Annotated in this window: 58 protein-coding genes and 2 pseudogenes (1 of these 60 running past the window's edge); 25 read left to right on the forward strand and 35 right to left on the reverse strand. The window is 58.0% G+C overall.

Features of this window, described 5'->3' with window-relative positions:
• Positions 1–29: 29 nt before the first annotated feature.
• Genes MUN79_RS29180 through MUN79_RS29200 form a run of 5 tightly spaced genes read left to right on the forward strand, consistent with a single transcriptional unit; the run spans position 30 to position 2,312 of the window.
• On the forward strand, positions 30–1,046 hold the full coding sequence (locus MUN79_RS29180; protein WP_244678599.1) for a DUF3991 domain-containing protein: 1,017 nt from the start codon (positions 30–32) through the stop codon (positions 1,044–1,046).
• Entirely contained in the window at positions 1,043–1,366 is a 324-nt protein-coding gene (locus MUN79_RS29185; protein WP_244678600.1) for a toprim domain-containing protein, read from the forward strand. The genes MUN79_RS29180 and MUN79_RS29185 overlap by 4 nt, the downstream gene beginning before the upstream one ends.
• Positions 1,329–1,901, forward strand: coding sequence for a hypothetical protein (locus tag MUN79_RS29190; RefSeq protein ID WP_244678601.1), 573 nt, complete (start codon positions 1,329–1,331; stop codon positions 1,899–1,901). Before MUN79_RS29185 ends, MUN79_RS29190 begins: the two co-directional genes overlap by 38 nt.
• Positions 1,883–2,059, forward strand: coding sequence for a hypothetical protein (locus tag MUN79_RS29195; RefSeq protein WP_244678602.1), 177 nt, complete (start codon positions 1,883–1,885; stop codon positions 2,057–2,059). The genes MUN79_RS29190 and MUN79_RS29195 overlap by 19 nt, the downstream gene beginning before the upstream one ends.
• A 10-nt stretch (positions 2,060–2,069) precedes the next feature.
• Positions 2,070–2,312, forward strand: coding sequence for a hypothetical protein (locus MUN79_RS29200; protein WP_244678603.1), 243 nt, complete (start codon positions 2,070–2,072; stop codon positions 2,310–2,312).
• 1,070 nt (positions 2,313–3,382) lie between these two features.
• Here the strand turns inward: MUN79_RS29200 and MUN79_RS32195 are convergent.
• From MUN79_RS32195 to MUN79_RS29215, 6 genes and pseudogenes are all read right to left on the reverse strand, one after another.
• Positions 3,383–3,535 carry a hypothetical protein gene (locus MUN79_RS32195; RefSeq protein ID WP_375378289.1) on the reverse strand — a complete coding sequence of 51 codons (153 nt, stop codon included), beginning with the start codon at positions 3,533–3,535 and terminating at the stop codon, positions 3,383–3,385.
• Between the two features lie 269 nt (positions 3,536–3,804).
• Positions 3,805–4,074: a DUF4113 domain-containing protein gene (locus tag MUN79_RS29205; RefSeq protein WP_244678604.1), complete on the reverse strand. Its 270-nt coding sequence runs from the start codon at positions 4,072–4,074 to the stop codon at positions 3,805–3,807.
• Between the two features lie 6 nt (positions 4,075–4,080).
• A pseudogene (locus MUN79_RS32200) lies at positions 4,081–4,191 on the reverse strand (hypothetical protein); the annotation flags it as partial.
• A 747-nt stretch (positions 4,192–4,938) separates the two neighbouring features.
• The gene (locus MUN79_RS29210) at positions 4,939–5,397 is read right to left on the reverse strand and encodes a hypothetical protein (RefSeq protein WP_244678605.1); all 459 of its coding nucleotides are present in this window, start codon (positions 5,395–5,397) and stop codon (positions 4,939–4,941) included.
• Positions 5,394–5,525, reverse strand: coding sequence for a hypothetical protein (locus MUN79_RS30515; RefSeq protein ID WP_262923101.1), 132 nt, complete (start codon positions 5,523–5,525; stop codon positions 5,394–5,396). Before MUN79_RS30515 ends, MUN79_RS29210 begins: the two co-directional genes overlap by 4 nt.
• Before the next feature lie 751 nt (positions 5,526–6,276).
• Positions 6,277–6,768: a hypothetical protein gene (locus tag MUN79_RS29215; protein ID WP_244678606.1), complete on the reverse strand. Its 492-nt coding sequence runs from the start codon at positions 6,766–6,768 to the stop codon at positions 6,277–6,279.
• Between the two features lie 280 nt (positions 6,769–7,048).
• On the opposite strand from MUN79_RS29215, the gene MUN79_RS29220 reads away from it, so the two are divergent.
• On the forward strand, positions 7,049–7,204 hold the full coding sequence (locus tag MUN79_RS29220) for a hypothetical protein (protein WP_244678607.1): 156 nt from the start codon (positions 7,049–7,051) through the stop codon (positions 7,202–7,204).
• Positions 7,205–8,094: 890 nt separating this feature from the next.
• Here the strand turns inward: MUN79_RS29220 and MUN79_RS29225 are convergent.
• The 8 genes and pseudogenes from MUN79_RS29225 to MUN79_RS29260 form a co-directional block, all read right to left on the reverse strand.
• On the reverse strand, positions 8,095–8,466 hold the full coding sequence (locus MUN79_RS29225; RefSeq protein WP_244678608.1) for a hypothetical protein: 372 nt from the start codon (positions 8,464–8,466) through the stop codon (positions 8,095–8,097).
• 137 nt (positions 8,467–8,603) lie between these two features.
• Positions 8,604–8,792, reverse strand: a complete 189-nt coding sequence (locus tag MUN79_RS29230) for a hypothetical protein (RefSeq protein WP_244678609.1) — start codon at positions 8,790–8,792, stop codon at positions 8,604–8,606.
• Positions 8,793–8,998: 206 nt separating this feature from the next.
• Entirely contained in the window at positions 8,999–9,334 is a 336-nt protein-coding gene (locus MUN79_RS29235; protein ID WP_244678610.1) for a hypothetical protein, read from the reverse strand.
• 267 nt (positions 9,335–9,601) lie between these two features.
• Positions 9,602–9,862 carry a pyruvate formate lyase family protein gene (locus MUN79_RS29240; RefSeq protein ID WP_244678611.1) on the reverse strand — a complete coding sequence of 87 codons (261 nt, stop codon included), beginning with the start codon at positions 9,860–9,862 and terminating at the stop codon, positions 9,602–9,604.
• Positions 9,862–10,056 carry a pyruvate formate lyase family protein gene (locus tag MUN79_RS29245; protein WP_244678612.1) on the reverse strand — a complete coding sequence of 65 codons (195 nt, stop codon included), beginning with the start codon at positions 10,054–10,056 and terminating at the stop codon, positions 9,862–9,864. The genes MUN79_RS29240 and MUN79_RS29245 overlap by 1 nt, the downstream gene beginning before the upstream one ends.
• Before the next feature lie 3 nt (positions 10,057–10,059).
• Entirely contained in the window at positions 10,060–10,404 is a 345-nt protein-coding gene (locus MUN79_RS29250) for a pyruvate formate lyase family protein (RefSeq protein WP_262923105.1), read from the reverse strand.
• A gap of 48 nt (positions 10,405–10,452) precedes the next feature.
• Positions 10,453–10,668 (reverse strand): hypothetical protein, encoded by a 216-nt coding sequence (locus tag MUN79_RS29255; RefSeq protein ID WP_244678614.1) that lies wholly within the window; start codon positions 10,666–10,668, stop codon positions 10,453–10,455.
• A pseudogene (locus MUN79_RS29260) lies at positions 10,668–11,530 on the reverse strand (pyruvate formate lyase family protein). The gene MUN79_RS29255 and the pseudogene MUN79_RS29260 overlap by 1 nt, the downstream one beginning before the upstream one ends.
• Before the next feature lie 1,997 nt (positions 11,531–13,527).
• Between MUN79_RS29260 and MUN79_RS29265 the strand changes: the two are divergent.
• The 8 genes from MUN79_RS29265 to MUN79_RS29295 all read left to right on the forward strand — a co-directional run bounded on the left by MUN79_RS29265 (position 13,528) and on the right by MUN79_RS29295 (position 19,751).
• Positions 13,528–14,151, forward strand: coding sequence for a hypothetical protein (locus tag MUN79_RS29265; protein ID WP_244678616.1), 624 nt, complete (start codon positions 13,528–13,530; stop codon positions 14,149–14,151).
• A 24-nt stretch (positions 14,152–14,175) separates the two neighbouring features.
• The gene (locus tag MUN79_RS29270) at positions 14,176–14,412 is read left to right on the forward strand and encodes a hypothetical protein (RefSeq protein ID WP_244678617.1); all 237 of its coding nucleotides are present in this window, start codon (positions 14,176–14,178) and stop codon (positions 14,410–14,412) included.
• A gap of 38 nt (positions 14,413–14,450) precedes the next feature.
• The gene (locus MUN79_RS29275; RefSeq protein ID WP_244678618.1) at positions 14,451–15,113 is read left to right on the forward strand and encodes an ATP-binding protein; all 663 of its coding nucleotides are present in this window, start codon (positions 14,451–14,453) and stop codon (positions 15,111–15,113) included.
• Positions 15,114–15,767: 654 nt separating this feature from the next.
• Positions 15,768–16,103 carry a hypothetical protein gene (locus tag MUN79_RS29280; RefSeq protein WP_244678619.1) on the forward strand — a complete coding sequence of 112 codons (336 nt, stop codon included), beginning with the start codon at positions 15,768–15,770 and terminating at the stop codon, positions 16,101–16,103.
• 910 nt (positions 16,104–17,013) lie between these two features.
• Positions 17,014–17,466, forward strand: coding sequence for a hypothetical protein (locus MUN79_RS29285; protein WP_244678620.1), 453 nt, complete (start codon positions 17,014–17,016; stop codon positions 17,464–17,466).
• Between the two features lie 66 nt (positions 17,467–17,532).
• Positions 17,533–18,153 (forward strand): hypothetical protein, encoded by a 621-nt coding sequence (locus tag MUN79_RS29290; RefSeq protein WP_244678621.1) that lies wholly within the window; start codon positions 17,533–17,535, stop codon positions 18,151–18,153.
• An 870-nt stretch (positions 18,154–19,023) separates the two neighbouring features.
• Complete coding sequence (locus tag MUN79_RS32205; protein WP_375378290.1) at positions 19,024–19,389, forward strand: DNA/RNA non-specific endonuclease; 366 nt, start codon at positions 19,024–19,026, stop codon at positions 19,387–19,389.
• Positions 19,275–19,751 carry a DNA/RNA non-specific endonuclease gene (locus MUN79_RS29295; RefSeq protein WP_262923102.1) on the forward strand — a complete coding sequence of 159 codons (477 nt, stop codon included), beginning with the start codon at positions 19,275–19,277 and terminating at the stop codon, positions 19,749–19,751. The genes MUN79_RS32205 and MUN79_RS29295 overlap by 115 nt, the downstream gene beginning before the upstream one ends.
• 22 nt (positions 19,752–19,773) lie before the next feature.
• On the opposite strand, the gene MUN79_RS29300 is transcribed toward MUN79_RS29295, so the two are convergent.
• From MUN79_RS29300 to MUN79_RS29320, 6 genes are all read right to left on the reverse strand, one after another.
• Entirely contained in the window at positions 19,774–21,234 is a 1,461-nt protein-coding gene (locus tag MUN79_RS29300) for a type II toxin-antitoxin system HipA family toxin (protein ID WP_311136817.1), read from the reverse strand.
• Positions 21,235–21,238: 4 nt separating this feature from the next.
• A complete protein-coding gene (locus tag MUN79_RS29305) occupies positions 21,239–21,562 on the reverse strand; it encodes a helix-turn-helix transcriptional regulator (RefSeq protein WP_244678649.1) in 324 nt (107 codons plus the stop codon).
• 179 nt (positions 21,563–21,741) lie between these two features.
• On the reverse strand, positions 21,742–22,077 hold the full coding sequence (locus MUN79_RS30520) for a hypothetical protein (protein WP_262923103.1): 336 nt from the start codon (positions 22,075–22,077) through the stop codon (positions 21,742–21,744).
• Positions 22,026–22,691: a replication initiation protein gene (locus MUN79_RS29310; protein ID WP_262923104.1), complete on the reverse strand. Its 666-nt coding sequence runs from the start codon at positions 22,689–22,691 to the stop codon at positions 22,026–22,028. Before MUN79_RS29310 ends, MUN79_RS30520 begins: the two co-directional genes overlap by 52 nt.
• Before the next feature lie 908 nt (positions 22,692–23,599).
• A complete protein-coding gene (locus tag MUN79_RS29315) occupies positions 23,600–23,743 on the reverse strand; it encodes a hypothetical protein (protein WP_244678622.1) in 144 nt (47 codons plus the stop codon).
• Between the two features lie 339 nt (positions 23,744–24,082).
• Positions 24,083–24,850, reverse strand: coding sequence for a ParA family protein (locus MUN79_RS29320; RefSeq protein ID WP_244678623.1), 768 nt, complete (start codon positions 24,848–24,850; stop codon positions 24,083–24,085).
• A gap of 867 nt (positions 24,851–25,717) precedes the next feature.
• On the opposite strand from MUN79_RS29320, the gene MUN79_RS29325 reads away from it, so the two are divergent.
• The 5 genes from MUN79_RS29325 to MUN79_RS29345 all read left to right on the forward strand — a co-directional run bounded on the left by MUN79_RS29325 (position 25,718) and on the right by MUN79_RS29345 (position 31,350).
• Complete coding sequence (locus tag MUN79_RS29325; protein ID WP_244678624.1) at positions 25,718–26,248, forward strand: BfmA/BtgA family mobilization protein; 531 nt, start codon at positions 25,718–25,720, stop codon at positions 26,246–26,248.
• A gap of 48 nt (positions 26,249–26,296) precedes the next feature.
• On the forward strand, positions 26,297–27,331 hold the full coding sequence (locus tag MUN79_RS29330) for a DUF5712 family protein (protein ID WP_244678625.1): 1,035 nt from the start codon (positions 26,297–26,299) through the stop codon (positions 27,329–27,331).
• A 32-nt stretch (positions 27,332–27,363) separates the two neighbouring features.
• Positions 27,364–29,619 carry a type IV secretory system conjugative DNA transfer family protein gene (locus tag MUN79_RS29335; protein ID WP_244678626.1) on the forward strand — a complete coding sequence of 752 codons (2,256 nt, stop codon included), beginning with the start codon at positions 27,364–27,366 and terminating at the stop codon, positions 29,617–29,619.
• Positions 29,620–29,698: 79 nt separating this feature from the next.
• Positions 29,699–29,971, forward strand: a complete 273-nt coding sequence (locus MUN79_RS29340; RefSeq protein ID WP_244678627.1) for an antitoxin VbhA family protein — start codon at positions 29,699–29,701, stop codon at positions 29,969–29,971.
• Entirely contained in the window at positions 29,971–31,350 is a 1,380-nt protein-coding gene (locus MUN79_RS29345; RefSeq protein WP_244678628.1) for a Fic/DOC family protein, read from the forward strand. The genes MUN79_RS29340 and MUN79_RS29345 overlap by 1 nt, the downstream gene beginning before the upstream one ends.
• 82 nt (positions 31,351–31,432) lie before the next feature.
• On the opposite strand, the gene MUN79_RS29350 is transcribed toward MUN79_RS29345, so the two are convergent.
• The 9 genes from MUN79_RS29350 to MUN79_RS29390 form a co-directional block, all read right to left on the reverse strand.
• Entirely contained in the window at positions 31,433–32,107 is a 675-nt protein-coding gene (locus tag MUN79_RS29350; protein WP_244678629.1) for a hypothetical protein, read from the reverse strand.
• A 92-nt stretch (positions 32,108–32,199) separates the two neighbouring features.
• On the reverse strand, positions 32,200–32,442 hold the full coding sequence (locus MUN79_RS29355; protein ID WP_244678630.1) for a hypothetical protein: 243 nt from the start codon (positions 32,440–32,442) through the stop codon (positions 32,200–32,202).
• Between the two features lie 129 nt (positions 32,443–32,571).
• Positions 32,572–34,413 (reverse strand): UvrD-helicase domain-containing protein, encoded by a 1,842-nt coding sequence (locus MUN79_RS29360; protein ID WP_244678631.1) that lies wholly within the window; start codon positions 34,411–34,413, stop codon positions 32,572–32,574.
• Positions 34,414–34,483: 70 nt separating this feature from the next.
• Positions 34,484–36,067: a helicase-related protein gene (locus tag MUN79_RS29365; protein ID WP_244678632.1), complete on the reverse strand. Its 1,584-nt coding sequence runs from the start codon at positions 36,065–36,067 to the stop codon at positions 34,484–34,486.
• Positions 36,064–36,519 (reverse strand): DEAD/DEAH box helicase, encoded by a 456-nt coding sequence (locus MUN79_RS29370; RefSeq protein ID WP_244678633.1) that lies wholly within the window; start codon positions 36,517–36,519, stop codon positions 36,064–36,066. Before MUN79_RS29370 ends, MUN79_RS29365 begins: the two co-directional genes overlap by 4 nt.
• Positions 36,489–37,199: a hypothetical protein gene (locus tag MUN79_RS29375; RefSeq protein WP_244678634.1), complete on the reverse strand. Its 711-nt coding sequence runs from the start codon at positions 37,197–37,199 to the stop codon at positions 36,489–36,491. Before MUN79_RS29375 ends, MUN79_RS29370 begins: the two co-directional genes overlap by 31 nt.
• Before the next feature lie 79 nt (positions 37,200–37,278).
• On the reverse strand, positions 37,279–38,643 hold the full coding sequence (locus MUN79_RS29380) for a TroA family protein (RefSeq protein WP_244678635.1): 1,365 nt from the start codon (positions 38,641–38,643) through the stop codon (positions 37,279–37,281).
• Complete coding sequence (locus tag MUN79_RS29385; RefSeq protein ID WP_244678636.1) at positions 38,607–40,199, reverse strand: hypothetical protein; 1,593 nt, start codon at positions 40,197–40,199, stop codon at positions 38,607–38,609. The genes MUN79_RS29380 and MUN79_RS29385 overlap by 37 nt, the downstream gene beginning before the upstream one ends.
• A 200-nt stretch (positions 40,200–40,399) precedes the next feature.
• Positions 40,400–41,080 carry a hypothetical protein gene (locus MUN79_RS29390; protein WP_244678637.1) on the reverse strand — a complete coding sequence of 227 codons (681 nt, stop codon included), beginning with the start codon at positions 41,078–41,080 and terminating at the stop codon, positions 40,400–40,402.
• Positions 41,081–41,419: 339 nt separating this feature from the next.
• Here MUN79_RS29390 and MUN79_RS29395 point away from each other — a divergent pair, with 339 nt between their 5' ends.
• Complete coding sequence (locus MUN79_RS29395; RefSeq protein WP_244678638.1) at positions 41,420–41,674, forward strand: hypothetical protein; 255 nt, start codon at positions 41,420–41,422, stop codon at positions 41,672–41,674.
• A 33-nt stretch (positions 41,675–41,707) separates the two neighbouring features.
• Here the strand turns inward: MUN79_RS29395 and MUN79_RS29400 are convergent, their stop codons facing one another.
• Complete coding sequence (locus MUN79_RS29400; protein ID WP_244678639.1) at positions 41,708–42,361, reverse strand: hypothetical protein; 654 nt, start codon at positions 42,359–42,361, stop codon at positions 41,708–41,710.
• Positions 42,362–42,409: 48 nt separating this feature from the next.
• On the reverse strand, positions 42,410–43,105 hold the full coding sequence (locus tag MUN79_RS29405; RefSeq protein ID WP_244678640.1) for an HNH endonuclease: 696 nt from the start codon (positions 43,103–43,105) through the stop codon (positions 42,410–42,412).
• Positions 43,106–44,120: 1,015 nt separating this feature from the next.
• Here MUN79_RS29405 and MUN79_RS32210 point away from each other — a divergent pair.
• Positions 44,121–44,378: an HNH endonuclease gene (locus MUN79_RS32210; protein WP_375378291.1), complete on the forward strand. Its 258-nt coding sequence runs from the start codon at positions 44,121–44,123 to the stop codon at positions 44,376–44,378.
• A gap of 434 nt (positions 44,379–44,812) precedes the next feature.
• Here MUN79_RS32210 and MUN79_RS29410 read toward each other — a convergent pair whose 3' ends face one another.
• Complete coding sequence (locus tag MUN79_RS29410) at positions 44,813–45,313, reverse strand: MrfA Zn-binding domain-containing protein (RefSeq protein WP_244678641.1); 501 nt, start codon at positions 45,311–45,313, stop codon at positions 44,813–44,815.
• 353 nt (positions 45,314–45,666) lie between these two features.
• Here MUN79_RS29410 and MUN79_RS29415 point away from each other — a divergent pair, with 353 nt between their 5' ends.
• Positions 45,667–45,852, forward strand: coding sequence for a hypothetical protein (locus tag MUN79_RS29415; RefSeq protein WP_244678642.1), 186 nt, complete (start codon positions 45,667–45,669; stop codon positions 45,850–45,852).
• On the opposite strand, the gene MUN79_RS29420 is transcribed toward MUN79_RS29415, so the two are convergent.
• The 3 genes from MUN79_RS29420 to MUN79_RS29430 form a co-directional block, all read right to left on the reverse strand.
• Positions 45,849–47,735: a helicase-related protein gene (locus MUN79_RS29420; RefSeq protein WP_244678643.1), complete on the reverse strand. Its 1,887-nt coding sequence runs from the start codon at positions 47,733–47,735 to the stop codon at positions 45,849–45,851. The two genes, MUN79_RS29415 and MUN79_RS29420, sit on opposite strands and share 4 nt — an antisense overlap.
• Before the next feature lie 77 nt (positions 47,736–47,812).
• Positions 47,813–50,620, reverse strand: coding sequence for a DEAD/DEAH box helicase (locus MUN79_RS29425; RefSeq protein ID WP_244678644.1), 2,808 nt, complete (start codon positions 50,618–50,620; stop codon positions 47,813–47,815).
• A 1,559-nt stretch (positions 50,621–52,179) separates the two neighbouring features.
• On the reverse strand, positions 52,180–52,947 hold the full coding sequence (locus MUN79_RS29430) for a hypothetical protein (protein ID WP_244678645.1): 768 nt from the start codon (positions 52,945–52,947) through the stop codon (positions 52,180–52,182).
• A 1,975-nt stretch (positions 52,948–54,922) separates the two neighbouring features.
• Between MUN79_RS29430 and MUN79_RS32215 the strand changes: the two genes are divergently transcribed.
• From MUN79_RS32215 to MUN79_RS29440, 3 genes are all read left to right on the forward strand, one after another.
• Positions 54,923–55,303 carry a very short patch repair endonuclease gene (locus MUN79_RS32215; protein ID WP_375378292.1) on the forward strand — a complete coding sequence of 127 codons (381 nt, stop codon included), beginning with the start codon at positions 54,923–54,925 and terminating at the stop codon, positions 55,301–55,303.
• An 8-nt stretch (positions 55,304–55,311) separates the two neighbouring features.
• Positions 55,312–56,547, forward strand: a complete 1,236-nt coding sequence (locus tag MUN79_RS29435; RefSeq protein WP_244678646.1) for a DNA cytosine methyltransferase — start codon at positions 55,312–55,314, stop codon at positions 56,545–56,547.
• Between the two features lie 124 nt (positions 56,548–56,671).
• On the forward strand, positions 56,672–56,774 hold the start of the coding sequence (locus MUN79_RS29440; protein WP_244678647.1) for an ATP-binding protein. 1,232 nt of this gene lie beyond the right edge of the window; only the first 103 of its 1,335 coding nucleotides appear in the window; the start codon lies at positions 56,672–56,674; its stop codon lies beyond the right edge, outside the window.

Raw genomic sequence — 56,774 nt, forward strand, 5'->3', positions numbered from 1 at the left:
CCCAGCATGGCCTGACTTATACCAACGTCGTGAACCTGAAGAACGGCAAGCTCAAGCGCGACGAACCGCGGCTGGTCCAGCGCGTGCTGCGTGCCCTGGGCGTGCCCACGGAAATCGTGCGCATCGACATCGGCAGCGGTGCCAACCAGTACGTGTTCGGCAGCAGCGAGCTACTAGCACAATTCCGCGAGCAGCTGGCCTTCTTCGACGCGGCCGCGCAGCGGGCCGGCAGCCCGCCGCTGACAACTAAACGCCGAATAGCTTTCCCCATTCGGCCGGTCAGGTGCGGAAGGGAGTTGGAGCTGTCCGGCTCCACTCCCCCAGCCCACCCCATGAACGCACCCCGGGAAAACGACCCTACCGAACTCGACCGCTTCAAGCGCGACATTGACCTGGTTGACTACGCCCAGCGCCAGGGCTACACCATCGAGAAGGAAAGCCGCCGCGGCGACTGGCATCACCTGGTCAAGGACGACGAGCACGTCATCGTCACGCGCAAGGGCGACCACCAAGTGTACCTGAACACCGGCGACGACCGCGACGCGGGCTCCATCATTGACTTTGCCAAAACCCGGGGCGGCGACGGCCACGGCCTGAACCTGGGCCAGGTGCGCCAGCAGCTGCGCGAATACCTCGACGGTGCCCCTGCTCCCGCCCGGGTGTACGCCACCCCGCCGGATGCCGCGCGCCTGAGCAGCCTGCCCGTAGGCGACCCGGAGCAGGCCCGGCAAGCCGAGGAGGAGCGCCGCACCCGCCTGATATCCGAGGTGCTGGGCGTCAAGAAGGAGTTCACTGACCGCAGCTACCTGCACGGGCGCGGCATTACCGACGCGACGCTGGATAACCCTGCCTTTCAGGGCCGCATCTTCACCGCGCAGCAGAACGAGCACAAGAACACGGCCTTTCCGCTCTACAACGAGCACGGGCTGGCCAGCGTCGAGCAGAAGAACGAGCACTACAAAAGCCTGCTGCCCCTGCCCAAAAACGGCATCTGGGTGTCGCACCCCACCGAGGGCAAGGACACGCCGGTGGAGCGCGTGGTGTGAGCGAGTCGGCCATTGATTCGCTTTCCCACTTCCAGCTCAAGCACGGGCAGGACCCGAAGAACACGCTCTACATTGCTACCAGCGGCACACCTACCGAGGCGCAGGTGGCCCTGATTCAGCGTGTCATCGACAAGCAGCAGCCCCGGGAGGTGGTGCTGGCCAACGACCGCGACGCCGGCGGCCGGCAGTTCAACATCAACTACCTCAATGAGCTGCAGCCCGCCCGGCCGATGGTGCCGTGGCCGAGCAGGAAGCCTACCGCGAGGCTGGGCGGCCGGTGGAGTGGCACGCCACCAGCGACAAGTACCACACCAGCCTGAAGGTGACTTTCACCACGACTCGGCTGAGCAGGGCGCCGGTCAGGTGCAGCAGTTGCGCGAGCGGGTGGACCACATCAACCAGACCCAGCAGGACGGCCCCTCGCTCGCGGTGGAAGTGCAGCGCAGCACCGAGCAAGCCACCATCGTGCGCCTGACCGTGGCTCGGGCCGACACAGCCCAGTTGGAAGTAGTGGCCCAGGAGCTGTACCGGCAACGCGAGCAGCTGCGGCCGGGAGCCGAGCGCCAGCAGGAGAGTTTTCTACGTGTGGACTACCCGTTGGCCAAGGACTTCAACAAAGAGTTGGAATACACCAATCAGGGCCTGAATGCCGAGCAAATCCGGGCCGCGGCTCAGCGCGAGGAGCAGCAGCGTGAGTCGGAGCGGCAGCAGCGCCCGCCGAAGCCCAGCGCCAGCGGGAGCAGCGGTCCCTCGAGCGCCAGGCCCAACGGGAGCGGGAGAACACCCCGGACGCGCAGCAGGATCGCGAGCGGGACGACCAGAGTTTTAACCAGGCTGTGCTTGGAGCCGCCGTAGCCGAGGTAGAGCAGCTGCCCGCCCGCTCCTACCGCAGCGAGCAGGAAGCGGCTGAGCAAACCGCGCAGTTCGTGCACGCCAAAGATGCCGGGCTGGTGCTGCTGAAAGATTACATCCACGACAACCCCCCCCGCCGGCCGCAAAGTCGACGAAGCTGAGCGGGAAGAGTTGCGCGACCGGGCCCGCTTTGCCGCGACGGCCGCGGGCTGCCAGCTGCCTGTTGCTGCGCCCACCGAGCAGAAAACGGCGACGTGGAAGGTGGATGAATTGGAGCCCAACACCAGCGGCCGCGCGGAGGCCTGGAAAGCCATTCTGGACAACTCCGCTACTCCATTGCGCACGAGTGACGTGCGCAGCACGATAGATGAGCAAGGTGTCCGGCGGGCGAGTTCGACATGCACTACGCAATGACCAGCCGGATATTGCATCATCCACGCCATCGTGACCAACACCAATACCCGCGCCGCAGCCAATAAGGAGCAATACGCTTGGGGTAAGCGTCGCCGAGCGCGACGAAGACCGCGCGGCCCGGCAACTGGCTGCCGAGGCAGCCCCCATTCAGCCCCACAATCGCGACCGGAGTCTGGACGTGGCGGCTAAACCGGAAGTCGCGGTGAGTGCAGTTACACCAGAAGCCGCCAGCCCGAACAAACTGGGTAGCGAGAAGCAGGTGATTATCGAGTGGACGAGACAGCGCTGGCTACGGGAGAACGAGGCCAGGCAGAGGCCGTGCAGGCTGCCGTTGTGGCCAGTGGGCCAGGGTGGGAGCGTCCAGAGCGCTACTGACGAGCAAGGCATTCGACATTCTGAGATGCAGGTGTCATATCGAACCGACCAGCCCAAAATAGCTCAGATTAGCCAGACGCTTGATGCCGTGGCGGAGCAGCGAGGCAGCCTGCTAATGAGCATAGCAGCGACCGGCAAGAAAGACGTCAATTCGCACAAGGGAACAGAATGTGCAAGTTGAGGGACACAGCCAGATGGAGAGGTAAGTACAACTCGTGCTAACAAATAACATAGGTCGCAGGGTGGATACCGCAACGCTTTGGCTACAGCCGAACGGCTGGCTGCCTCTTCAGCCGCCCAAATAAACCGTACGGAGCCGTGGATTTCCTTGGTCCCCTCGATGGGGAATGCAAACCAGTGCCTGTCGCTCAACCCACCATTCACCCGGTCTAGAATGTTTGAATGAAGTAAGAAAGGAGAGGTTGTCGATGCTATACAGATTATAAATGGGTCATTAGCATCAACTGGAGGCTCAAATTGCGAGCTTCGTTGCGGTCCCACTTTCGAATAAAAAATTGGCCCAAGCGCAATGTGATTGACAATACCCGACCGTGCTGCAAGGCCATATCAACTATTGGGAATGGATGTCCCCATCAAATTCAAATGCAAAGACTCCGAAGAAGATGCCGCTTTGAGCAAGCCGGCTGTTTCGGGCCACTGAGAAAGGCCGGGAAGAGCAAATGGCCTTAACATCGCTACCGATTCATCAACCGGTGAATCACATCTTCTAGGTCGTAAACACGAATGCAAGACTTGACTTCAATAATGGCTCTAACATTTCGCTTGGTTGTGATGATAAAATCACCCTCTGAAAAAAGTACGGGACAGGTATTGTCGTAAATGATAATGTCGAGTTGCGACTGACCTCATCACCGTTTTCCGAATCGACAATAAAGCCAGTGCCAATGGAAAAATGACTGGGCAGAAATCTCTTGATTACATTCTTAAGAATAGCCTCTTTGAACCTACCTACTTCGCCCAATGCCTAGTGCCAATCAAGTCCTGGACTCTGTCTTTAATGATATTCAATTCGCTAGTTATTGATTCCTGAAATCGTCGTGCACTGGCTGGCATACCTGGTTAGTAAGAATGGATGGTGGCCTAATCTACTGAGTATTCAGTTGCTCAACAGCTGTTCAACCCACCAGCAGCAAATCTTCCAGCCGGTCGTGTACTGCGGCGTACGCCACTGCGCCTGCCCTTCCCAGGGCGCTTGCACCTTGCCCGGCGGCAGCACCAGTGAGGCGAGCTTCACCGTGCCTTTGCCAAAGCGGCGGTTCAGGGCGTCCAACTCGGCCATCAGCTTGGCGCGCTTCTCCGAAACCGGTGCAGGTTCAAACAGCGAGAGTTGCGTTTGTACTTCCGGCTCCAGGCCGTCGAGTATCACGCCGGCCTTGGTGTAGCGGTTGCCCGGCTGCCAGAGGCGCTTGAGCGCCGCCCGCGCAAAGCGGACCAGTTCAATGTATCGTTCGTGGCCACGGGCAGCGTGAGCACGGCGGAGCAGGAATAGGGCGGCGGTTCCAGCCGTAGCGGCTTTTGCTCAGGAAGACGGTCATCAGTGGACCGCGTCGCCCTGCCGGCGCAGCTTCTCGGCGGCCCGGAGGCAAAGGCGCTGACGGCGCCGTGACATCGGGTAAATCGGTCAGTGGCCGGCCGAAGGTGCGCGATACGCTCAAGGTGCGGCGAGATAAGGTACCGTCCTCGCTCGGCGCCAGGCCCTGCAAGGGAAGCCCTGCAACTCGCGCATGAGTCGGGCGCCCACTACCTCACCCAGGTGCTTGCGGCGTAGGCCTCCAAGCACCTGGCCAGACGCGGCCGTCGTAATGCCAGCCGCGTCGCAGTCTCAATGGCCGGCGTATCGGAATAGTGGTTGGGCCCGGAAAAGTCATGGCGGGCAGCCGTTCGGCCGTGGGGTGGGCTGTGGCTGTTGGCAACGGTGCGCGGGTGGGCGGCCTAGCCACGCGCAGCCTGCCTAAATGGTTTGGGCCAGAATAATCTGATTGCCATCGGGTCTTGCAGGTACGCCAGGCGCACGTGTTCATAGCTTGCAATTGGTGCGCTAAACGGTACGCCGCGCGCTTGCAGAGCCGCCACGGCTTCCTCCAGCGTGTGCGGGCGGCCACCCGTAGCTCGATATTAATAGCGCCCGCAGTGCCGGGGGATACCCCTTGGCCGTGGCCTGGTGCAGCCCTACAATGAACCGTTGCCTGCATCAAGCTCGCCCATTCGTTGGCAATGCGCACAGCCAGCGTCAGGCCAGGGTTTCGTGGTAAAAGCGAACTGCCCGGTCCATGTCGGACACGTAGATGGAAGCAGTGCCGCCCGACAAGTAGGTTGGGGAAGATGGGTCATGTTGAATGGGCCCCGTTGTCCGGGTGCCGAATGAGTGAGTGGAGCGAGCAGTGGGAGCTAACTGATTTTGGCCGAGTTTCGAGCCGAGCGCAGATGCTGCGCACGGCCATGCGCAGCAGCACGCCCAACTCGTCGTCGCGGTGTAGCGCGGAAAGCACATGTTGGACACCCGCTTAGGCAACAGAAATTTTTCCCATGCGCGCTTCACTCCCGACAGTCGCTGGGGTCGAAGAGGCGAACGTGGTGCCGCCGCGGCCTGCACCACCGAAAACGCCGGTACGTCGGTCAGGCCATCGCCGCAGTACACGATATTGGAGAAGGGCACGCGGCGTTTTTCGGGCCCAACGGCCTCGTTCACGAGGAAGGGTTCGAGCGCCCGTCTTTGCCCACGCCTTTGTTGATTTCAAACAGGAAGCGGGTTTTGGCTGTAAAATCGACGATGCGGCTAGGCCGGACAATGGTGTGGGTACCGGATTTTCTACGCACGACACCCCCAGCAGTCCGTGAGGTAGGCGCGATGGCGCTGCCCCGGATCAGTTGCTCGAAGCCGCCGCTGATGACGTATACCTCGATGGTGGGAAGCGTGAGGGTATTCCCGCGTGATGGCCGCAGTCCCTCGAAGATGTCTGGCAGCCGGGGTAGAACGTCAGGGTTTTGCCAAACTCGAAGAGTGCCGCGTTGGACAGGCCTTCCAGCGGTTCGCCCTTCTTCGTGAGCACAAATATTTCTTCGAGAAAGGCTAGGGTGGGTCCCAGCCGCTCAGCACGCGCTTCGCGACTTTGTCGCCCAGAAAACATCCGGTCGACGCCGTGATGCACCAACAGCTGCGTGTGGAATCCGGAGTGAGCGTGTCGTCGAAATCAAAAACGAGGCAATAACTTGGCTCATATCAGGCAGGGGTGGGGTGGGAGACAAATAGGCGGCGTTGGCGGTCCTTGGCGTGTCCAGGTGAACCAGGCTTTAGCCAGCCCCGTGGCATCGAGAAAAGCCGCCTGTCGCTCCTGCGGCTTGGCAGACCGCACCCGCCGGGCCAACTCGCGGAACTGGTAGTGCTGAAACAAGCGCATAAACTCCCGAGGTAGATGTCGGCCACCCGCTTATCGCCGTGAATCACCAGCATGTTCTCGTCGTTGTTGCCCACCGAGGCATCGCTGAAATTAGCGGAGCCGGTGACGACCAGCGGCGACGCGCCCAACGGTCAATTAGCAGATATTTGGTGTGAATGAACTTGACGTGCTCATTCATGCCGGTGAGTTTTTCTTCCCGCATCAGCCAGTTGTGCACGGCACTGTCGTCGTCCAGCACGGCCCCGCGGCAAACCGCAGGTTTTATCCCGCTGCAGCAGCTTTAGTTTTTGAGCGGCCTCCTTATTGCCGTACGACTCCAGCAGCACGTAGCGCAGAAAATTGGCGGGCACGCTCAACTGCTCTTGAATGCGAGCGTTAATGCCGAATGCGCCGTGAAAACACACTCGACTGCGCGCCGCCATGCGGTCGATGTACCAGTCCAGGGCGTCGGCGGGCGGCACTACGGCCTTGCCTTGCGGTTGAAGCGCGGACTGAAAAGGGCGTGCACACCGGTGCCAGCACTTCGGTCGGCAGCGGGTGGCCTGCTCGTTCTGCGCGCGCAGCTTCGCCGCTTTGGGGTCGCTCCACAGGCGCTGCCAATAGTCCAGGTACGCTTGGCCGTGGCGGGTCGCGCACGAGGTGCCCCACGTTGGAATGCCCAAAAATGCCGCCCCGGCTGAAATTGGTAGAGCCCGTCCAGACCTGCTCGGGCCTGAGCGAAGCATACGCCGGCACGGGCCGCCGGCCGCGGCGGCGCGGCGTCAGCCGGCGCGTGCGCCTCCTTGCGGCCAGCACGATGAATTTATTGTGGAAATAAAACCGACATCGGTGCTCCGGGCGTCACGTGGTTTTCCAGGCCGTATTTCTGCACGGCCGCGCGCACGGCCGCACGCAGGGCCGTGGCGTCGCATTGGTGGCGCGGGCGCGGTTGTCGTAAATGATTTGCACGTCGGCCCGGCATCCACGGCCGCCTTCAAGGCCTGCATCACCGGCTCGTACGAAAACTCGTACACCGAGGCGCGCAAGGCGTATTCGGGCCCTTGCTTGGGCAATGAAGGCCAGCAGGGCTTCCTCCAGGCCCTCGACAGCCAGGTATAGGCGGCCGGGCCCACCGCATCGGGCGGCTTATTGTTAAACCGGCCGCGTAGCCTGGCTGCCCGCGGCCCGCGATTGAAATAAATGGCGTGGGTGCCGGTATCGACGTTTTCGGTTTCCACCTCGATTTCAACGGCATTGCCTTCCGTAATAGCTGCCGGATGGCCATAAAGCGGCACAATGCGTAGCGGTACGGTGGCTGTGTTGGGCCGCGTAATTCCCCACAGGAAGTCCTGCACCGGGTGCTGCGGCTGCTGTAAAGCTTTCCTAACTCGGGCTTTTCTACGGTTTCCTTGAACACGCGGTAGCCCTGGAGCCACTTTTCCGTGCCGGCGGTGAGGTCGGCGCGCTGAATGGCGAACCCCAGGAAGTCTCGCGGCAGCTTCGGTGAGCAGGTCGAAGGCCAGCAGCACGACGTACGTGCCCGCAATGGCCCGGACGGCCAGTTGGTGGTTGGTGGCGTAGGCCCTCATGGCTGGGAAGCAGAAAATAAGGCGGAAGCGAAGAAATCGGCAACTCGGCCGCCGACGTGTCCGGGTCGTCGGCCACCGGGGGCGGAGGCAGAAGTAGTACCTCCCGTGATGTTGGACAGCACCCGCGCCCGTACAGCGCATCAATGCCTGTATCCTTCACGGGAAAGTCCGGGTTGGTCTGCCACATCTGAATCGGCCATTCAAACTGCTTGCGCAGGTTGCGGAGAAAGCCATGAACAGCAGCCCGCAGTTTAAGGTATTGTTTTCGTCCAGGCCGTCGAGGTAGGATAAGCCGGCGCAGGAAGCGGCGCTCCAGGTCGCCGTGCCAAGCAAGTCCTGGCCCGGCCGACGCGGTTGCACCTTCCGGATGTGGGCCGTGAAGGCGTTTCCGCGCATCGGGCGGATGCTGAAACACCGGCGTTAGCCCGCCCGGCCCGTGCTTTCCTTCGACAGGGGCAAGCTGTCCTTTTTATAACGGCCAATCATGTTTTCCTGCTCGGTTGGCGGGGCGCTTTTCAATGGCTGGTCGCTCGCATGGCGGGCTCGGCCTGTTCGCTGCTGGCCGGAGTCGGCGGCCGAAACGCTTCCCACACGGCAGGTTCTCCCGGATTTTGCGCCAAGCCAGGTAAGTCCCGTTCCGGCACAGCGGCTCCTCGTCCTGGCCTGAATGTAGACGTGGCGGTCAAGCTCCAACTCACGCGCGTTCGAGAGGTTGTCCACTCCGTCGTCGAAACGCAGCAGTTCGCGCTTGTCGGGCCGCGAAAACCCCTGCTCGACGCGCCGGATAACCAAGCGCTTGTCTACGTAGCCATGAATCAGGACCGGGCAATGGCCATGTTCACGTAAGGATGGTCGCTGGCAATGACGAACAGGAAATCGGTCATGTGCTCGCGGGCTCGTAGGCATCGCCGGTGACGCGGGCATGGTTTTCAGCCAGTGCGGCCGGAAAGCCGCCAGCTGGAACGGTCGTCGCCGTGTGCCGTGGCAAACAGCGAAGCTCCCAGGGCCACGGTCACCGTCACGCGGTAGTTGGCGGCAGGTATTCGAGAACGGCACGTGGTTGTTGACCGGATGGCGCGCCATTTCGTAGCGGCAAACCGGGTGAGGTTGCGCAGCACCTGCTCGAGCGCGCCGCGGTCGGGGCTTGCACATCGGCCGCCACCACGGTCAGAAACCGCTGGGATTGATGCGTCCGGCGCGCTCCACCTCATACCGCGCCGCGTCGACGCCGGCCGGGGCTCAATGGCCATTGGGTCGGTGATGCCCGGCTGAAAAGGCCCGTCGAGCCGGGCTGGGTTTTTCGGCCGAAAGGCAGTCGGGCTGGTCATGAGCGGACGCTTATGAGGAACAAACAGGGCCGGCGCCGATGCTGCGCTTGATGGCCGGAAACAGCGCGATGAAAAACTCCGTCCAGCCCCCATGCGCACGCGCAGCAGGTTGTAGTCCTGCGGCCGCTCCTGGCGGCGGCCATCGTGGCGGGGTCGGCTACGGTGAAGGTGGCTATCGAGCCGCCCTCCCCGTTGGCAAAGTCCCGCAGGATGCGCTGCAAATTGGCCAGCGGATAATTCTCCGGAATGTTGTAATCCACCGGCGCGCCATCGCCCAACTGGTTCATGCACTCGTGCTTGTAGCTCTTCATGCTTTGCTCCAGGGTGCCCATGCGGGCGTGGGCTGGCCGGTCGGCGGAATGGGTCCGTATCCAGCCACAGAGGGCCGGCGACAGGTCGGAGGCAATGCCTTCGCGCGCGTGGCGGCCATCGGCCGTGGCCCCACGAAGAGCCCGCCCAGCAAGTACTGCTCAAAGGTGCCCACGCCCGGGCCAGCAGCAGGTCGAACCCGGCGCCGTAGCGTTGCTTAAGCTGCGCGAACGCGGCCTGGTGCAAGTCGCTGGCCCAAGCGTCGCGCACGCACTGGCAGAAGGTTTCAATCAGTTGCCAGGCCAACTCATCCACCTCCTGATGGCCGTAGCCAAACTTGGTTGGGCCCGACAGATGGTTTTAATCTCGTCAATCCGGGTTTTGGGCACGGCCAGGCCAAAGGCCGGCTGCTCGTGCTTGCCGCGGCAGCAACTCGGTGCCCAGTTGGTGGCCAGGCAGGTCACAAGTTCGTCCAGCCGAATCTCCTTCGTGCCGAAAACCAGCTGCCGGATAACGTAGAGCGAATCGGCGGCGGTGCTGATGCCCGTCATCAGGGGGAGAAAATGCGGTAATTGGCCCCGCCGGCCACCAGGTCCTGGCCGCGCTGGATGCAGCCGTCAATCAGGCCGAGAGCAGCGGGAGGGGCAATGGCTTCCTTAGCGCCATATGTGGCGAGCAGGGTGTTCAGGTAGCGGTGGCAGCTCAGCAGCGTGTGCTCGCGCATGATGGCCAGAAATTCCTCCACGACTCAATCTCGGCGGCGGGCTTGCTGCGCCAGGAATTTTTGTCGCCGCGCAGGTTCATGGGCCGGCCGCGCCCAGGCCGGCGCCGCGGTTGAGGGTAAACTCAAGGGGGCATTGGCCGGCACAAAGCCAAAGCTGAACTCGGTTTCGCCGGCAAACATGGTTTCGTAGCAGCCGTCGCAGGCGTAGTTGCGGGCGGTGCGCAGCGGCGGCACGTGCTGGCCGGCGTTCATCAGGCCGGTGATGATGCGGTCGTCGTTGAGCAGTACGGATGCGCTCCCCGCTGAGCAAGGCCCGGGCGGCGAGTTCAAGAATGTCCTCTGGGTATCGGCATGCACCCGCAGGTCCAGGGTGGGCTGTTCAGGGCAGCCGGCGGGCGCTGTGCAGGCAAAACCTTGTCACCTCGTTGCAGGCATCGTCCGGGCGGGGTTGTCGTTGGGCAACACGCCGCCAATGGTGACCTGCTGCATCCATTGGTTGAGCAAACCGCCCTGGTCGAAGTTGGAGGAGCCAAAAAAGCCAGTCAATACGCCGTCGGCGGGCGTGTAGCGGTTTTCGGCGTGGCGGTAGTTGAGAATCACGCGCTCATCGAGCTTGAGCCAGAAGCAATCCATCAACTCCTGCGCCTGCTCGGGCCGAGGCCCTGCGCCTGGTCGGCCGCGTAGAACGGCTGCAGTATCTGGTCGAGGCGGCCCAGCGGCACCACCTCCACCGTCCAGTGCAGGGCGCAATGCACCACGTAAATGGCTTGGAGCGCATCGGCGAAAGAACGGCTGGTTCGGCCGGCACGCGGTGCAGGCGCTCGGCAATGGCGGTGAGGTGTGCGCGGCGCGGGTCGGTTGCGTCCAGCTGCTCGCATTTGGTCCGTACGTGGTCGGCCATGCGGCGGGCATAGTCAATGACGGCTTGCAGGCAGATGATGACGGAGTCGTAGAAAGCCGTTTTTTCGGGAGCCTCGGTGCGCAACTGCTCGCACTCGCCGATAATGGCCCGTAGCCCGCGGTTCACTACCCGCCCGTGGTCGGGCACGATATGGCCCATGGGCGATAGCTCGTTCAAAAAGTCCAACATGCCTTGGTACTCCTCGGCTTCGGTCAGGTAGCGCACGAACTCCTTGCCTTGACCAACCGAAAACGGAGGGAGCGAGCCCACAATCAATTCGTCGGCGTCGATTTCGCAGGTGCCCGCCAAGCGAGCAATAGCGGGTTCCGTCACGAGCTGCAGCATGCGCTGCACCGCCAGCGCCTTGCGCACCGCCACGGGCAAAGCCGCCAGCCGGGCCTGTTCGGCAGGCTCCAAATCGGGCCGGTTGCGAAACAGGTGTCCTACCTGCTCCTCGCGCAGCCACAAGGGTTTTTGCTGCCACCGCTGAAACGTGCGCTCCAACAAGCGGCAAACGCGTGGCGTCGGTAAATCTGGATGCCCAGCTTCCAATGATTGTAGGTAACGCCAATAAGCAACATCGCTGTGGTGCATGAGGAGAAGCTAGAAGTTTGTGTCTACAGCTAGCATCCTGAATTGACTAGTTTCCTGATTGCAAAGCTCAACTTGCCAGCAAGAAAACAAACAAGCCGTTGTCATGCATCAGTGCTACCACTGAGTCATTCTTTGCCGCTCGTCGGTATCGAGTAGTTAAACGACATGCCTTCCAGCCGGCTGATACTCGCCGGTCACTCGGTTATGTTGGTGGGCACTGCGGCGGGGGGGCGGCGGCAGCGGGAAACTGTGGACGTTGCGCCGCAGCCGCTGCTCGGCCAGCACCTGCCAGATACAGGTCTGGCCCACGGCCGCCCGCCCTGGCCTGCCAGGCCTAGTTGAGCTCCGCCAGCATCGCGTCCGGGTGCTGCTGCACGTAGGCCATCAGCCAAGCCTGCGCCGCCGCATCCAGGTACCGGCGCGCCCGCCCGTGGCCGCTTGGGCGCCAGCGAGCCCGTGGCCGCCTCGCGCCGCACCAGGTCTTTCACAAACGAGTGGCTCACGCCAAAGCGCTGCGCCACGGCCGCTTTGTGGGCCCGGTTCCCGGCAGGCCGCCGCCACGCGGCTGCTCAAATCAAGCGAATACGGGTTCATCTTCCACTTTACGCAGCCGCCGAAATGGCGGACGAACTGTTCTCGAATCCGCTATAGCATGTTATATTGCTTCAAACAGCCTTTAATTAATCGTGGAAGGCGTTTCCGGGAACCGGTTGCGTTTTTATAAACTGCAGAATGTATGCAACTCATTGAGGATATAGCTGAGGCAATTAACTCTTCACGAGACGCGTTTGGCAACGTTTTTTTACGTGCACAGACGGCTATTCCCCCGCTCAGCGAATATTATTTGATGCTATTGCCACGAGTGGGAACGATCAGGAGGATTTCAAAGCAGCTATTCGTGTTGCTCAGGCAGAGGGCTGGCATGATGCTTTACTCGATGCAGTCATTGATGAGGGCTTGAAAACGGGCGCTTAGCGAAGTCAACGGTTGAGGCTGAACTCAAAAAAAATAACCAAAATGCCGCATTACAGGCTATTACGAACGTCGCAAGGCATTTGCTCAGCCCGATATTCTCTATCGCGGGATAGCGAATGCGATGAAATGGACGGGAAAGGTATCCATTGATGGCATCGCAAAGGGAACCGGCATCCTGATTGGGCCCCACCTCGTACTGACGGCCTGGCACGTAGTGAGCGAACTGTTTGAGAAGGACGCTGCAGACAAGTGGGTGCCCAGGCAATCATCCGGACCGCGTATCCAGGTGGAATTCGGCAATTTTCTATCCATTGTCAACCGGGGCAGGCTTTACAGCCAGCGCCTTCAACACAGGTAAAGGCTCATAACGACTGGTGCGTCAGCTATAGCGCATGTCAGGACGACGAACTGAATAATTCACTGCCAGAAGACCTGACCCTGCTGGACAACCACTGGGATTATGTGATTATCAAGCTATCAAGGCAATCGGGCTGGAAAGACGCTGGGCCCCGCTCGATGCCAGGGCCACTGTGCCGATGGTTGACGAGAGCGTCATTGTCTTCCAGCATCCGGAGGCCATACTATGAAAGTGGACCAAGGTAAAGTTGGAGGAGTGGATCCGCCTAATCCGAAAGTGTTTCCTCGAATCCGGTTCCTTCACCACGCGAACACAATGAGTGGGTCATCCGGCGGCCCCTGTTTTGACAAGCACTTTATGTTGTTCGGCCTTCACCAGGGCAGTGGGATGGCCATGGGGGGATAAAAAGATGGTCACCAACCGGGAATACCAATCCTTAACATATTATCCTGCATAAACGACAGCGGAACGCCTCTGCCCACCCCGGATTGCAGTGAGTTACCTGTCTGGACAATTGGAAAGGAAGGCGCGTACGAACCCGTCCTAGGCTGCGATGATTTCCAGACATTAATCTGGCGCTCGGCAATGAGTGGCACCCCTAGGCTGGTCATCATTGCGGGGACAGAGGGCGAGGAAAACCCATCGCCTCTCTCTGATTAATTCCATGCTTTCGGATGGTGCGCACCTGAAAATTAACCTCAGTTCTGAGGCATTATCAACAATCAGCGTCACGGGTCTGGTTTCCCTCATCTCCGGTATTGCCGGTTTTTCGGCCCCAGCACTTACTCCGGTTTCCGAGATGGAGTCGACAGCGACCGTTTGGATGAGGGATGAGGTAATACCCAAATTGATGGATTCCCTCCAGAATATACGGACCGGCCGGCTTGTGTGGATTTTAATCGCTGACCTGAACAACTACAGCATAAAGGATAAACAGACCTCTCAACTGCTTTTGCTGTTGTATGAACAACTCAAAAGGGTTGACTGGCTACGGGTTGTCCTGGATGGATTCAAAGGAGATCTGCCCGCCTCACTCAGTGACCATACTCCGCAACTGGTCGAGCGTGAACGAGCCTCAGATGCTAGCCAAAGTCACATCCAGACGTTTTTTGAGCGGTTCAGTGCTTACCTAGAACTGCCGGTGGATGCCATGACCATTGGCTTCGCCACCAATCTGATGCATCAGGAATACACTGGATTTCTGAATGATGACTCCGAGACTGCATTAAAAAGGCTTAATCATAAGCTTAAAGTTGTAGTCCCAGTTCTATTGAAGACCGTTAATTAATAAACGCTCGCATAGCCCCCGTTTATGGACTCGTTACTAACACAGGCCTTTTCATTGGCAAGCAGCATTGAAAAACGGCTGAACGCCCTGCAAAGTGGAAAAGGGGCTTCGGACAGAGAGGTGGATCCTGAGCAATTAAAGGCGTCATTGGCGGAAATTATAACATCCGGATCAGATGATACATATAGTGATCCCGATGGTAATGTCATTTCTGACATAACGGATAAGCTGCTTTTCAAATCCCGGAGACAGCTGCGCTAATTGGCTGGTTCGACCCTGATTCACTGTTTTCAGCTTCCGTGCAGAGCAGTACAAAGCAGGCTGTATTAAACAGACTTGCGACATTCTGCCTGACAGAGATTCAGGGTGATAAAGTTAAATGGCTGTTAAAACACAACCAGCGTAAGAAAATCCTTGCAGAATTTGTAAGGCATGACTTACTGCCGAGTAAGCTCAGGCAACGACATCCTCGGACAGACAGGTTCGGAAAAATGCTGCGCCGCCTGTTGCAACACGGAGCTAATCTTAATCTTGAAAAGAACTCCAGGGAGGACATGCTTGCTCTTGCCTCCGCAATGGAGGCCACGGCATCCATTGGGATATCCCAGCCGGATGTTACAGGCATAAATCATTTACGCCGAAATAATAAGTTCCTGGCCGAATACCGGGTCCTGCTGAAAAATGGCTTTTATGGAAGAGCACCGGAGCTTAAACGGTTACGAGCCTTCCTGTCCTCTGAACGGAATGGTCGAAGCATTATCCCACCGCGAAGCCTGGTGCTGACCGGGATCGGAGGAGCAGGCAAATCCACTCTTCTGGCAAAGTTTGCGCTTCAGGTTCTGACGGACCGGAAAGCTACCATAGTTGTCCTCGATTTTGACAGACCGGGAGTAGATTACCGAGATTTATACTGGCTTGAGAAGGAAATTGTTAGACAGATCGGGAACAGGCTCCTGGCTTAAGCGCCCGAACAGATCAGATTATCCAGGATGCCCGTGAACGCAATACTGATGGGGCTGTAAGGCAGTTCTTTACTTCCTATGAGAGTGTACTGTCCTATGAGATCAGCGAACTGCTAAAAAGCTCATCGGCGGGAGACCGTCCGTTGCTGCTGGTGCTTGATACGTTTGAGGAGGTGGTACACAGCGTTGGGGTAGACCCTATATATTCCTGGCTGGCACAACTCACCCGGGTACTCCATCCGGTTGTCCTGAAGGTGATTTTTTCAGGGCGACTGCCGGAATCGTTTATTAAAAGGTATCATCAACATCAGGGAGATGTCATTTTTGTTGATGAACTGGAACCAGGGTAGCAGAAAAAGTGCTGCGTAAGCACAACGTTTCGCCCATGTTGGCGAAACGGATTGTTGAGTCAAAGCATTTCCCCCGCAGACCGCTGGAACTTAAACTGCTGGCTTCAATTGCATCAAATTCGGAGGACGACACGGTTTTTGATCTCGAAAAAGAGGTTCTGCGGGCGGGAAAGCAGCCAAGGACCTTTTTGCAGGTATTGTCTACAGGCGCGTGCTACTGCGAATCAGTGATGAAAGGGCTCGGGCCCTTGCGTATCCTGGGCTTATACTCCGCTACGTAACGGCGGATTTGATTCGGGACGTCGTGATTCCAACGCTGCAGAGTTTTTCCCTCCATGATGTCAGAATGCTTCAGGTGCTTAGCTCACTTGATTCAACGGAAGCGATTGAACAAGCCCTGACCACACTCTGCTCTTACACTTGGCTGGTGAGCAGAGATGAAAGGGGAAGAGTGTGGCATCAGAAGGACCTAAGAAACACCATGCTTAAGGCAATTTCCGGACAGGAGCAGGAAAAAGCTGATGCCGTTCACATGCGGGCCATGGACTTTTTCAATAGCAGACGCTCTAGAGAGGAGTGGTCTGAAGGCATGTATCATCAGCTGATGTTGTGCCGTACTCCCATGATGGCGGGGCAATAGAGCTGGCAGATGTAAAAGAGTCGCTACCATATATATCCGCCGCTTTAAGTGATCTGCCGAAGGCGGCAGCCACTTTGGTTCGGTTTGTCATTGATAGTCATGTTCCTGATGAAGATGTAAGACTGCTACCGGATAGGTATCTGCCTAAGGCCTACAACAATACAGGTCTACGACTTCTTAATGACCGCGAGTTCGGCAGGGCTCTGGACCTGCTACAGAGGGGAATTGATACCAAAATAGCTTTCTCAGCCGGGAAAGGCTCTGCGTTTTCCCTTCAATGGGAGTGGGAGACTCTTTTCGTTACCGCCCGGTGGGGCGAACTGCGGGGCGGATCAGTGGGGTGGACCGGAAACGCAGCGATATGCATTCCGGGCGCTCTTCGGTCAGTTCTGTTTATTTCAATTTAATTATTGCCCCCTCCCGCTTATTATTAGATAGTACAGGAGCGAGAAATACGGTACGCAGCTTGTTTTATCCCTCAAGACTATACATGTTGACAAGCGTTCAAAAACTATAGGTCCTGATTTTCAGGTGAGCATGACCAGATTGTGCGCCTGTTTTATTATGCTCTCACGGGAGAAAAACGCTGGTTCATTCGACTTTGTTTACGCTGCGGACTTGTTAAAGTCTGTTGTTACACAGGATTACTTTCCATTGACCTCAAATTTTAAAAGAAAATTACTGTTCCTGAATCTTATTGCTCATCCTGACTGGCCGGATTATAGTCTGAACCTATCCCCTCCACATTGAGACTGACTCCTGCCGCTCTCAATCAGTTAATTCTTGAGCAGGATTTGGTGAGACTCGACGCCGAACTGCACGGGCTTATCGGGAAAGTTGCTCAGAATCTGGTCAGAAAAGCCGGCTCGAAATCCTGGACGGCAAAGGGCTGCTCGGCGCGGTTGACGCCTTGCATAAAAAAGAAAATAACTGGCGCGCTGTCAAGCTCTTCGTGGCCGGAAAAGCAAGAACCGCGGAATCAGTTCTTGCTATTGTCAGAGGGCCTGATCCTGAATTTCGTGATCCCATCCGCTTTGCGCTCCTTGAAGCATATCCCGGCCCTTCAGCTTTTCCCCGTTTGGCCAAAATTATCGCGTCACTTATCCCCTATGAACTGGATGATCTAGAGCCGAGTGTATTCGCTGACATCATCGCCGCAGATCCTGAGCGCGGCCTTGAATCCTACATAGAACTGATCGACCGCAACTGGTCGCTGGGAGAACTGCTGAATAAAGCCCGAAATGAATGTGCGGACCTAAGTCCAAAGCTGGCTCAGGTACACGCGGCCTATACACGTTGGGACGAAGCCATTCGAACATCGGTATTGCAGCGCTTTCATGATCTTATTAGACTTGGTTCATGACCGTGTCACGCCCGCATCGAATAAAAGTGATATTCAGGCACCGCCGCACGGTAAATCTTTCGAAAAATGCATCCCAACGTAAGCTATCCCTCTTCCAGCGCATCCGATCTGAGCCTTTCCGCACATTACAGGAAAATGATGAAGGCTGGAGGGCAACTGCTCGAGCACCTCGAAAATAACGACCCTGATCTGTCAAACGGAGGTATTCGGGAAAGGCTTAGTACGGTCAGGGCGGAGTTGGATCGTATAATAAAGGAGCAACTGGGTGGGAAAGCTGACCTTCATTCACTGGCTGACCGGATTTTTAAGGATGGGGACACAGCCCTGCGTATGATTCGTGATCAGGACGAGGCCGGCCTGCGGCAGCATACCCGGCTGCTGTCGGCCCTGGAAACGATTGTGCGCACTGATGGCTCCAGACCTTCCTTTATGATTCAGAACGGCTCGGTAAACATCAGTAGCAGCCCGGTGGGCGGCTGGAAAAATAGTATTGTGGCGAGCGCCGACCTGTTGTTTAATGCAGGTGCCTGTGTCGGACGTATAGACGTGCCCTTTACGGTTCAGGGCTTTGCGGGCACGGGCTTTCTGATTGCGGAAAACCTGATTGTGACTAATCGCCACGTTCTGCAGGGATTGCTTTGGAAAAGCCCGACGGAACGTGGAAACTGCAGGCAGGTGTACGGATAGATTTCGGTCATGAGTTTCGTGGGGTGGATTCTGTTAACCCCAGGGATCTAGCCCGGGTGGTTTTCAGCGGGAAGCGACCCATAGATCTGGGAGCATCAAAGCTTGACCACTCCAGGCTGGACTTGGCGCTCATTGAACTGGCACCAAGCAGTCAGTCAGCAGGACCCCGCATGTATCTTTCCCTTGACCAGGCTCCCGACTGGGCAATGCCGGATACAGCGGTCTATACCATCGGTTACCCAGGTGCTCCTAATCTTTTGAATACGCCCTTCCCTCCCTCGTTGTTTGAGCAGATCTTTCAATCCACGTACGGGTGCAAACGGCTAGCGCCCGGAATGGTGCTGGCGGGGCACCTAGCAGCCCTGCGTGGACTCATGCCCACGACGCAACCACCCTGGGGGTAACTCTGGGTCGGTAATCGTCGTGGTCGGGCGTGAAAACGCAGCGGCCGGGTTGCATTACGGTGGCAGATCAGACGAGCCACGCGAAAACTATGGCCATACTCTTGGAAAGGCCCTTGCCGAGACGGATGGGCGTTCCGGTAAAACCCTCAGGGATCACCTGCTTGAGTTCGGTGTCCATTTAATAGACAGGGCCGGTAATAAATAAGGCTGGCTCAAAGTAAAGATATTGCCTGCCTGAACCATTTTTCACCTTTCTTAAACACTGTACAGCATGAGTGCGGCCAACCTATCCCGAAAAGCGACATTCGACACGATGACGTGTCTGGGCACCGAAACACCTGAACGGCCGGGCTCCGAGCCTACCACCATGCCAGTAAAGTTTGAGGACAGAAATGGGTATGAATCCGGCTTTCTGCACGGCTGGGACATCCCGCTGCCACTGGCGGTCGGCGCAAATGCCTCCGATATGCTTCCTCTGCGCAGGGGCGGAACCGGAGTGGAGTTAAAATATCAGAACTTTTCCGTGATTATGTCTGCTTCCCGCCGTCTACCAATGCTGACAGCTGTGAATCTTCTGGGCTTGGACAGGGAGCAGGTGGACCGGATTGATACGTGGTATTTTGATGGTCGATTAGATAAAAGCGACCAATGGGGAGATGAATTATATCATGGGAATTCGCTTGACCGAGGACACATGGTCCGGCGGGAAGATCCGGTGTGGGCCCCTTCGCGAAGCAGGCTAACGCCGACACCTTCCACTTTACCAACAGCTGTCCTCAAATGGCAAGCGTTAATCAGAAAACCTGGGTTGGCCTTGAGAATCACATTCTGAAAATGGCGAAAGCGGACGGCATGAGGATAAATGTATATACGGGGCCGTTTTTCAGCGACGCTGATGTAGATTACAGAGGGGCCAAAATACCGCTGGCCTTCTGGAAGGTAGTAGCAATCGTGACGGAGGATGGAAGACCGTCCGCCACGGCCTACAAAATCAGTCAGCAGCAGGAGCTATCAGAACTTGAATACATTTTCGCTGGCTATTTAACGTATCAGATCAGCGTTCAGGAGGTTATGGACCAGACGGGTATTAACTTCAGTGCTCTGCTGGATTACGATGGCTTTACACAACGTGCAGTCGTGACAGGTGAGCGCACAATAGAGTTGATAAATAACCTGGATCGTGTGAAAATCTGATGGTAGACTTCAAAATCTCAGTTCATAACGCAGGAGGTGCTCCGAGAGCATCAAAAAGTGTGGGGCAGTTGGGTGAGCAGCTATCGGTCAATCTCTGAATGGGAATGGCTGAGCGCCTATAGATCATAAAGTAATCTGGCTGCCCCACACTTTTTGATGCTTTCCGGTTACAAAACGTAAGCAGTGCCCGGTGCCTGTAAATGGCCTGTGGGCTGTTTCGCCGGCTACTGTGCCGCCTCAAAAGCCCCGCCATCAACTCCTGCTCGGTGCGCGAGAGCTGGTACCGGCTGGCCACGTCCGGCCATTGCCGCACCGCGGCCACGACCTGCGCGAGCACCGCTTCCGCCTGCGCGCCCGACAGGCGGAAGTAAGGCGCCACCTCCCGAGCCAGGTCGAGGTCTAGCGCGTTGTCGGTTACGGAAATGTTGAGCTTGAGGCCCTGCCCGTAGCGGATGGGGTTCAGGTCGAACGCTGGTGAGAGGCGCCAGCCCTGGGGCGTGAGCAGAAAGCCGTGGTTGCGCAGGTGGTCGTCGGTGTTCGAGACGCAGATGTTGAACACGATGCGCCGCCAGAGCTCAGTCAGGTCTTCGGCCACCTGGGCGCCCTGCTGCATGAGCAAGCCCGCCAACTCCAGGTAGCTGGCCCCGTCTTGGTAGCCCAACAGGGTCATGGCTGAAGCGAAGTGCAGCCGCTCGCCGGCGGCCGTGCGGTCAAAGCGCTGAGAGAGGAAGGTGTGGTGGCGGCTGTTGAAGCGCTGGGCCCGGCCGGTGGCCACCTGCAGGCCGGCTGCGCGGGCCAGTTTGTTCACCACGGCTTCCCAGGCGCCGACGTCGTGCTCGTCCTGCCCGCTGGGGAACTTAGCAATCCAGAGCTGCCCGTGCTCGTCCACCACGCTGGCCTTGGACCGCGCGCCGCCCAGCGAAGACCCGGGTGCCACCAGCATAAACAGCCACTTGAGGTAATCCGGGTCCTGGGGCGCGTCCACCCGCTCCAGCTGCAGGCTGGCGTGCTCCAACTCCCGCAGCGAGGTCCAGGGCGGGGCGGCCATGGCCCTGTTGTCGTTGAGGAACGGGCCGGCCAAGTCGGTTTTGAAGCGCAGCCCGCCCATACGGTGGCCATCAAACACCCCCAGCAAGTAGTCCGATTCGAGCAGCGGCCGCTCGCGGCGCTCCTCCTGCCGGGCCAGGGCGGCTTCGCGCCGGCGCATGAGTAGCCGTCCCCAGCGGTCGGGCGAGGAGTCCAGAAAGAGGCCGAAGTTGGCTTGGTCTTCCGGCAGGTACTGCGGGCCGGTAAACAGGTGCAGCGCCGGGTCCAGCACCTGGGCCTGCGGCAAGGCCAGCCACTGCGCGTCATAGGCAAAGGAAAACACTTCCTTACCCCGCACCGGCACGGCCGAGAGCGTGCCCATCAGCCGCGGTCCATCGACCAGGCCCTGCCAGTCGGCGTACACGTAGAGTTGGCGGCGTTCAGCGGTTTTGGCCATGGGACTACTCGCCGGAAGACTGTTTAGGTGCCCGTACGCTAACCACCAAGTCGGCATCCTGCAGCTTGCGGCCCAGCACGTCGTCGGCCGCCAACTGGAGCAGGGTCTTTTCCAGGCCCAACACAAACAGCACCTGCAGGTAGGCCCCCATGCTCACCGTGGAAGCGCCCTGCTCGATGGCGTGCAGGGTGTTGCGGCTGATGGCCGCGCGCTCGGCCACGCGGGCCGCGCTGAGCTTGCGGCGCAGTCGGGCTAGGCGGATGTTTTCTCCCGCTTGCGTTAGCAACTGCTGCAAACGCGGTAAAAGGATGACTGGGTCTTTGGGCATAATGCTCAATATGATGAGCAAAAGTAGAGAGATTAGCTCAATTTATTGCGCATTATATGGTGAGCGCACATTTCTGGGCCTAACGGGCAGTTGTGCTGATAATGGTACAAAACCTGAGCCCTTTCCTTGCTTACCCCGGCGTCTGCAATTGGCAACAGCGTACCGACCCAGGTAGAAGCTCAGCGTAGCCCGCAAATCTTCAAAAACAGCCCGCCCGGATTTTTGGTCGCCTTTACCTTGTCGGTCTTCAACTGGTACGTGAATTTGAAGAGTTGGTCCAAGTGCTTGGGGTCGCCGAGGATGGTGGCCACCAGCTGCGGCTGATTGATACCGAGGGCCTCCAGGTGCTGGCGGGCCGCGTGCGCGCGGGCGTCCTCCGCCGGCTGCTCAAAAGGAATGGGCAGCTGCTGGGGCTGCTGGCGGGCGATGGTAAAGCGCACGGCGTCGTAGGCCCGCCCCTTCTTCACCAACTCGTAGTCAATTTTGAGGTCGGTGTGCTCGCTGACCTGGCGCACGGCGATGTCGAGTACCCGGGCCTTGAGCTGGCTGATGTTCTGAAACAACTCCGGCTCCTTCCCCTGGGGTCTTTCAGGTGCAGCATCTGCTTGAATTCGTCCAGCGGGTAGGTCCGCGTCGACGTCTTGTCCTTCCATTGGCTCACCAGCTGGTAGATGCGCTTGGCATACTTGCTGCTCAGCTTCAGCGCCGAGTGCAGCTGATAGGAGGTGAAGTTTTCCTTGAGGTTGAACAGGAAAGGCCGGATGGGCGCCGCCAGCTGAATCTGCAGGCACCCTTTGCCCTTGATGTACTCCACCCGCTGAAACATCCACAACTGCTGGTACGTGCGCTCATTCTCCACCTCGAACATGCGCGAGCCCATGTCGGCCGTCGCCTCGCGCAGCTGCTGGTAGTTCCACTGCCGCCCGGTCAGGGCTTCCACGTCCTTCACGTAGATGGTATACTCCTGGTCCGGCGTGTCATCCCGGCGCAGCCGGGAAAGCAGGTAGAAGAAGATGTCCAACTGACAGGCGGTGTAGTCGTAGCGGGCCTGGGTGATGGCGTTGTGCTGACGAACGACGGGAACCGGAGCCGGCTCGACAACTACAACGGCGGTATCTTCAGGCTTCATAAACTAGGACATAAGGACGCAGGAATAAGGCAAATGTAAGCGTTCGGCAGATAAAAAACCACAGTGGTAGTTGAGCGTGGTTTTTCGCTTATAAAAAGTGGTGGGTAGACTTATAAAACGTGAGAGTTCGCTTATAAAAGGTGGTACTAAAAGGTATAAAAAGTGGTTTTTCGCTTATAAAAAGTGGTTTTATACCATTATATACTATTGAATATCAGACACTTATGAGTACTACAAATAGACAAGGACTAACAAATAAACTCACAAAGGTTGTTGATGCCGAATCCGAATAGCTTTTTAGGGTGGTGGTTCAAAACCCAGACCAAACAAACAAAAAAACAACAAAAAAAGAAGAGGACCCTGACGACCACAGGGATTGCACTTTTCTAAGCAAACCCATAACATTAGCCACTTAAAACCACTTTTTATAAGCAGCTGCAGGAACTGCTGAATCTTGGGCTACCCACCCCCTTCCACCACTTTTTATAAGTCACCACCACTTTTTTTCGGCAGAAGAACAAATTTACTAACTTTAAACTAACTTATGACTAATAACGAATTACCACGTTTTATAAGTGTCTTTCCTCCCCTACTGCCCGAACTAGCACGTTTTATAAGCGAAACCCAGCCTTGACAACAACAGTACACTCACGCTTTTGCCTGGCTAAAACGCCGTTTTGGCTTTGAAATCGGGCATAATTGGACTTTCTGCCCCGTAATGACTCCCTACCGCCATACCTGCCCCAGTGGGAAGCGGTGAGAACAAAGCTTATAAAATGTGAGAGATACAGCGCCTGCCCGGCACTTACTCCACCATGGCTACACCCTACCCCTCCCCCACTGCCCAAAAAAGAAGGCCAGCCCCGAAGGAACCGGCTTTCCCAAGGCAACTGTCTGCTACCCCTCCCCTACTTGACCGGCGGCAGCTTGCCGGTTTTGCGCAGGTGTGCATCGTAGTGCCGGTGGGCAGCCTCCAGGTAATTCTTGATGGTGGTGGGCGTGTCCGGACCGGGCGTGGCCAGCAGCAGGCTCATCTTAATCTCCTGCACCACGGATTTGGCGATTTGGACCGTGTGTAGCGGTACTTCAGCCTCCGGGGCAGGCGCCGCGGCCGCAGCAGGCTTACGGCCCGCGTGGCACGTACAGGAGCGGCAGCCGGTGCGACCGGGGCCGGGGCTGCGGGCAGCGGCGCCGCAGCTACGGGTTCGGGCGCAGGAGCCGCAACTGGCGGAGCAGTTGCCGGTGTGGGGGCGCAACGGGCTCCACCGGCGTCGGCGGCGTGGTGGCCGTGCGGGTCGCCTCCCCTCCCATCCCGGCCCGGGCCTGCTGGCGAGCCTCTTCAGGTACTTCAATGCGGCGGCGCGGCGTGATTTGTGGTTTCTCGAAGCCCATTATTTCGCGGAGGTTGAAGCGGTGGATACGGTAGCAGCTGCGGCGGCGCGGCGGTCGGGCAGCCCCAGGCGCTCGATGAGCTCCTCGCACACGCGGCGGATTTCCTCGCTCGTGTCCTTGGAGCCGCCGGCGTAGCGCGACCAGGCCGGGTTGAGCAGGCTGTAAAGCGTCGAGGCCCGGGTGTAAGCCTTGCGGTGGCCCAGGTACGAGTTGAAGCGCGAGAGGCCCAGCCCGTCGATGTAGTCGTCCATCTCCTTCTCCTCCCGCTGCCCCGCCACGCGCTTGGTGGGCAGGCCGTAGTACTGAAAGTCAATCTGGGCGTCGTCGGCCGCTTTCTTGATGGCCTCCAGAATGGTCATAAACTCGGCCGTGGAGGCCCGGTCCAGGTAATCTGATACCAGGGGCACAATCACCGCGTCGCAGGCCGTCAGGGCGTTGAATACGTCGTCGCCGTCGGCGCGGCCGGGCACGTCGATGATGATCAGGTCGTAGTTGTGCTCCGGGTTGTCGATGAAGTCGAATATCCGGCTCAACTGCCAGGGGTACACGTCGTAGGGATACTGGGCATCGGGGTTGGTTTCACGCAGCTTGGCGAAGTTGGCTGCGTCGACCTGCTCGCGGGTCTTGACGATGCTCTGCTGGTAGTCGCAGTCCAGGACGGCGATGCGCAGCCCGTACTCGGTTGCCAGCGGAGCGGCGAGCACGAGGGCCAGCGTGGATTTACCGGAGCCCCCTTTCTGGGTGGCAAAGCTGATAACCTTGGACATAGTAGGTGCGGGGTAAAGTCGTGGAGGGACGGTGGCGCAGAGGCCAGCGCAATAGTAAGCCAAAAGTAATAGAAAAGCAGAAAGGCAGAAGCGCAGACCAGCACTTTTGCGGAAAAACATAAGTGTTATTCTGCAGAAAAACTGTTTTGTACTTATGGTTTTAAACTGAATTGAAAAACAACAGAAAAATAGAAATACCGATCCGTCTAAAAGCACTTCTGCCAAAGTGTGATTCTGCAGAAATGAGAAATTGCAGAACCACATTTCAGTAGTCAGGAAAGGGACGATTTCTTGTGTAAGCAACAGAAATACAAAACAACAGAATTGCACAACAACAGACTAAGCGCACAGTTGCTACGTGATTGCAGGAGAGTGCTTAGACTGCAGAAATGTAGAACAACAGAAAAGCAGAACGACAACTCCGGAGTTAGCCGGCCTTGAACTTTGGTGGTATCACATTGATAACAGAAATGCAGAATTGCAGAACTGTAGCCGGAATGACAATAGAATGAAGCCCGCGCTGCCAGTTTCCAGGAAGTGTTTATCGGATAAAAGCGCACAGGCAGACACCAGGTGGTGGCCTCCTGCCAGAGCCTCTAAAAGAGTCGGTGGCGTGAATAGGACACCGTGCACGGTGCCATACTGCGCGGAAATAGGGATGGGCATAAACACGCAGCAGGAAAGATGCGTACTAGCTTATCACTAACTTTTTGCTAATCATAGAATAGCCTTAGCAAGAAGAACACTGCAATCCTAGAGCTAACGCTCTATTCTTGAGTGATTTAGCAATCAGCAGAGTTGATTTTGTGGCCAGACGAGGTCTAAGTAACTGATTTCAAGCGCTGAAAATGGCCCACTGGGGCCCAATTGGAAACCATCACCATGAGCACGGAGCTACGCAGGCGAGTCACCCTGGACAACATTGTTTACCGGAAAGGCGAAGCGGCCGCGGCCGAAGTGGGCGCCAGTCTCGGGGCCTACGCCAGTGCGGCGGTGGACTACTTTGCCACCCGTGGCTTGGACCCCCGCGAGACGGAAGCACGCGAAGGGCAGCTCATCATGCGGCAGATAAAGAAGCTCGGCGACCGGGTGTTCGGCTTTCTGCAGGAGCAGGAGCGCACGCTGCTAACAGCCATGCTAGAGGAAATGCTGCGCACCCGCATCACGCTTGACCGGGTGTTGCGCATGAACGAAATTCTGGTGGGCAACCTGAACGCGCAGTTGGAAACGCTCAGCGAAGCGCAGCTGCAACGGCAGCAGCAGGCGCTGCAGCTGCTGCGTCAGCGCAACGAGGAAGCGGTAGAAAAGCAGGTACGGGAAGCGTTGCAAGCGGCCCAACAAGACGGGCCGGGCAAGCGCCGCAACCCGGCCGAAAGCCCGGTAGGGAAGGGGCAATAGGGAGAAAAATGTCGGTTACTGCAAGCTTAAATTCACTCCATATTGTTGATGTACGCCAAATTAATTAATCCAAAGACGCACGGCAAAGCGGCGTATACCAACACCGGTAGTTGCGCGCAAACGCTGAATTATTTGCAGCACGAAGCGGTAGGGGAGGGGCAGGAAGCCGCGTTTTTTAACGGTGATTCCGACGAGCTCAGCGCCGCGCAGCTGCTGCACAGCATCGACTCCAACGTAAAAGGACTGCGGGCCACGGAGGCCAAATTCTATTCCCTGGTGCTGAGCCCAAGCGAGCAGGAGTTAGCCCACATCGGCAGCGACGCCGGCAAGCTCCGGGGCTACACCCGCGAGGTGATGCGCCAGTACGCGCAGAACTTCACCCTGCCCGGCGGCCGGCAGCTCGGCAGCCAGGACCTGGTCTGGGGTGCCGTCCTGCATCAGGACCGTACACACCGGGGCACGGACCCCGAGGTGGTAGCCGGTACGGCCAAAGCCGGTACCAAGCGGGCAGGCCTGCAGGCCCACGTGCACATCATCGTCAGCGCCCGCGACCGGAAGCAGCAGATAACCCTTAACCCGGGTGGGCGCCGGCAGCGGTTTGACCTGATGCGCTGGCAGGCCGCGGCGGGCCGGCAGTTTGAGCGGCAGTTCGGCTATGAGGCGCAGGCCCACGAAAAGCTGCGGCCTCGGGCTACCCGGCCGCGCGACCCCGCCCGCGACGCCGGCCGGTTACAGAAGATTACCGAGCGCGTGGCCGGCATCAACTTGCTGGTGCCCCAGGAGCAGCGCCTGGCTCCGGAGCGGGTGCAAGACATAGCTGTGGCCCGCGCGTTCGACAAGACCTTTTACCGGATGCTGAGCCGGGTAGAAGAACGCGCCCGCGACGGCCGCCCCATCGACAACGCCCTGCAGCTGCTGAGCACCGGGCGGGAACAGGCCCCGGCCCCGCAGCGCCAGGCGGCCGCGGCCCTGCACGCGGTGCAGCACCTGGTGCGCAGCACGCATGCCGACCAGCCGGAGCGCACCGAGCAAGTAGCCGAGAGGCCCGGCCGCCGCAGCGCGGAGCTCGACATCGAGATGTAAGCCCGCATACCCTTCATTCTCTCCACTACCCTATGACCAATCATCCTCCCCAGCCGGCGGCCTCTTCTCAAACTTTTGCGCTGGTTATTGGCCTAGCGTTGCTAGGCCTGCTGGCCGGCGAGTGGTACGTGCTCCAGCACCCGGCGGAGCTAGCTGCCGCCCGTGCTGCGCAGCACCAGGCCCAGCAGGCGCCCCCGCTGACGCCCAGCCAGCGCCTGGCTGCCCGGCTGGCCATCCTCAACCAGCAGCGGGCCGAAGCACGGCGGGCGCGGCTGCAGCGGCAGGCGGCGCCCGTGGTGGGGAAACCGGCCGCCGAGTTGGCCACCCGCACGAGCCGGGCCGGCGACGAGGTGGTGAACAGGGGAGGGGCAGCAGCGGTGCGCGTGGCCAGCGCCGGGCAGGGGTTCAAAGGCAAGCTGCTGGTCAAAGCCGGCCGGTTCTACGACGCGGCGGGCGGGTATCTGCGGGTGCTGTTGCTGCTGGTAGCCGTGGCGTTGGTGTTTCTGCCGTCCACGCCGGAGCGCAAGCCCGGGCAGGCCCGCCGCAAGCCCCTGCGGCCCCGGGCCGTGCGCATCGTGGTGGCCAGCTGCGCGGGCCTGTTCCTGCTCGGCGCCTACGTGCTGCTGGGCATTGCCTCGTATTCGGCCGGCTTTATTCGGGTGGGCTACCCCGTCGCGGCAATGCTGGTACTGGCCAGCGGCTTCGTGGTGGGGCTGCTGCAGGCCCTGACCAAAAGCCCAGACTTTGGGCTGAGCGTGGAGCGCCGGAAAGTGGATACGCCCGATGGGTTCAGCCTGCCCACGGAAGGGGGCGGTTGGGTGAACGTACCCAATCCGTACCGGGGCGTGCTGGTGCTGGGCGGCGCCGGGGCGGGCAAGACTTACTCCATCGGGGAGCCGGTGATTGAGCAGCTGGCGGCCAAGAACTTTGCCGGCCTCATCTACGACTTCAAATTCCCGGTGCTGGCCGAGACGGCGCAGAAAGCACTGGAGCTGGCCGGGCGCCGGCCGGGTCCGCCGCGGCTGCGGCCCAACGGGGAGCCCGAGCCGGCGGTGGTGCTGCACGTCATCAACTTCCGCGACCTGCAGCGCAGCGAGCGGGTGAACCCCTTGCGGGCCGAAGATATGCCCGTGGTGGCCTTTGCCGAGGAGTACTCGCGGGCCATTATCAACAACCTCAACCCGGCCAGCATCCGCAAGATGGAGTTTTTCGACATCAGCGCGGTGGCCTACCTGACCGGCATCATCTGGTTTTACAAAAAGCACTTCCCGCGCTACTGCACCATTCCCCACGTGGTGGCCACGGCCATCCACAAGGACTTCAAGCACGTGCTCTCGATGCTGGAAACCGACCCCGAGTGCGCCGGCATGGTGCGCAGCATCGTGACGGCCGTGGAGCAGCGGGCCGAAAAGCAGGTAGCCGCCGTGGTGGGCACGCTGCAGGTGATTCTGAACCGCATCAACTCCCCGGAAATCGTGTGGGTGCTCACGCCCGATGAGGAGAAAGGGGAGGGGTTCTCGCTTAACCTGAACGACCCGAAGCAGCCGGCATTGCTCTGCATCGGCAACGACCCGACGCTGAAAGAAACCTTCTCGCCAGTGGTCAGCTGCATCATCACGGTGGCCATCAAACTCATGAATCAGCAGCACAAGCACCGCAGCTACGTCTTCCTCGATGAGGCCGCCACCGTGTACGTGCCGGGCTTGGAGCTGCTGCCGGCCACGGCCCGCAGCAACAAGGTGGCCACTATTTACATGACCCAGGATTTGGCTCAAATGACCGACGCCTATGGGCCTGAAAAGATGAAGGTTATGGTCTCCAACCTCAACAACCAGTTTTTCGGCAAGGTCAACTCCCTCGACACGGCCAAGTTCATTTCCGAGCTCGTGGGCCGGGAGGACAAGCAGATGGTCAGCACCAGCACCGGCAAAAGCCAGGGCGGAGCCGGCAGCCACGGCAGCCACAGCTCCAACCTGAGCACCAGCTACCAGGAGCGCAACCTGGTGCGGGTGCAGGACGCCATCAGCCTGCAGCAGGGCGAGTTTATCGGCCAGACCGTGGAAACCGAGCGCACCTTCTTCCAGGGTGTCATCTCCCGGGCCGACGCTACCCCGGAGCGCTTTCCGCTGCACCCGGTGGCCACGTTCGGCGACTGCGAAGCGGATAGCGCCGAGATGCTCTCGGTGGTGGTGCAGGATAATTACCGGCGGGTTAGCCAGCAGGTAAAAGAAACCCTGGCCCTGCACGCAAACATCTTAGCAGGAGCCACAAAGAATGAGGTGGAATAGCCTCGAAAACCCATCAGAAAGCGACGTTCAGCCCCTTTTTGGTGTTGAGTAAGTACACAGCACCCAGACTCCAATCCCTATGATGAAGAGCTTTTTTACGCCGGCCCCGGCCGGCCTGAACCCCGAGCAGCTCGCCGCTCGCCAAGAGCGGGAGCGCAGCGCCAACAACTCCATTGCCATCCTGATGAGCAACGGCCCGGCACCGAGTCCGGAGAGCGTGGCCATCATGCAGCGCTACGTGGACGGCGAGTTGAGCATCGACGAGGCCATTGAGCTCAACGACGCAGTGCTGCTGGCGCGCTACCAGCCGGGCGCGGCCCCGGCCAGCCCTGAGGACCAATCCGCCCGCTGATGGTAGCCGGCGACCGATTCAGCGACGAGAACGGAGTACGGATAAACCGGCTGGGCATCACCGATCCCCAGCAACTAGCTCAGGCCGAAACCGACTCCTCCCTGCTGCGTCTGCAGCGGCTCAACCTGCAGGGCGGCATCCCCGGCGGGCGCTACGACCATGCCCACCTCAAGCAGGTGCACCAGAAGCTGTTCGAAGGCGTCTACCAGTGGGCCGGCGAAACCCGGGCCGACCGGGAATTTCAGGGCCATAAGCCTACGTACGTCACCGGCTTCAAGGAAACGATGACCTACGCGCCCTACAAGGAGATTGAGCAGCGCCTGAACGCCATCGGCACACAGCTGGGCCAGGAGAACTACCTAAAGGGGCTACCGGCGGAGAAGTTTGCTGAGCGGGCCGCCTACTACCTTGACCAGTACAACCACACTCATGCCTTTCGGGATGGCAACGGACGCACGCTGCAGGCTACTTTTGTGCAGCTGGGCAAGGAAGCCGGCTACCAGGTTGACTTTGCCCGCATCGACCCGGCCACGCTCAACCGGGCCCGCGACCTGGCTATGGTGCGTCCGCACGCGCCCGAGGAAGCAGCCAAGAACCTGCAGGCCTTGAAGGCTATGTTTGAGCAGGTAATCAGTCCGGCCCCAGGGCTCGAAGCAGAAAAGATACGTGACCCTAGCCAGGCGCGGCCACTGGCGGCCTTGTCAACGCAGATGCAGGCGATGGATGCCCGGCGCGAGCTGCAGGTGACCGGGTACCGGGTGATGGACATTGTGGCCAATATGCCCGGCGCTGGCAATTACGAGAAGGGCGTAGCGGTGGGGAAGGGGGTAGAGGCGACAAACCTGAATCCAGCGGCTGTTCAGACGCACCTAGTCCAGTTTCAGCAGGCAGCAGAGAAGATTGCCAAGCATCCCGCCCTGCAGGGACCCGATGCCCGCCAAGACCAAACGGATGCCAGGCGGTTTCGGGAAGCAGCCGGCCAGGTAAGCACAATTGCCCGGCAGCACAGCGTTGCTCAGCACACTCGGCAAGAGGTTGGAGGGCAATCATCCACTCATGAGCAAGCCCAGGCCGCATTCGGTGTGGCAGCCACGCAGCTGGCCCGGGTCTTACGCGAGCACGGAGAGCCGCTGGCCGCCGCTCGCCTGCAGGAAACAATCCGCCACGTGGATCGCAACCCGTACCTGGGAGGATTAAACCGCGAGAATGTCGACCGGGCAATAGCAACGGCTGAAAAGCTACCCGCGCTCAACAATAGTCGTTCGCTGGAGGAGTTGCGCAATGCCGCAACGGTATTGCAGCTTCCTGTCCAGGCGACCGAGCGACAATCTGCCAGCCCCGATCTGACCGTTCGGGGTGCTGACCAGTTGCAGCGATGAATTTGCCTGCAGCTAGTCAAGGCCGGGCAAGCAAGCTCCGCTAACAAAAGCCATCAGCGCGTTACAACCAGGCACTGGGTGGTCATCTTCTCCTTCTTCCAAACAAGGAGCGTCTCCCGTAGCGGGCCTCCGCCTTGTCAAGCGCTTCTTCTGCTTTGGACGACTCCGCAGGTGGTGGATACCGCTCGCGTAGCAGGTCATCCAGCAGAAAATCCGGCGCATGAAAAAAAACATCGAGACCAATGGTCTCCTCAAAGCGGGAACGCTCCTTTAGCTGGTGCTGATATGCATTGTAATACCCGTGTTTGAGATATACGAGCACTGAGTAGCGTCCATCGGTCAAATCGTGAATGATGTTCTCCACATAGAACATGTATTCTCCGGTCACGGCCCGCAGGAAATCCAGCTGTAGCTGTTCGCCAACCCGGGGTGTGATGGGTAGGCGGCAGCTGAATGTCTGTGAGGCCCGCTGGCCAGTCAGGATGAGTTGGTGCTCTACCTGCTTGAAGGGTACGGCATCGGCATCGCTTTCCAGCAGGTGCAGGTAGGCCGCATATAATGCGTCAAGCCAGCGGCGGTATTTGGACGGGGAAATACCTAGGTCCTGCTGTAGCTTTTTGCCCGTGGGAACCTTTGCGTCGCTATCAAGAGCGAACAAGACTTTCGCCAGGGGCTGCCACTCCGCATTCTGCTCAGCAAGGCGGCGCAGCACCTTGGGTACTGTTACTAAGTCACGCGTCATCTCCTCCGACTTCATCGGGGCGTTTCTTCCGGCTGATAGGATTTAGGCATGGCAAAGCGGATTTAGGAGTGGAAGGATTAGCAAACCACAGGCTAACTCCCTCTGCTTTACTCTTTGTAGTAGCCAGCGAAGTCAACCAGATAGATATGCCCTCGGGTAGCGGCATTCTGCCGCCAATTCTTCAGCGTGTAATCGGTGTTGTGTTTCTCATCATATTGTTGCGAATCCTGGTAGGTGTAATAGCTAACGCCGGAGACCGCCAGCCCCAGCAGCTCGTCTACCCGCGGCTCCTGCTTGAATGCCCCGTTCTTAACTGTCCAACCTGCCAACCGTTGCACCATAGCTGCCATTCAGCCCAGGATTTTCCGTTGAATGCCTTCTGAACCTTTATAAGCTTCACGGGGTCACCAATCTTGATCTTGTGACGAATGAACTCATACGTTCTATCCTCCCGAGCACCCAGGAGATAAACAGCTTGTCTAGCCCGGGCTTGACGATCCGGCCAGGCGTTGCTCCTTATTGGCCAGCTGGTACGCCCGCCCTTCCTGCACGGCCGCCTCCCGGTCGTATTGGATGACGGCCAAGCGGTACCGGGCCCGGGTATAAGCTACGTACAGCAGCCGCCGCTCTTCCTCCGCCACCTGGCGCAGGTTGAGTACTGGCCTCCCGTCCCTATCGGTAGCGAAATCGGCAAAGGATGGCGGAATGAGCACGGCGTCAAACTCCAGCCCTTTCACCTTGTGCATGGTCGTGAGCACTACTTCCCGCCGCGAGTGGCCCGGCACCAGCTCCGGCATGTGCTTCTCGTAGAGCTTCATGAAATGGCCATCATCACGTCGGGCCATGTCATCAATGAAGTCCAGCAGGTCCTGATTTGTGGCGTCGTCTTCCTGCTCAACCCTGAACTCCCGTACCAGGCAATGTACCAGATGGATCAGGTACTCGTCCCACACGCCGGCAAAGCTTTGCAACGTCTGCTGTTTAGCGCGGGCAAACTCCTGCAGGTAGTTAGGGCTGAGGGGCGCTTCCGGATTTTGCTGGTAGGGCTGAAGCAGGTGCTGAAATTCGCGCGAGGTTACCGGCGAGCTGGAGGCCCCTTGGATACGCAGGGCCACATCGGGCGGAAGGGTTCGGGACTGCAGTTCGTTGAAAGCGCGGAACACCTCATCGTTGGAGCGCAGCATGACGGCAACCTGCTGGTAGCGCTTGCCCGGCTCGTATTCGGTTTCTGTTAGCAGCTCATCGAGCTTCACTTTCCAGTCAGTCTTGGTTTCCCGGAAAGACAGCAGCTCGCAATAGCCCATATTTCGCGCAGGCTTTCGAACGGGCTGCAGGGGTGGAATTGAAAACCGGTCCGGGTTATTGGCCAGCAGCCGGGCCGCCGCCTGCAGGATGCCGGGGTAGGAGCGGTAGTTGTTGCTTAGGTAATGCTTTTGGGGCTGATACAGCTCCTCAAACTCCGCATAATAGGGATACGGGTCAACCTCACCTCCCTCTGCTACGCGCTCATACCCGTAAATGCTCTGATTAGGATCGCCAATAACGCAGAGCTTGGCCGAGCCAACGGGAGCAATGGTTTTGAGCATGGCCAGGCGCTCACCCGTTATGTCCTGAAACTCGTCCACGAACACGTATTCAACTGGCCCCAACTGCTGGCGAATCAGCCGCGGATTATGGGCCAGCGCCCGGGCCAGCTGCGGTACCCACTGGCTGAACTCTATGCCCTCCAACTCTCCTTGCAGGCAGCGCCGGCATAATCCATGGAAGGTGTACACGTGCAGTCGCTTAATGAGCTGCCCGTAACCCAAGGCCCGAAACAGCGTGCTCAACCGGTCCTTGAGCTCAACTACCACGGCCCGGTTGTACGCCAGTACCAGGATCTGGTCTGGTGGGATATTGTTCTTCTGGATCAGGCGAGCGACGCGTAGCGTCAGGGTGTGCGTCTTGCCGCTGCCGGGCCCGGCAATCACCTGCAGGTTATCGCTTAGCGGCGCATCATAGACCTGCCGCTGCTCCGCACTGAGCTTCTCCTCGGCATCCTTAAGCGCCTCCTGCCGAAAGGCCCGCAGCATGGCATGGTCAGGGCCCAGGTGATCTGCCAGCAAGCCTACCAGGTCAGCGCTACCCTCACAGGCAAAGTACTGCTTGATAAAGGCGTCCTGTTTTTGATGGGGCATCGCGGCCAGGCATTCCAGAGCCAGCAGCCGAAGCTTTTTAAGCTCCGTTCCTTCTAAAAACTGCTGATGGGTCTGGTAATCCCGCGAAGACTGTTCCTCGTAGTCAGGGGTGGTTTGATCCAGCAGGAACAGCTCAATGCCCATGGGCATAAAGCTGCCGCCCCTTTGATGTAGCCTAGCGCCCGCGCCAGAAACAGCAGGCTATCTAAATAATCTACCCCGCTTCTTCCAGTTCCAGCGCCACCACCATGTCGGCGTAGTTGAAGGTGTACTCTCCCGTGAGCGTCTGAGCAGTCACATACTGTAGCAACGCCAGGAGCCGTTTTTTTAATTCGGCCAGGGGCTTGCGCCAGAGAGAGTCGTGGCGGTTACCGTTATAAATCAGCTGCGTTACGCCCGGCTCACTGCGGTCGCGCACGTTCATGACGGATTGCAGCCGCGTGTTAGGCAGCAGCCGTACCAGCTTCAGGGCGAATTTAGCCCGCTTCTCCCGCCAGTCCGCTGCCAGATCCTTAGCGGTTGTCTTCTTGTCAACCGGCTTCCCTTTTTTGAGCGGTGTCCAATAGATGTGGTCCGGCTGAAGGTGTTCAGCCGCCACTTCCCCCACCAGCCGGTCCAGCTCATTGCCGTCCAAGCTGCGTTGCGTCTGGGGAGCTATTGGGGCCAGGAGACGCTCCGCCAGCAGAAACACCGACTCCACCAGCGGCAAGTCCCGTTTGTTCCAGCGGGATTCCTGCCAGGCTTTGAGCTCTGCTTCCCGCAGCTGCGTCAGCTCCAGATGCAGTTTCCGGTCAATGGATATGGCCTTGATCTTCTGGGCCAGAAACAGAAACCGGAACAGCTCGGCGTGTCGGCTTTTACCCGATAGCGCTTTGAGTTCTTCCATCGGCATGCTCACAGCGGTGGCTTCGCGATACTTCGATGCGTGCAGCTGGGCAATAAATTGCTGCATCTGCGCCCGCTCCGTATCGTCTTTGATTTTCAGATAGCTGGGCTTCTCCAGTAGCAGCAGAGGTAGAAACGAGGGGGTAAATAGCCCGAGGCGAATACGACCCAGCAGTTCCAGCCAGTGCAGCGCCAGGCGGAACCGGACATCGTCCTCTTCTTTCTCATCGGCATCCCGCTGCCACAAATCCAGCGGCAGTGCCAAGGGCTCATGCACCAGTGTATCCAGCTCCCGGTACTTCTGCGCATACTGGTGAATCAGCTGTTGTGTCTTCAGCACGTACTCCCAGCTCAGTGCGGATTTGTGCTGCAGGTCGCGCAGCACCTGAAAATCCCGGCTGGCCATTACACAAACGGCCTGGATAGGATGGGCTTCAGAGAATCCGGCTGCCTCCAGCGCAGCCCGGTTTCGGCCCGCCCGGCCTACCTCCTGCAGGAAATCCTCAAAGGCGGAAGAGGGTCCCAGGTGGTATACGTAATGGATGTTTTTGATATCCATTCCCATGCCGAAGGCCTTGGTTGCCACCAGCACCACCGTTTCACCCGTCTGATACGCGGCGTACTTGCGCTCCCGGTCAAAGCCATCCAGCCCGGCATGGAAGTAATCAATCTGCTCGGCCCAGGGCAGCCCCGCTTCAGTGGCCAGCTCACTAAGCTGTTGAACTGCTTCTTCGGCCCGGCGGCGGGTCCGCACGAAAATAAGTACCCGGCTCACACTCGCATCGAAGGTCTTCTGCTGCAGGTTCCGCACGACGGTTTCCGCCTGCTGGACTTCTTCCTTGACCCGCTCAAAGCTCATGCGGATGTGCTCCCGCACCGGATTATAGGCTATTTCTCCTGGTCGCTCTATCATACAAATAGCTGCGTAAACTCCTGATAGATCTTTTCTGAGACGGTGGCCGAAAACAAGAGCACCGGGAAACGGCGGGAGCTTCCTTCCCGGAAGCGCTGAACGGCCTTCCCGGAATACAGGTAGTCGGGCCGGAACTCGTGCCCCCATTGCGAAATGCAGTGTGCTTCATCGTACACCGCGTACTCCAAGCCTTGGTCGTTATTGAAGCGCTGCAGGAAGGCCTTGGTAAAGGCTCCGCTCCGGAAGCGCTCCGGGGTTATGAATAACAGGGAAATCTCCCCGCCCGCCAGCCGACGGTAAATCTGCGGCAGCTCATCCCGCTTATCCTGGTTGATGTATTCCACGCTGCTGTAAAAGCCAAGCTTCCACAGGGCATTTACCTGGTCTTCCATCAAGGCCTTGAGGGGCGTGACGACAATGGTCAACCGGTTGGTAAAGGCGCTGCGGTACAAGGCCGGGGCCTGGAACAGCAGGGATTTGCCCCGCCCGTGGGCAGCGAGACCAGTAAGTCCGTCTGGGCGGGAAGGATCTTATTGAGATAGGGCTGCTGGTGATCATACCAGGGATGGCCCTCCAGAAAGACTTTGCTCAGCAAGGTCTTGGCTTCCTCCAGGTCCAGCGTAAACTCCTGTTCCGGACGGGCACTCAGCAGCACCTGGTCGATCGTATGAGCGGCAGTGAGGTATTCCTCCTCGGTGGCCCAGAGAGCATCCGTGAAGTACTTCTGCATCTGCCAGGACTGCTCCAGGGCGGGAAAGTCACCCAAGCGGGGGTCCAGCAGCCAAAGATGATTGTCATCGTGGTTGTCCAGTAGCCGGGAGCGCAGCTGCTGCACCAGTGGCTGCTGCAGCTTCAGCAGGAAAAACAGGTCACGCTCGAGCACGTCCTCCACGCTGCTGTCCTCAGCGGAACGGTTCTCCGGGGAACCAACCGACTCGCTTGCCTCCACGTCCCGGGACTGTAGCCTTGCCCGGTCGAATAGCTGGGAGCCCCGGGCCAGAAAGTAGTTTTCAAGCAGGTTGAAGCTTTCCAGCACAAACTGAACCGGTCCCAGGTAATTAGCTTCTACCACGGCCGTTGCCTGACTGATCGGCACAATCAGGAGCCGCCGGCCCGATCCGTACTGGTGCAATAGCTCCAAGCGACGACCCAGCGCGGCCTCCCGCCGCGGTATGAAAAAACCCTGACCCGGAAATATGCCTCCAAGGGCTCTACTTCCTCGAACCGCTGCAGGAGCAATACCAGGGGGAGAAGCTGCTGCGCTCCAAGATTTCCTTAACCAGAATGGCTTGTAGCAGCCAATAGCGGGAACGGTAGATGGTTTCCGGGTTGAAAGGCGTAATGCCCAGCCGTCGCTGCAGCGGCAGCTGGGCTAATCCCAGCCACGTTACCTGCTGACGAAGAAGTGGGCGCTCCGCTCCACTCACTACGTGCATTCGCGACGGCGCCAGTGAGGTAAGGAGCGCCTCCCAGTCAAAGCTGCCCCAGATGCGAAACTGTCCGTACAGATGCTTTTCCAACCACAGATTGGTATAGGCGGCAGGAACCTGTGCCCCAAGCTCCGCCGCCTGATCACGGCGGAGCGCTACGAAGCTCTGGCCACCAGAAAATTTGATCCATGCGGGCCGGGTGGCCGGGCTCGCCAGCACATCAGCGGTGGCCAGCTCCCGCAACAGCAGCTTGCGGCCTAACGTGATGAGGTCAGGCTCCAGGACGATCACTTCCAGGTCTGGCTGGTCCTGTAGCTGCGTCAGGTGCGCCAGCAGCTGCTCCGCACTCAGGCAGATTCGCAGCCCATCCTGCCACAATGGTGTCGTCGGGGCGTGATGACACTTGCTAAAGTCCACGATTGCCTGCAGGCGGTGCCGGAAAGCCGGAGCCATATTGGCCGGCACGGTGGGAATCTGGGCTTGCCGGCAATACCGGAAGTATCGTCCCGCGATAACGCGCTCAGCCGGGTGGTCTACCAGTTGTTCCAATACCGGCTCCTGGAGCACCTGCCGATAAGGAGCTGGCGTGTTGTCTGAATCCCAGAAGCTCATGAAGGACTCGGTTCGCAACTCGTTCCATAGCTCGGTGGGAGCCAGCACGAGTGTGCGCGGGGAGGTGCTCTGCTGCAGCTGCTCCCGCAGCAACCGCTGTCGCGAGGAGGGCTGCGGCTGCGGCCGCAGGTAGTCAGCAGCTTCGCGTCGCAAATCGGCTGCGGTTAACCATGCTTCCTGCTGCTGCGTCCGCAACCGGGTCAAGGTGTCCACCACTGCCGCGCCAAACAGGGGTGATAGCTCTTCCCACTCCGCTGGGGAAAGTAACAGCACCCGTCTTATCTGGGTTAGGAAAAGCTTTAGAGCAATCTCAGCATCCGCTTGCGCCTGGTGGGCAGTGCGCAGAGCCAGCACCTGCCAGTCCACGCTTAGTGCCATCTCAACTGTGAGCGTGTCCCAAAGGAAGTCCGCTTGCAGCTCCACGTCATGCTCCGCCAGCACCGGTGCGTCAAAATCGGTTAGGTTATGTCCCACCAGCAGGTACGGAGCGCTGTCGGCTACTCGGAACCGAAGCTGCTGCACCCGCTCCTCCACGGCGGTATCCCCTGGCCCGTATGCCACGCGCCCGGCCGGCCCCAGGCAATTTCGTGGATGACTTCCCGGTCGCTCTCCAGATCAAGGCCCAAAGCGGAAAAGGTATCAAGGAGCTGCTGATCCCGGCCGGCCCGCACCCTGTCCAGCAGCAGAGGGCCGTTAGCCGGCGTTAACCACTGACTCACCGCAAGCAGCTCTTCATCCGTCAGCTGCGCCGCTACTCTATCCTGAGCCGTTGGCGGCAGGATGTTGAACTGGGCGAGTGCCGTCTCCCGCGGAAAAGCATGATGCTCCTCTTCCAACCAGACTTCCAAGTGTGCGGAGGCGGGAAGTGCTTCAAAAAGCTGTTGCTCGAGCTCCTTCGCGGCATCCGCAATGGCCATTCGGGCAATACGGCGGCGCTGACGGAAGACCTCGACCTCAGTGGTGGTGCCCGCCTGTTGCAGCCACAGCGCGACGACCTCGTTGTAAACCTCGGGGTGCATCTTGGCCAGAAGTCCTTTAAGCTTGGCCAGATCTGCGTGCAGCTGTTCACCGTCCTGCTGAGGCAGGCAGGCCAGGCAGAGCCCGGCCAAGGTATGGTGCGGCGTACTAGTCCACCACGTCACAGCGGCTTCGGACGCGGCCAGCAGGTGAGCTAGTGGAGTCGCTACGGCTAGGTGACCAGCCAGGGGCGACTGGTAGTACAGCCATAGCTGCCAGGCATAAAATGGTGTCGATCGATTGAGAACCGTTTGCACCGACTCGGCAAGTAAAGCCGGCAGATGCTGGCTGATTTCTGTCAGCGCCTGTATGGCCGGACTCCACGACTCGGTATCCGTTACCGGGCGGATGCGGCTTAGTAGTTCCAGAGCGGTTGCTGCCCGTGCTTCTTCGGGTAGTACGCGTAGCAGAGTCAGGAGGGTATCTACGTCCACGTGCTGCTGCACCCGGTGAAGCAACGCCAGACTCTGGCTGAGGGGACGTGCCCAACGAACCTCCAGGGTGCCCGGCTTCTTTCTGCTGGGGCCTTCGGCAAATAGCACCCAGTCCTTTAGCTGGGGCAAGGTTCCAAAGGCGGAAAAATGCCAGAAAAGCTTTTCACTCGCGCCTCTTTTCAGCAGAAAGCCAAAGCCCCGTTCTCCAATTACGTCGACTACCTGCCCCAGATACATCTCATCATCCCCGGGTTGCTTTGCCGCTGCATTCTTAGGTCTGGTAGCGCGATTTTGACCTCCCGCTTTGGGCTGCTGGGCGGCTTGGGCTGCCGGCGAAGGCTCCTTTTCGTCTGCAGCCGGTGTTGTACTTAACAGGCTTTGCGTCTCCGCGAGCAGTTCCAGGTTAATAGTGTGATTGTTGCGGGGAGGCTGGGGCTCTTCCGAGGTCTGCTCCGTAGTCTCCAGCGGGGCAATGTCATCTGGGTGGGGAATACCCAGTTCATTACTCAATATTGTTAGCCAAGCAGGCGGAGCCGTCCTTACGAACTTCAACTGTGCTTTTATTCCGTGCTTACCCAGAATATCTTCCAGCTGCTTGGGGCTGATCTTATAGTACTGATAGATTTTTGCAAGCTGCATAACAAGATTGACCGGGTAGAAATGCACTAAGTGCCAAAGAGAGCTAAGGTAGGTTGTTTTTGAGTCCTGTTTTAGTCAGAATGGAAAGATATAGCACAGGTATTAAGGTCCTATGTTCAACTTCGATCCCCTAGTCTGATTTTCAACACGATGGGTCTAGGTGGCGGCAGGTACACAGATAACGCGGATCAATTAGTGATTTAGCTACGCTTGCGTGGCAGGCAGGCAGGTACATCCGGAACTGGCGCAGACGCTTTGGTAACCCCGTAGGCGGAATGTAGCCAGGTTCGCAGTTGATCCTCGTCCAACTCCCGCTCCAGGGAGTGGGTCAGCTTGTTCTCGAAGCGGGCGCGTGCCAGCAGCAGCTGGTAGTAGGGATCATACCGGCCAGCCGCAAGCTGCAGGTACACGGTAATTTTTCCTTCCTGGTATTCCGAGGTAATGCTCTCCACAAAGTAGGTGTCGTGCCCGGTTATAGCCCAGAGAAAGTCAAGCTCAACATTCTCACCCACCTGTGGGACGCGGGCCAGCTGGCACCAGACCAACTGGTTCTGTCTATGACCTGGTATTATGAAGCAGTGCGTAACCTGTGGGCACTGGATGACAGCTTCCTCGGCTGCTAAAGCAGCAAGGAAGGCCTGATAAAGCAGTTCCAAGGTCGGCCGGAACCGGGTCGCCTTGAGGTGGGCGCGCTGCTGCAACAGTGCTAGGGTGGGAGGTTGATCCGGTTTCTCCCAGGCAAGCAGCAGGGCCAGCAGCGAGTCGTAGGGTTGTTCCCGCCCTTTCAGCCCTGAGAGGGCCAGCGGGGAGCGCAGCAGGTCACGCAGCAGGTCCCGGGTGGGCAGCGACTCTATCTCCCGCTGATCATAGTACTTTGGCATGGGTTACTTGCTTAAAATAACCACTCAATATCGTCCAAAGTCTTTATGATCTATCCCAGCCTGTTGCGGCCGACCTCGCAGGAGAGCTTCCCCTTGCCCAGCGGCCCGCTGGCAATCCCTAAAGCTGAGCTGGCCTTGCGCCGCTGGGCTGGAGCGCCGGTAGCCAACACGTTTGGGGGCAAGTCACTCATCGACTTTGCTGGCCGGCCCCTGTTCGCCGAGTTGTGCGTCTACGAGCTGCTCCGACTATCCGGATGGGGGGCCCGGTGGGTGGAAACGTACGGGGCCCCGGCAATGAGGCCGAACCATTTCACGGCGTGGACTGATGACCGGTTGGGGATGCAGCAGCACGATCCAATCATGGAGCCTTGGGTCATTGATACCTTGGAGCGCATAGCTGCGGCTAACTCAAGCAGCTACGCCGGCTGCTGGGATGTTGTCGGCTGGAATGGGGCAGATCTCCTGTTTGCTGAGCTCAAGCGCCGCAAGCAGGACCGGGTGCGTTCTACGCAGCACCGTTGGTTAGAAGCTGGGCTCCAAGCCGGCCTGAAGCCCGAGAACTTCCTGCTGGTAGAATGGGACTTCGCTGATTGAGAAGATTGTGCTCGTACACTCTGCTTCTGGTAGCTACCGTAGACCGGGGCTCTGCGTCGACAGGCGCTGGCGCCATACGGCAGCCAGCGCGAGAGCCATGGACTTGAATTCTTCTGGCGAAAACTCGTCGGTTTTAGCGTTGTTGCACCAGTAGCAGCAAAGCGCCATGTTATTCTTGGTGTAGCCCTGCTCAGGATCCCGGCAATCAAACTCAAAGGTGCTGCCCCGGGTACTGAGCCGTTTGGTGCGCACCAAGCCGCGCTCGATTAGCTCGCGAAAATCGCTTTCTGTGAGCTCGCAGTACTCGCAGGCCAGCTCACCGGTTTGCGAACTCACCAATTGCTTGAATTCTTCAGCGGTGATACAGTGATGCTTGTCGTGAATTGCCCGCAACTCGGCCTCCAGCGACGGGTTGTCCGCACGCCATTGCCGGATGGCGGTGTCCAGGCTCTGCACGGTTTGACCGTGAGCAAACTGTTCGCTGAGGCTGCGTGCCTGATGGGAGCGTAAGTAAGCGGCTCTTTCCTCTGCTGCCGGCTGAAAGTTACGGTATACGTCTTGGCTAATGTGCTCTATACGCCCGTCAGTGCTCCGCAGGTAGCTCGTGGTAAGGAACAGATCGAAGTGGCGCGCAAAGCTGCGCTTGCGGATAGCGCTGTATCGCGTGGAAAGAGGCTGAGCAGGCATTTATGAACGGAGCAGGGAATGGGTGCTGGCACTACTTTTTCGTGATTCTCAATCACAGAATCTGTTGCTCTTGCTCAAGTTGCAGTCGGCGCACAGCGTTTGCAGATTACGCAACTCCGTCAAACCGCCCAGCGAGTAGGGCAGCTTGTGATCGATCTGTAGTTTGGCGCCCTCAGCCGGTCCGTTACCGCACGCCACGCATTTAAAGCCATCAGCCTTCAAAATTTGGTATCGCATACCCAGCGGAATCGCCCGCTTACTCTTATTGGCCGCAACGCGTGGTGGCAGGCTCAGCAATTCATCATTCTCTTTGGCAATAGATTCATCAGAAAGCTGGAAAGAAGGAAGAATTTCCAACTGGTAGCCCTTGTTGCCCTGGTAGTGCCCTTTAAGCACGGAAACCACCAAAAAGTCGTTGAGCAGATCTTGAGCAGTGGTGTTTACCAGTTCTTTCCGGGCCGGGTCATAGATGCCGAGCAGCAGATCGTTGTTTTCGGTAACATCGTATCCAAGCCTGCGCAGCTGCTGGCAAAAGACTGCTTGCTTTTGCCGACGGTGGGCCTGGGCCAACACAGGGCTACCCTGGTACTGCTCAGCAAATCGGATCTTTTGAGTCAGGTAAATTACGCCTCCGCTCTCCTTCTCCGTGGTTAGATTCAGAGAGAACACCATTCCTTGTGTATTGCCCAGACGGGTGTAACAGAACAGGCGGTAGTGATCTGCTGAGTTTAGGTAAAGCTGCATTGAAACCTGTAACACCCTTGAAGCAGCGGAAAAGAGTACTCGTGCTTGTTGTCGAGCAAGTCAATACTTCCCTGATTGTACTGGATTCTGTCTGCAACCCCTTTAGTGCCTGGTAGCAGAAACTTGCCAATACGGAGATGCTTAGGGAGCATGGTCGCTTTCAAAAGCTGCGCAAATCCTAAGGCGTCAGCGTGTGATTCAAGAGTAGACATCAGGAGAATAGAATCATAGCGAGTGCAGTAAGGCGCCGGAATATGATTTGCGGGGCTGAGCAAGGTCCTTTCCTTCGCCACCTTGCTGGCCAGTAGCGCGGTTCGGTTTATCAACGATGTGGCTGCCGCCCATCACAGCCAGCGCTTCTACCATAAGTTATACTGTAGACCAGACCTATCCGCGACTACATTCCAGTTATTATTGCGGTCTCTGGCCGTCAGCTAAAAGTAAAACCAGACACCCAAATAGATATTACTGTTTGGCAAGAAGTGAAAGAATTTTGACGGACCTCGGTTGTTAACACTTGCATCCTGCATAAGTGAGTATAGAAAGCGCTGTGGATACTACAGACCGTGCTAACCGTAATAAGGAATGGTCTCCGGAGGAGCTAATTGCTACAGTTGAGGCATATGCCTCTGCCTATCAGCGAGAGGAGATAGGGGAAGAGGTTTCCTTGATGAGATTCTATCAAGAGTTGGCAACGCGCTTTGGACGCTCTTCGATTGAATATGCCTTTCGATTCAAGAACATATCATCTATTCTCGCCTACAAGGGACTGCCTTCGCTTACCTCTGTAAAGGGCGCTGTCAATCTCGAATCGCCGGCTATCGATATTATGACGGAGGCAATTCAGCACATGGGTCTTTTCATGCGTCACCTAGCAGCCTCGACGGAAGATCCTGTTCAACTCGAGGGTAGAGTTAGGGAGTTGATGCGTAAAGGATTGGGCCCGGAGCCACCCAAAGGATCGGACTCTCCTCTGGCCGGCTGCGCAGTCACTACACGAATTGCTCGCGATCCGATGGTTAAGGCATGGATTCTAACCATTGCCTCTGGTCGGTGCGAGTGCTGTCTAAAGTCAGCCCCTTTTCTGAAGACCGATGGAATGCCCTATCTTGAGGTGCATCACCTAAGGCGGCTGGCTGATGGGGGAAGCGACACGATCTCAAACACTGTAGCTGTGTGTCCTAACTGCCACCGCCAACTGCACTTTGGAAGCGACTCGACCAGCTTAGCAGAGCAGATGTTAGCTCGCCTTTCCCGCCTGCGGGCTGAATAGATGGCCGCTCTAACGCTATCATATGAGCAATAGGTGATTCTCCAACATGAAGGACAGAGGCTGGGGATATCCTTGGCGCTGGGAGCCCTAAAGCTGCCCAGCGCCACTCGCTATAAAAGTCTAGGCTAGGCGCATACGCCGACGCTGATTATGAGGCAGTAATTAGCTAGCCTGTGTGTCGGCTAGGCGCCTAGCCGACAGTGTACTTCTCATCGCAGATCCATTGGTAGCACTCCCTGGCCGGCGTCGGAGACTAAACGTGTCAAGATAGTGAACCACTTTGGGGAATTCATGCGAAGCTGCCGCGTCAGCAAGAGCAGCCTGCAGGCAGGCGGCAACTTCAGCGGTAGGTGAAGTTAAATCCCAAAAAGGATGAACTGCTACTACAATCATAGAGTCGCTGCGAAGCCCTTTCATAAACGAGCCATAGGTAGTCATCTCACCTCCGAACTGAAAGTCGCTGTTGAAATGGCTAAGCAAGTCTTCTGCATGATCCACCCACTCATCAAGCCCGGGCCGAGGAATTTTCCATCGGCGCCAGCCCTGTAGGAAGCATCGCTCATCAAGGTGAGCAGACTTATCGCCAGGCGCCAATCCATCAGGCTGTGGTAGGCCATGTTTCGGAAGCCTTTTAGGCAGTCGTAGCAGGCATCCAGGCATAATGGACGGTTGCCTTCTCTCAAGCGGTGCTCTGGGCTGGTGATGGAGGAGGCGTAATCTTGATTCCCCGAGGGGCGCAGTATTGACTCCAGCACTTGTGGAAGCTCCTTATAGAGCTGTCGAACAAAGCCAGAGCCATTTACCAGAGCGTCGCAGAGCATAATCTGTCCTACAAAAGCACTTGGCTCATCACCAAGGCGGACTCTTGTTATGCCCCCAACCTCGATCTCTGCTGGATCAACGTCTAGCCTGTCCGCCATCACCCGCTGTAGCATGAAGGCTGCGCTGTAGTACGCTCCCCTCAAGGCGACGGACTGATGCCGGCTTGTGTTGGTAAAGTCTAGACAGAGTCCCTTAGCAAGGGTGCGTGGGCTAAGCTGCAGGATCTCGGTCTTACGACTAGCTGCCAGCGCGATGTGCTCGCGAGTCCTGCTGGGGAACTCGAGCCTTTCGAAGCGTCCAAGCTCCGTCTCATCGTCAAGCACCCACTGGATTGACCTCCAAGAGTCAGAGTTGCTATTCTTAACAGAGTAGCGACTGCCCTGAAAAAGTCTTCCCCCTTGCCACGGTTTACCGCCCAAGTGATGGCGGAGTCGCTGAGGCTGGCTGTGGTATTCCCCAATAGTGGGTGAGTCTCGGCCTTAAGCTGCTCGGCGACAAGCGGCGGGCGCTGAAAGCCGACCAGACGGCTGTCCTCGTCCTCTCCGCCGCCGAAGCTATCTCGGAAGGCAACGGGTATCCTAATGGGGAATATATCCGGCTTTATTCCTTTCGGCGCTATAATCTCGCGACCAGTCTGCTGAGCCGCAGCTAGGTCGTGATGACAGTTGGGACATGTCGTGAGCTCGCGCAGCGGCCGCGCCCCTGGCTGCTGCTCTTGCGCCGGGGTTTGGCTCTCGGTGTATCGGCAGAGCGGACAGGAAAGCATCCAGCGCTCCAGCGTGAAGGGGAACCCGCCGGGTGCATGGGAACTCGGCGATTCTTATCAACAGGAGCGATCTGGAGCTGGGTTGCAAAGCCAATCGAGCGGTGAACATACTTGTCCTTGGTTCGAAGCGCCTCCGGTGCAAAGTCAAAGATGGCCTGCTCTAGCGGACGCTCAATGCTGGGAAGCAGAAAGGACTTGCTCTCCTCGTTGAACGTGGCCCCAAGCTGCATGCTGCGAACGCTGTTCGGCAATCCATAGCCAGGAAGAATACCCCCCTGCGCAAGCCTTTCGGCCATGTTATCGCTGGGCACTACCCCTTCGGCGATGATAAGATCGACTTCGCCGAGTAGCGAGTTGTCGCTGGTACCGTGGGCCCATGCAAGCGCCGGCTCCAAGAGTTGAGCGTGCTGGCCAGCAAGAATGAGACTGACCACTGAGCGACTCAGGTCCTTAGCGGCTTGATCGCTTGTGATCCACTCCTTGACGAAGGGGCCAAGCGTTAGCCAGTCATCGCAGCGGCCAAAAGCTCCGGCGACGTTGCTGCCTTTATCGGGCGCCACCGGGCCTAGCCGATTAAATGCATAGCGGAAGGCTTCGTGGAGCAGTGCCTTGGCTAGCACTCGCCGAATGATTCTGTTCTGCCCCGTGGCTAGAAAAGGAATGGGCGGCGAGTCACCAGTGATTCGCTCGGGACGGGCAAAATAATGCTCGTCGTGACTGCGACCGCGGCAGAAGGTTAGAGCAACAGACCATGCTTGGCCTGCGCGTCCAGCCCGGCCTACCCGCTGCTGGTAGTTGTAGCGCTGAGGCGGCATATTTGCCAGCAGCACCGCTTGGAGCGAGCCAATATCAACCCCTACCTCCAACGTCGTCGTAACGCTCAGCAGATCTATCGTGCGAACAAGCGCATCGCCATCCTTGCTTAGGATAACATTGCGGAAGTGGCGCTGGCGCTCCGCCTGATTATCCGTCTGCCCCGAAAGCTCCTCGCAGTGTAGTCGGATCTGTCTCTCAGAGCTTCGAGTGGTATTGCTTGCTAAATAGTTGTTCTCCCATAGCTTGCCACATCGCAGTTGATCCTCTATGCCCAAATTCATGGCCATGGGTTTTAGGCAGTTGGTGCAGACGGGAAGGCTTAGATCGAGGTGCGGCCGCCTACATCGCTGGCATAGCTTAATCTCGCGATCGGCATCGGCCGGCTCAATCCAAAGGCTTTTTAATACGACCCGGCCCCAGCCGTCAAGGAGACCTAGGTTTGATAGGGAGAGGAAGATAGCCTCCTCTAGGCGACTGCTATCGACTTTCAGCGTACTGCCTAAGAGCGTAATAAATTCTCTATAACGCTTAGGCATAGCCTCGTACTCAGCCACTCCGTCTGGCTCGTCGCTATACTCGTAGGGCGTATACAAGCGTAAGTCTCCGAGCTTTCGCATGGCCGCGGCCAAAAGCTCATGGAGAGCCTCAGGACTCACGCTAACGTCAGGGAAGCAGTGGCGAATAACTTCGACAAGGACCTCTCTTACCGAAGCTATCTGGTCAAATACAGTTACCTTCTGCTCCAACGGGGGCGCCACTGCCCTGCCAAGACCAGAGGACTCCAGGGAGTAGAAGATTCGGTAGAAGAGCAGCGCTCCAATATTGGCCAGCACCGAGTCCTCGACCTTTGCTAGGAAGGCTGTGTGGTTCTCATCATTCGCAAGAGGGGCTGCCAAAATCTGATACCACGGCACTGATCCATATTTGCTGGTCGAGGAAGGGGCTTTCTGCACCTTTTTTCCAACCCCTGCAGGGTTGACGCCGAGCTTCAGAGACCTGGTCAGCAGATCACCGGCTTGCAGTCTCGGACCTACGCTGGCGACACTGCTGCTAATGCCTTTAAGTTGAAGCCCCCCGTCGGAGCACGCAGCGGTGCTGGCTTCGTCTCCACTAGCGATAGCACGGAGCGTGCCTCGCGACGGCCCAGTAGAGTTACAAGCAACTCCCGCATGAGATCGCGGTGATGGCCGCGCTCAAGCTCGGCGGCGGCGCGGGCAGCCTCCTCACGACTGTCCGAGAAAACGACAAGCTTGCGCCCCATGCCCGTAGCCGGCAACTGCAGCAGCAGGTTCTTGGCGAGCACCTGGCTGATACGCCCAAAACCGGTACCAAAGTCGCGAATGCTGCTCTTGCCCCGGCGAGAAGCTCCGGCATAGTAGCGGTGATGCGACCCTGCTGTGCAGCAAGGACAGACTTGAGCCAAAGCCCGCAACTGTCGGGCCTCATCGCCAACATCAAGCATATCCTTGGCTTTATCCTTATCGCTCTCACGAACGCGAAACGTGAGGCCCGCTACCCACTCCTGAGCCTGGGACGGCTGCTCATCTGGCGCGCTCATACCAAGGCGGACGCGACCGGAGGCTCGGTGAAGCCAAGCTGGCTCCCAAGCGCCTGCAGGCTTGCCCGTTGCTCCGCTGAGAAAAGGCTGGTTGAACGGTTGCAAGCTGGCAGCTTCCTGGCCTCCTTTAGGCCAGAAGAGGCCATAGTCTGCATAGCTTCGCTGGTCCGCGCTTGGCGAGCCCGAGTCTGGCAATCCCTCCAGATCGGGACTGGTGCTGATAAGCTGGTGATGCCATTCTCCCATATCTGAGCGCACTCTCGACCCACCATGGAACACGGTGCCGCAGGTATCGCAGTACAAGACCTCCAGCAGCACCGCCCCGTCAGCTCCTCGTATGGCAGACTCGGAGCTAAGCCTGCCGAGCGGGTCTGCAAGCTCCCCGCCAGCTGTCTGGCCGGCGAAGCCTGGCTCTGCCCACATTCCTTGGATGTTGTGAAAGAAGTAGTGGAAGCGCAGTCGGGGAAGCTGTCCCCATAGGGCAGTATCCTCGTCAAGCAGCGCCCGGGCAATAAGCAGGCCGCTCATGGCTTCCCTTGACTCGCTGAGCGTGGGCGTGGACCCAAAGAGGGCATCGGCAAGGGGAGTAAATCCTTCTGGCTCGCTGCTGCCCTCGACTCTGGTCAGCGGAATAGCTCTCAGTCTCCCCTCAACGGAGCAGGCTGCTTGAAGCATCTGCCGCAGGCGCGGCATCAGCGCAGTCATCGCTGCAATCAGTGTGTCTCCCTGCTGGCTTTGCGGCCAGCCCAAGCTACACGCAAGACTGCGGGCAAGTTCCTGCCGGTGCGAGGCCGTGACATCGCGTCCCTCGGGCGTGGGCGGCAGGCTCTTGGCAAAGTTTGCGAAAGGTTCCCAAGGCAGATAGCCAGGCTCTGGCGTGCCCAGAGCCTCATGTCTTGCAGTCGAAGCACCGGCGTCACCCGAAATGGTGAGGAAGGATTTGTCACGCACCCCAAAGAAGTCACGCAAGAATTGCTCACTGCGGCTCATCCCAGCGCCCGGATTGGCTGCGCTCTCCTCAAGGGATGCACTGCTAGCCAAGATGCGCAGTTGGGGATGGTCGGGACTCAGACCTAGGCGGTGCAGAACCAGTCGCAGCAAGTAGGCTACCTCCGTGCCCGGGGTGCCGCGGTAAAGGTGGAGTTCATCGATAACAAGATGAAACACCCGCTCTCGCCGGCAGCGCTCCTGCCGCTCCGACTCGCTTAAGCTAGCAGGAAGATCAATGCCCTGGAGCCACTCCCGGGTCTTTCTGAAGATAGCTTCGTCATGGTCCCGCATCAGCATGATGCTGAGCATGGAGTAGTTTGTGATCAGGATGTCAGGCGGCGAGTCCTGCATATCGAAGCGGGTGAGCATCTCGCTACCGCCAGGCCTGGGAAAGAAGGATCTTAGCTCCTCAGCACTCATTCCCGTCTGCTTTACCCGATCCTCGTCCTTTGTGAACTCTACAATTGCCAGTGCGTCCTCGTCCAGCTTGAGAAGCTGGTGCTGAAGCTCCTTCACCCTATCGCGCTGGACAGCGCCATTGGCAACGAGTTCACCCGAAGTAGGAGTCTGGCCGGTGTAGCGACCAAAGTAGATGCGGTTGCCACCGGTATTATCTTCGTACCAGGTAGTGGACTTCTCAGAGTCTAGCGCACGCCGCAGGCGAGTCATCTGGTCCTCCACCAGCGCATTCATAGGGTAGAGCACCAAGGCGCGCACGGCTGCCGGCCGCGTCTCGTGGCCACGCTGGCGAGCCTTCTTAATAAGGCCGCTGCTGCTCTGTCCCGGGCGGACCATCTGCAGAACTTCATCTAAGCTTTTATCCCACCAGCGGCCCGCAGGGCCCGATTCTACTGGCTCCCACCCAGCAGACTCCCTGACCAGTTGCGCGAATAGGGGCAGCAGAAATGACTCAGTCTTGCCTGAGCCCGTGCCCGAGGTGATAACGCAATGCTGCTTGCCCCGCAAGCTCTCTCGGAGCATCGCTGTCTGGTGAGTATACAGCTTGTGCTTAGGATCTATCAGTCCCGCGCTGACGAGTGAGGCAAAGCGCTCGCGGGCCTTGCTGTCCACAAAGCCCGGCAGGTCTTCCTCCGTAAGCTCGGTAATCTTCCGATCGCTCTTGTACTCGGTTAGCACCTCCACCCACGGCTGCCGAAACAGGACTCGGTCGGAGCGAAGAAGGCTTTCTCGGCGGCTGTCGAGCGCGGGAGACTTTATGTTAAAGGCCGTTCGCATGTAAAGGATCAAGTCCTCTACTAGCGCATCGAAAGTACCTAGTGGGTTAAGCATGGCGTTGGCATAGTTAAATTAAGCTAGCTCGCTGTGATTGCAGCGAGGGGCGACCTGGCCGAGCATGGGCTGTAGGCAGTAAGTGAGAAGCGTGGCCGGTACCTCGCGGTAGATGTGGTATCGGCGGGGGTGCCATCAGCGACAATCACGCGTAGCTCGGGCACAGTGCCGCTGAGAAGAGTAAGCATTCTCGCGGGCAATGGGGGCAATGGGGTAGCAGCCGGTACGGCCAGCGACCGGATAGAGGGGTAATAGCGCCATACCTGGCACCTAGCCTGCTTGAGCGCTAGGTATCGGGCCCAACTCGGATTTGCCCTGTATCTTCTCCCATCCTGTATGACTAGGAAGCGAACATCAAATCGCCCCTTGATAGTGCTGTTGTGTCTGAGCTCGACTAGCCCCTGCTTGGGTAGGGGACCGCTAGGGGAGGAAGTCCAAGAGAGGTGCTGCGGGTTGAACAGGCGCTGGATATAGGCTTCATAGATGCCGCTATCTTCCCCCGCTCCATCAGCAGGCGCTCGTAGCCTGCTAGCCCTGCGCCGCCAAAGCTGGCCAGCGCGAGGGCAGTAGGCTCTTCGTTGAACACTATGCCACAGGCTGCTGCTAGCTGATGTAGACGCTCAGTGGCGCTAGGTCCGCTGGGCAATAGGGCGCTGAGGCTGCCCAGACCTTTGAGGCGCAGGCCGCCTGTTCCATTCGAAGACACAGTAGAGTAGGTCTCTAGAATAATAGCATCCGGCAGCAGGCTTCTGCCTGCATAGCTTCCTTGGGAAATGCGAGTTGCTCGTATGCTGTACTCCCCGACCTTTTCTATGATCTTGTCCAGTAGACTAGGAACCCTTGCGCCCACAAGAAGCGCTCGTACTGCAGTTTTAGTCCCACCAGGCAGCTTGATAAGCGCCGGGCGTTGAGCTTCTATATCACCGCTCGGCAGAATAGTTATGTGCCCGAGGTGCGTTAGCAGGCGTCGGCTCTCGAGCAATGCCTCAACATCGGGCACCTCATTCCCAAGGGCAGCGGAAATGGCGGTAAACGCCGCCACAAAGCGAGGCTTTGAGGTCCTGCCTCGATGGCTAAGGAAGTATAGAAGGCTGTCGTGGGTATCGGCTTGCAAGGCAAGGCCAGTAGTCCCAGCAACTGCTGTCGGCGCGTTGTCATAGAGCGCCAGTAGGGCATTTTTCAGTGGCAAGCTGTCTCGGCCAAGCACCGCGCCGCTTAGATAGCGGGATGCATCAGGACCATCCAGCCCTGCTCCCGTCTGCCAGACGCCTGCCTGCGCTTGGATGGGCTCATCGTAGGGTCCGAGGCGTTGAGCGTACTCCCCATCGCTCGGAATCGCTGGTACTATCAGTACGGTAGCGCGGGATACCGATCCTAGCGCAGTACTCACCTTGAACCAGCGACCAGGGCATACATCTATGGGAAGCCTCCAGAGGGAGTTATCGTCCTCGTGCTGGATAAGCGAAGCGGATCCACCGCCCACGTACTCAAGTCGCGGCGCGTGTCCGCCGAGCGTATCACTCTCGTGAAGCCGGAAGGAGGGTAAGAGCGCTGTAGAGCTAGAGAGAAGGTATCGACCTCCAGCTAGTGGTAGCCCCCCAGGGGCAAAACAGGCCGGGAGAGAGGGATGCTACGTGCTCTGGTAAGAAGGCCCGGCGGCGGAGAATGGAGGGATCGCACCTCATAGAGACTGTATTCGAGGGCAGACCGCGCCGTCTCAACTGGCGGAAGCTTTGGGCACCTGCCTTAGCCCACTGCTCTAGATCGTTTTGGAGATTATCCTTGCAGAGCAGAAGCAATCGCCGTTCAGTCTGCCAGTCACTTGTCTCCACCCAGTCCGGCAGACTGTATATGTCCGCCCGCTCCAGGAGGTATATCTCCTTTGGCTCGAAGGCGTAGGCGCAACTCATCTCATCCACATCAACACGCTGCGCGGTCCAGGACAGTCCCCTCACCAGCCCGGACCATATCCTGCTCTCACTCTCACACACTACCTCCCGATCGCCCGTCTCAAATACTAAGCTTGCCGGCAGCGGCTGCCGAGCCGAGTATATGCGAAGTCCCCATTCCACAGAAGCCACAGCTGGCTGATCGGCTAAGAAGAGAACAAAGGGCTCCACTTTCTCCTTGGCAGGCTGATAAGGCTGCTCGCTTGAGCGTGCAGCAACTCTTACGGGTATACCAAGCAACTCCTCTGTACGGGAGATTGTACTCTCTTTTAGGTCGCTATTCTTCTGCCATAGGCTCAACGCCGTGGGCTCAGGAAAGGGAAGCCGCGCCAGCAGGCTCTCCTGTAGCAAGCCCAGGATCTGATCGCGGGAGTACACAGGGAGCTTATGAGCATCCGCATGCTCTAGGAAGAAGTCGCGAAGCTGGCGCCGAAGGCGTGGAGGGAACAGACACTGGCCTAAGGGGAACGATACATAGGGGTAGCAGCCGTACTGTCGAGCAGTAAATACGCCCAGGCGCCCGCCCTGCGCTTGGGTAGACCAATCCGCTACGCTCTTCCAAAGCTGGGTCCAGCCTGGCAGCTTGCCTTGGAGGGTGCTTCTTAGGGCGCTTGTTGCAAAGGGGCCATCTTCAGTTGACCACAGATCATTCTCCTCCAGCCAGTGGGCCACTCGCTGGTAGTAGCTGTTGGTCGTCAGCGTCAGGTCGATTATGGAACTGCTGTAGGGGAGAATAAACGCGACTAGGTAAGGCAGGTGTAGCGGATACTGAGGCGCCAGGTTGTTGAATGCTCCACTTGCTACGTCACCAAGAGGGGATATGGAAGACTTTGCAAGCCACCGAGCACAGGACTTGCCAGCCCGGACAAGAATGTTGGCCGGGGATCGGAGCCCTCAGCTGGTCCTACTCTGAGTGCCTGTAGGAAGCTTTGCCAGCGTTCCTCTTCATTAGGAATGTTCTCTCCCTGTGCAGCAAGGAATTTTTTGCTGAAGCTTAGAAGGTCATCCCTATCTAAGTCAAGGAAAACCTCGCGTCCAGCCTTTTCCTGGTTGAAGAGGGCACCGCCGATGCACCTGCACCAAGCGCTGTAGCTCATCATTGCTGATGCTTTGGGGGGGGATCTGCTAGACCAGGGGAGTCGTCGATGGGTGGATGCACGAGGGTGAGTTAGGCTGGCAGTCCCGACATTTTATGAGTCTGCAATCTAGAGCGTGTTAATGACTTTCGAGCCTTTTCAGCATTACCGCAAAACAGCCAAGGCGTAAAGAAGCCTGCTACGGCATCTTCTCGGCCTCAACTGGACCTGCGACATAGCTTCAGCGCAATTCAGCCAGTTAGAGAAATCGCCTCAACTCGCTGGAATGGACATAACACGCTCTAAGAAATGAGTAATATAGCGTTTAACAATACTTGATTTAAGTGAAGACGAATTTCTTGAATTAAATCAAGTCTTGGAAGACGTAAATACGCCAGGCAGAGCGCTTCTCGCGGCTGATAGCCAATAAAAATTCCCTAAAAGCGCTCATCTAGATGCACTAGCCCATTAAGGAACCATGTTGTCCGATGGCCTTGGAAGCGTAGCGTACAAGCAAACTCTGCCCGCTCATGTGCATCCTGAAGCGAGTTGCCAACTACCTCAAACTCTTCTTCAATGTATGGCAGCGGGCGTAGCTCATCCGGTAGGTGCGGTCCATCCTCACCGGTCACGCGAACATGATACACTTGGTAGCCGGTCGGCAGCAGGTCAGTAGCGTATACCGCCTGCTGACCGCATCTGCGACAGCGAACAGCAATTTCAACTGTATCACCGCTTCGTGCTAGCACCTTACCGGCGGCGTGAGGCATGACCTTTTGGTCGTGCAAGCAGAAGAGTTGAACAAAGCTGGCGGGTCGAAAGCCAATACCAGTTGTAGTAGGAAGACGGGACCGTCGGGTAGTCATTGGGCACAGAATTATGGGTGATAAAGGTAGGAATTGCTAATGTTCGCTGCTCACTATAGCCAGTGCGGAGGGGGGTGCTTGACTATGATAGAGCCTGAGTTGGCTCGTGCGAATGCAGATATTCAGCCAGCCTGGAAAGCTATCGAGCGCTGGCTCCATTCAATGTCACCAACTCGTCTCCGCGTTCGCAAGGGGAGAGTTGGCTTCGGAAAGAGATTAGCTTTTCCTTGATGAGCCTTGTTCGCTTGTCTTAGTCAGAGTAGCTTTGTAATTGGGCTAGCTATACTAAATAAATTAGCGCCGTGCTAAGCCCAGGTTCCCGAACTGAAAGGCAAAGCGTGCGTGGCAATTAAATTTAGAGACCCGGATAGCGGCTACCCAATGCCCAAGTCTCTGGCCGTCACCAAGACGATGCAAGGGAACAAGGCAAAGGACTCCAAGCCTGAGCTTTTACTGCGCAAAGCTCTCTGGCAGGCAGGAGTAAGAGGGTATCGCTTACATAGGAAGGGCATACCGGGCAAGCCTGACTTGGTCTTCCCAGCCAGACGAGTAGCTATTTTCGTCCACGGCTGCTATTGGCATAGCTGTCCAATCTGCGCGATAGCACGCCCAAAGCATAATGCAGCCTACTGGAATGAAAAGCTAGCTGGCAATAGTCGGCGCGACGCTCTAAACACTGAGCGTCTTGTCGAAGATGGCTGGCGGGTACACACGGTTTGGGAATGCCAAATAAAATCCTCGCTTGGCGAGGCTGTTCAACAAATAAAAGACTTGCTAGCTTCACATAGCTAGTGAATAAGATGCTGAAATTCATTGATTTGTTTGCTGGTTTAGGCGGGTTCCATGTTGGGTTGAAGCAACTTGATATGGAATGCGTCTTTGCTTCGGAGCTAAACAAAGAGCTGCGCGAGCTCTACCATGTAAACCACGAGCTTGCCGAGGACATGATACGAGGCGACATCAGAGAGGTGAGCGAGCACGATATTCCTGCTCACTCGCTGCTCTGTGCAGGCTTCCCTTGCCAGCCATTCTCCAAAGCTGGAGCACAGGAGGGGCTAAGCGACGAAGTGCGGGGTAACCTGTTCTATCAGATTATGCGCATCATCAATCATCACAAGCCTCGGTATGTGATGCTGGAGAATGTTGCTAACCTGCTTAAGCATGACAAGAATAATACCTGGGCCGTCATCAAAAGGACGCTTCAGGAGGCAGGATACCAGGTAGACCATCGTATTCTCTCGCCTCACCAATTCGGTGTGCCGCAGCTGCGGCAGCGAATGTTCATTGTAGCAGCCAGAAAGGATGAAGGCGGACTGGAGCATTTTGTTTGGCCCGAGCCTGAGAGCCACGCGCACATGACTGTGCGAAGCATCATTGAGGCTGAGCCCGATGAGGCCGACGTTCGCAGTTTCACGGAGAGAGAGTTGAACGCAGTAGCCGTCTGGCAGCGGTTTTTGGACTGCTTGCCCGAGAGTGCGGTCATTCCCTCGTTCCCTATCTGGGCCACTGAGTACAAGGCGACATATCCTTTCGAAACTGAGGTGCCAGGCATGCTCAGAAAGTCAAAGCTCGCACCTTACAAGGGAGTATTCGGACGAAGTCTCGCTGACCAGCCTAGTCGTGAGCAGTTGGAGCACATTCCTACCTATGCGCGTGGCAAAAAGCTCTTTCCTGTCTGGAAGCAGCAGTTCATCCGCGATAACCGTGCTTTCTTCAAGAAGTATGAGAGTGAGCTCGAAGACGTGATGAAGGAGATTCAGGAGCTTCCGTTCAGCTGGCAGAAGTTCGAGTGGAACTGTAAAGGGGAGCCGCGGGACCTCAAGAGATTGATTTTCCAGTTCCGACCTTCTGGCATTCGCGTTAAGCGAGCCAACTTCTTCCCGGCTCTGGTCGCCTCTACCCTTACGCAAGTACCTGCTATTGGCTGGCTAGACCGGTACATCACCCCAATGAAGGGATTAGATTGCAGTCGCTTGGCACTATATCGCTTCCTGCAAATAAAACGGCAGCCTTTAGGGCGCTTGGCAACGCCGTAAACGCCGAGGTTGTGAAGCGAATCGCCGCCCGCCTTGTGCAGTTGCCCGACCCAATCAAGAAATATCAGCCTGCACAGCAGCGCTTGTCCCTAAACTCTACCTTGCCGAGCAACTTAGTCACTATATGAGCAACACCGTTGGTATCACCCCTGGCGTAGGAATCATTGGCATATTTCAATTCGTCAAGTACAAGTCTTGGTTTGCTCTTGCTGAGTATGTTGACAACG

This window comes from Hymenobacter cellulosilyticus (genome assembly GCF_022919215.1).
GTDB classification, from domain to species: domain Bacteria; phylum Bacteroidota; class Bacteroidia; order Cytophagales; family Hymenobacteraceae; genus Hymenobacter; species Hymenobacter cellulosilyticus.

Excerpts from the sequence above, each read along its gene's own strand:
- MUN79_RS29290 (WP_244678621.1), top strand. The coding sequence starts at position 17,533 with ATGCATCCCAACGTAAGCTATCCCTCTTCCAGCGCATCCGATCTGAGC.
- MUN79_RS32205 (WP_375378290.1), top strand. The coding sequence starts at position 19,024 with ATGCTTCCTCTGCGCAGGGGCGGAACCGGAGTGGAGTTAAAATATCAG.
- MUN79_RS29400 (WP_244678639.1), bottom strand. The coding sequence starts at position 42,361 with ATGCCTGCTCAGCCTCTTTCCACGCGATACAGCGCTATCCGCAAGCGC.
- MUN79_RS29330 (WP_244678625.1), top strand. The coding sequence starts at position 26,297 with ATGTACGCCAAATTAATTAATCCAAAGACGCACGGCAAAGCGGCGTAT.
- MUN79_RS29310 (WP_262923104.1), bottom strand. The coding sequence starts at position 22,691 with ATGAAGCCTGAAGATACCGCCGTTGTAGTTGTCGAGCCGGCTCCGGTT.
- MUN79_RS29240 (WP_244678611.1), bottom strand. The coding sequence starts at position 9,862 with ATGACGGGCATCAGCACCGCCGCCGATTCGCTCTACGTTATCCGGCAG.
- MUN79_RS29355 (WP_244678630.1), bottom strand. The coding sequence starts at position 32,442 with ATGGCAGCTATGGTGCAACGGTTGGCAGGTTGGACAGTTAAGAACGGG.
- MUN79_RS29410 (WP_244678641.1), bottom strand. The coding sequence starts at position 45,313 with ATGCTACAGCGGGTGATGGCGGACAGGCTAGACGTTGATCCAGCAGAG.
- MUN79_RS29385 (WP_244678636.1), bottom strand. The coding sequence starts at position 40,199 with ATGCAGCTTGCAAAAATCTATCAGTACTATAAGATCAGCCCCAAGCAG.
- MUN79_RS29305 (WP_244678649.1), bottom strand. The coding sequence starts at position 21,562 with ATGCCCAAAGACCCAGTCATCCTTTTACCGCGTTTGCAGCAGTTGCTA.
- MUN79_RS29270 (WP_244678617.1), top strand. The coding sequence starts at position 14,176 with ATGGACTCGTTACTAACACAGGCCTTTTCATTGGCAAGCAGCATTGAA.
- MUN79_RS29390 (WP_244678637.1), bottom strand. The coding sequence starts at position 41,080 with ATGCCAAAGTACTATGATCAGCGGGAGATAGAGTCGCTGCCCACCCGG.
- MUN79_RS29395 (WP_244678638.1), top strand. The coding sequence starts at position 41,420 with ATGCAGCAGCACGATCCAATCATGGAGCCTTGGGTCATTGATACCTTG.
- MUN79_RS29425 (WP_244678644.1), bottom strand. The coding sequence starts at position 50,620 with ATGCTTAACCCACTAGGTACTTTCGATGCGCTAGTAGAGGACTTGATC.
- MUN79_RS29435 (WP_244678646.1), top strand. The coding sequence starts at position 55,312 with ATGCTGAAATTCATTGATTTGTTTGCTGGTTTAGGCGGGTTCCATGTT.
- MUN79_RS32210 (WP_375378291.1), top strand. The coding sequence starts at position 44,121 with ATGGTTAAGGCATGGATTCTAACCATTGCCTCTGGTCGGTGCGAGTGC.
- MUN79_RS29235 (WP_244678610.1), bottom strand. The coding sequence starts at position 9,334 with ATGGGCACCCTGGAGCAAAGCATGAAGAGCTACAAGCACGAGTGCATG.
- MUN79_RS29265 (WP_244678616.1), top strand. The coding sequence starts at position 13,528 with ATGCTTTCGGATGGTGCGCACCTGAAAATTAACCTCAGTTCTGAGGCA.
- MUN79_RS29255 (WP_244678614.1), bottom strand. The coding sequence starts at position 10,668 with ATGGATTGCTTCTGGCTCAAGCTCGATGAGCGCGTGATTCTCAACTAC.
- MUN79_RS29335 (WP_244678626.1), top strand. The coding sequence starts at position 27,364 with ATGACCAATCATCCTCCCCAGCCGGCGGCCTCTTCTCAAACTTTTGCG.
- MUN79_RS32215 (WP_375378292.1), top strand. The coding sequence starts at position 54,923 with ATGCAAGGGAACAAGGCAAAGGACTCCAAGCCTGAGCTTTTACTGCGC.
- MUN79_RS29365 (WP_244678632.1), bottom strand. The coding sequence starts at position 36,067 with ATGATAGAGCGACCAGGAGAAATAGCCTATAATCCGGTGCGGGAGCAC.
- MUN79_RS29340 (WP_244678627.1), top strand. The coding sequence starts at position 29,699 with ATGATGAAGAGCTTTTTTACGCCGGCCCCGGCCGGCCTGAACCCCGAG.
- MUN79_RS29320 (WP_244678623.1), bottom strand. The coding sequence starts at position 24,850 with ATGTCCAAGGTTATCAGCTTTGCCACCCAGAAAGGGGGCTCCGGTAAA.
- MUN79_RS29360 (WP_244678631.1), bottom strand. The coding sequence starts at position 34,413 with ATGGGCATTGAGCTGTTCCTGCTGGATCAAACCACCCCTGACTACGAG.
- MUN79_RS29350 (WP_244678629.1), bottom strand. The coding sequence starts at position 32,107 with ATGAAGTCGGAGGAGATGACGCGTGACTTAGTAACAGTACCCAAGGTG.
- MUN79_RS29345 (WP_244678628.1), top strand. The coding sequence starts at position 29,971 with ATGGTAGCCGGCGACCGATTCAGCGACGAGAACGGAGTACGGATAAAC.
- MUN79_RS29300 (WP_311136817.1), bottom strand. The coding sequence starts at position 21,234 with ATGGCCAAAACCGCTGAACGCCGCCAACTCTACGTGTACGCCGACTGG.
- MUN79_RS29405 (WP_244678640.1), bottom strand. The coding sequence starts at position 43,105 with ATGCAGCTTTACCTAAACTCAGCAGATCACTACCGCCTGTTCTGTTAC.